We start from the raw sequence: 57671 nt of genomic DNA on the forward strand, positions 1-57671 counted from the left end.
CTTGATCAGGCAACCGCTCGGGCATCGGACTGCGTCTCGAACCGGGCGATCGCCGTGTTGGCGAGCCTGATCTTGTTGAATTCGCCCTGCTGGAGCAGCTCGATGATGATTCCGAGCAGGCGTTCGTCGGTGACGAGCGTATCGGGGATCGCGCCGGAGCGGCGCAGGTAGTTCGCGGCGATGGCGTAGGCCTCGCTCACGAGTTCCACGTTCATCACTTGAAGCCCGCGCTCGACCAGCATCGACATCCCTCCGATCCGAAGGAGATAAGCGCCAAGCCCGGAACTGGTTCCTCCCCGCGACGTGTTTTTTCGCAGGTGCACAAATCAAAACGCACCGGTCCGGATTGGATCCGGGCCGGCGCGCTTGGGGAAGTCAGGCACGTTCGGGACGGCTTGCCGGTCTTGTTTGGGCCGGCTTGGCCTTGATCCCTCGCGAAAAACTCAGAGCCGATACAGGATCTGGTCGGTCCAGAACCGCTCGAGGCGGTGCAGCGACTTGTTGAGGGTCGAGAACTCCTCGCCCGAGATGCCGCCGACCTGCTCGACCGTCTTGACGTGCTTCTGGTAGAGCGCATCGACGATGCGACGGACTTCCTGGCCCTGCGGGGTCAGACGGATGCGCACCGAGCGGCGATCGACGCGCGAGCGCTGATGATCGAGGAAGCCGAGCTCGACGAGCTTCTTCAGATTGTAGGAGACGTTGGAGCCGAGATAGTAGCCGCGCGTGCGCAGTTCGCCCGCGGTCAGCTCCTTGTCGCCGATGTTGTAGAGCAAGAGCGCCTGGACCGAGTTGATGTCCGCACGGCCGCGGCGATCGAATTCATCCTTGATCACGTCGAGGAGCCGACGATGCAGCCGCTCCACCAGAGTCAAAGCTTCCAGATAGAGCGACTGCACCGAACCCTGCTGGCCGGAGACGCGCTCTGCGGTATCTGCCGCAGTTGCGACGGCTTTCATCATGACACTTCCCCTGTTGTCGTTTTTATCGACACTTATTCGACGAAACTTGTGTCCCGTCTGATAGGTGCAACTTAAGGGGCTCGTTTGAAGATCGGCTTAAATAAGAGAATAAAGAGATCATGAATTTAAGACAGTGAATTGCGGATTAAGCCTGTGCCACAAGGGCTTTTCGCAACCCTCTGTTGACCTTTGCAAGGTCCTGTTCACCCTCCGTCCGCCCCTGTTGTCGCATTCCAGAACAGCACCGCCCCGTTTCGAAACGGGCGCGTAACGGCTGTGGCGGAACCGCCTGGTCAACGAAAACTTACCGCAAATTTTAGGCAACCAAAGGTCAACCAAGCGCAACATTCTCGTGTCCCGGACAAGGTGCAGCGCGCAGCGATGCATCGCAGAGCCGGGATCCAGAGAGGCGCGAGCGAGATCGGGAATAGATGGGCCCGGCTCTGCAACGCATCACGCCGGACCGGACGATGCTTCGCATCGCCAGGGGCGCGCTGCGTCGCGTCCGGGGCACGAGAGTCCGTTGCGTCGAACCGCGCGCTACGGCGGCCGTTCGCGCGCCGCCATCCAGGCGAGTGCGAGATAGGCGGCGAGCATGAAGGCTTCGACACCGACCACGATCAGGCTGCCGCCGTAGATGCCCGGGAACATCAGCTCGATCACCGCCATCGACACCACGGTCGTCAGCCACACCACCGCGCCCCAGGGCGTCGCCAGCCACAGGCCAACGGCCGCGACGAGTTCGATCACGGCGAAGTAGACGGTTGCGGCCTGCCAGGCCATCGACTGGTTCTCGAACGCCTCGTCCTCGCCGCCGACGAAACCTGTCACTTGCGCCCAGTGATAGAGACCCTTCAGGATCGACAGCAGCGCCATCACCCGCAGGAACAGCACGAGGCGGCGCGTCCAGACATTGTCATCGGACTCGGAGCGCTCCGACGAGATCGCCGCCACCGACATCGCGCTGTCCCTGGCGCTGTCTCTGGCATTGTCCCTGGCGCCGTCGCGGGCCGCATCGCGGGTGGAAATCTCGGACATGGCCCCTTCTGGCTGCTTCGCCCCGCAAAATCAATCGGCTGCCATCCCTTGCGGCAACTCAAGCCGCGGTGACGGGAACCGTGCGGGCTGGTATAAGAATAATTCCAGCCGGAGGAAGAGTGATGGCGATCAAATATGGACGTCCGATCGAATTGCGCGAGGTTTCGCGCCGGGAGGGCGCGGCGGTGCCCCATGCCCTCGATCTGACCGTCCGTCCGCGCCGCAACCGCAAGGCCGAATGGGCCCGGCGGATGGTGCGCGAGAACGTGCTCACCACGGATGACCTAATCTGGCCGCTGTTCCTGATCGACGGCACCAACAAGCGCGAGCAGATCGCCTCGATGCCCGGCGTCGACCGTCTCAGCGTCGACCAGGCGGTGCGCGAGGCCGAGCGCGCCATGAAGCTCACCATCCCCTGCCTCGCGCTGTTTCCCTATACCGACCCGTCCTTGCGCGACGAGGAAGGCTCGGAAGCCACCAACCCGGACAATCTGGTCTGCCAGGCGGTGCGCGCGATCAAGAAGGAGTTTCCGGAGATCGGCATCCTCTGCGACGTCGCGCTCGATCCCTTCACCAGCCATGGCCATGACGGCCTGATCTCCGACGGCAAGATCCTGAACGACGAGACGGTCGCCGTGCTGGTGCGTCAGGCGCTGGTGCAGGCCGAGGCCGGCTGCGACATCATCGCACCCTCCGACATGATGGATGGCCGCGTCGCCGCGATCCGCGAAGGCCTGGATCGCGCCGGCCTGCTCGACGTCCAGATCATGGCCTATGCCGCCAAATACGCCTCGGCCTTCTACGGCCCGTTCCGCGACGCGATCGGCTCGGCCAAGACGCTCACCGGCGACAAGCGCACCTATCAGATGGACAGCGCCAATACCGATGAAGCGCTGCGCGAGGTCGAACTCGACATCGCCGAAGGCGCCGACATGGTGATGGTGAAGCCCGGCATGCCCTATCTCGACGTGGTTCGCCGCGTGAAGGACACGTTTGCGATGCCGACCTTCGCCTATCAGGTCTCCGGCGAATACGCGATGATCGCAGCCGCCGCCAATAACGGCTGGCTCGACGGCGAGCGCGCCATGATGGAAAGCCTGCTCGCCTTCAAGCGCGCCGGCGCCGACGGCGTGCTGAGTTATTTTGCTCCGAAGGTGGCGGAGAAGCTGCGGGCGCAGGAGTAAGCGGCCGTCGTCCCGGCGAACGCTTAGCGAGTTTGCGCACCCTGTCTCCACGGTGTTGTCCTGGCGAAAGCCAGGACCCATACCCACCGGCTTCCGTTCGACGAAGACTCGTAGTGGGCATTTCGCCGCATCGCTCCTTCCTAGGGTGGGTCCTGACTTTCGGCAGGACGACAGCGGAAGCGTTGCGCAGGCATGGCCTCACCTCCTCTCGCGCCGCCGAATCGCCGGAATATTTCGGCTTGTTGACGTCCGCGCCCTTGGCATGCGGACGAGCTGTTCCCATGTCCTGCCACGGGGGTTCGCTGGGAGAACGGACATGTCGGACTCGGGCAATTCAGGCACTTGGCGTAGCGATGGCGGAATGCAGCCGCACGCCTACGACCCCTATCTGCATCCGGAGCTGTTCCGCGGCGTGGCGACGCGGCGCGTGTTCGCCTTCCTGATCGACATGATCGTGATCTCCGTACCTGTCATTCTCGGCTACGTCTTCATCGCCCTGTTCGGCGTGGTCACGCTCGGCCTCGGCTGGGCGCTGTTCTGGATCGCCTGGCCGGCCTCGGTGGTCTGGGCCATCGTCTATTACGGCGCGAGCATCGGCGGTCCGTCGTCCGCGACCGTGGGGATGCGTCTGATGGACCTGGAACTGCGCACCTGGTACGGCGCGCCCGGCTATTTCGTGCTCGGCGCCACCCATGCGGTGCTGTTCTGGGTGACGGTTTCCTTCCTGACGCCCTTCGTGGTGCTGGTCGGCCCGTTCAACGGCCGCCGTCGCCTGCTGCACGATTTCGTGCTGGGAACGGTCGTGGTCAACAACTCGGTTCGCATCCCGGCGCCCCAGGCCGCACGGACCTACTGAAAACCCGGCGATCAAGGACCTATCAACCTGGATCACCTAAGCTGGCTGATCTGATCTGCCGAGCAGGCCAATTGACCGGGGGCTTTCGGAGCGCGATGCTGATGTACAGTTTGGAGGCCCACGACGTCCCTTGACCCAGCACTCGCGCGACACCCCACAATTTTACCTCACGGCGCCCTCCCCGTGCCCCTATCTGCCGGGCCGGCATGAGCGCAAGGTATTCACGCATCTCGTGGGTGAGCGCGCCGGTGATCTCAACGACCTCCTGACCCATGGCGGGTTCCGCCGCAGCCAATCGATCGCCTATCGCCCCGCCTGTGACCAGTGCCGCGCCTGCGTCTCGGTCCGGGTGGTCGCCAACGAGTTCCGACCCTCCCGCAACTTCCGCAAGGTGATGGCGCGCAATGCCGACATCGTCGGCGAGCAGCGCAGCGCGGTGCCGACCTCCGAGCAATATTCCGTTTTCCGGGCCTATCTCGACGCCCGCCACCGGCATGGCGGCATGGCCGACATGACCGTGCTCGACTACGCCATGATGGTCGAGGACAGCCATGTCGAGACCCGCATCATCGAGTACCGCAAGCGCGGACCCGACAGCGGCATCACCGGCCGCGGCGAGGAGCTGATCGCGGTGGCACTCACGGACGTCCTCAGCGACGGCCTGTCGATGGTCTATTCCTTCTTCGAGCCCAGCCAGGTCAGCCGCTCGATGGGTACGTTCATGATCCTCGACCACATCGCGCGCGCCCGCCGGCAGGGGCTGCCTTACGTCTATCTCGGCTACTGGATCGAAGGCTCGAAGAAGATGGACTACAAGGCCCGCTTCCTGCCGCAGCAGCGCCTCGCCCCATCAGGCTGGCTGCGGATCGACGCGCAGGGAGATGCAATGTCCGAGCCGCAGGATTGAAGGAGCGAATGGTGAGTGGTGAATAGCGAACAGGAGAAATACTCCCCACTCGCTCCTCGCTATTCGCCACTCACCCGAACAGGGTATCCGCGAGCAGCTTCACGTTCAAGATCACGATGACGCCCGCGACGATCCAGGCGACCGCGGCGACCGACATCGGAATTGCGAACTTGCCCATCTTGCGACGGTCGGAGACGAAGCGGACCAGCGGGATGACGGCGAAGGGCAGCTGCATCGACAGCACGACCTGGCTGAACACCAGCAAATCCGCCGTGCCGCGCTCACCATAGATCGCGGTGACAATGATCACAGGAATGATCGCGATGCCGCGCGTGAGCAGGCGCCGCGCCCAGCTCGGCAGACGCAGGTCGAGAAAGCCCTCCATCACGATCTGGCCGGCGAGCGTCGCGGTCACCGTCGAGTTGAGGCCGGAAGCGAGCAGCGCCACCGCGAACAGCGTTGAGGCGATGCCGAGGCCGAGCAGCGGCGACAGCAGCTCGAAGGCCTGACCGATCTCGGCGACGTCGGAATGCCCGCTCTTGTGGAAGGTCGCAGCGGCGACGACGAGGATCGCGGCGTTGATGAAGAGCGCGAGCATCAAGGCGATCGTCGAGTCCGTCGTCGCCCATTTGATCGCCTCGCGCCGGCCGGCATCGTTGCGCTCATAGGCGCGCGTCTGCACGATCGAGGAGTGCAGGTAAAGATTATGTGGCATCACGGTCGCGCCGATGATGCCGATTGCGATGTAGAGCATCGCGGAATTGGTGAAAATCTCGCTCTTCGGCACGAAGCCGCGCAGGACCTCGGCCACCGGCGGAGCAGCGGCCACGATCTGGACTGCGAAGCAGACCGCGATCACCACCAGCAACGCGATGACGAACGCTTCCAGGAAGCGGAAGCCGCGATTCATCAGGATGAGAAGCAGGAACGCATCGAGCGCGGCGAGCAGCGCCCCGCCGATCAGGGGAATGCCGAACAGCAGCTTCAGCGCGATCGCGGTGCCGATCACCTCGGCGAGATCGCAGGCGATGATCGCCGCCTCGCAGGCGAGCCAGAGCAGGAAATTCACCGGCGGCGAATAGGTCGCGCGGCAGGCCTGCGCGAGGTCGCGGTCGGTGACGATGCCAAGCCGCGCAGCCAGCGACTGCAGCAGGATCGCCATCAAGTTCGAGAGCAGGATGACCGCGAGCAGCGTGTAGCCGAACTTCGATCCGCCGGCGAGGTCGGTCGCCCAGTTGCCGGGATCCATGTAGCCGACCGAGACGAGATAGCCCGGACCAACGAAGGCCAGCAGCCGCCGCCACCAAAGGCCGGTGGCGGGGATCGCGACGGTGGAATTGACTTCGGCGAGGCTCTTGGTGGTGGGCGCGTCGGCACGCCAGCCGGCAGTGTTGGGGCTCAATTGAGGTGATCGGGCATCCATGCTGGCAGAATACCCGACTTCACTCTTATTGCAACTCATTTGCAACTGCATCTAGCAGCACCCTCCCATGTGGCCGTGGGACTTCTCTTGTCGGGAAGCGGGTGGGTTCGGTGGTCATGGAAGGCGAACATTGGCGCAAGTTCGCTCTCGCAGGATATGCGCCATGTCAACGTCGCCTCGTCTCCCTGACACCTTCAACCGCCTCGCCTGGTCGAACCTCGCGGCGCAGTCGGCCGAGCAGATCGCGCTCGCCGCAGCGCCCATCGTCGCCGTGCTGACGCTCGGGGTTGCCGAGGGGCGGACCGGCCTGCTCCAGACCGCCCTCACCTTGCCCTTCGTCCTGTTCGCCATTCCCGCCGGCGTGCTCGCCGACCGCATCTCGCGCCGCAGGTTGATGGCAGGCGCCGAAGCGCTGCGGGCCGCCGCACTCGCGGCTATCGTGCTCCTGCTGGCGCTCGGCGCGCTCGATCTGCCGCTGCTGGCGCTGCTCGGTTTCGCGGCTGTCTGCGGCACCGTCGTCTACAGTGTCGCTGCACCGGCGCTGGTGCCCTCACTGGTGAGCCCGGACCTGTTGCCGGCAGCGAACGCACGGATCGAGCTTGCGCGCACCGTCGCCTTCGCGAGCGGACCGGCGCTCGGCGGCGTGCTGGTGGGATGGTGGGGCGCAAGCCCCGCCTTCGGCTTCGCCGCCGCGCTTTCTGCCGTCGCGGTGGTGCTGCTGTCCGGCATCTACGAGCCCGACCGCACGCCGGCGCCGCGGCGCCATCCGTTGCAGGACATTCGCGAAGGCGCGGCTTTCGTGTTTCACCATCCGCTGCTGCGGCCGGTGTTCATCACCCAGTTCATCTTCAACACCGGCTGGTTCCTGCAGATCGCGGTGTTCGTGCCCTATGCGGTGCGTCATCTCGGGTTGACCGCGGCCGGCGTCGGCGCCGTGCTGACGATGTACGGCGTCGGCATGGTGATCGGCGCGCTGCTCGCCACGCGCGTGATGCAGCGCCTGGCGTTCGGCACCGTCGTCGGCCTCGGCCCGGTCACCGGTTTCGTCGCCGCCTTGGTGATGGCGCTGACGGTGCTGGTCCCCTCGCCCTGGCTTGCGGCCCTGAGCTTCTTCCTGCTCGGCGTCGGGCCCATCCTGTGGGTGATTTCGACAACGACGCTGCGCCAGTCGGTAACCCCGCCGCGCCTGCTCGGCCGCGTCTCCGCCATCAACATCATGAGCTACGGCGCCCGGCCGCTCGGCTCGGCGCTGGGCGCGATCGTCGGCGGGCTCTGGAGCGCGGAAGCGTGCCTGTATCTGGCCGCCGCCGTGTTCGGCGTCCAGGCGCTGGTGATCCTGCTGTCGCCGGCTGTGGCGCTGGACCGGCAGCCGGACATGGTGGGGGACGAGGCGGCGGTGCGGTGCTAGGCACTCCGTCATTGCGAGGAGCGTAGCGACGAAGCAATCCAGGGTCCTTCCGCCGAGGGACTCTGGATTGCTTCGCTGCGCTCGCAATGACGGAGCAAGCCGGAACAGCCCGGCCTACCCCGCCAGATACCGCTCGTAGCTCCCCGTCACGGGCTCGCTGGCATCGACGTCGGGATCGAGCGTGTAGAGATCCTGCGCGCGGCCGATGCCGCGCAGGGCGTAGCGGCCGGTGGAGACGAGATAGCGGCGCCCGGCAGCATCGAGGCCCTTGTAGAATTCCGACGAGGCCAGGAGCTCGCGATCGACCGAGCGGCTCATCGAGGCGATGCGGCTGACCTCGTTGACGGTCGGCCCGACCACGGTGAAGTCGAGCCGGTCCTCGCTGCCGATATTGCCGTAGAAGACCTCGCCGACATGCAGGCCGATATAGGCCGACGTGGTGGGACGGCCGTCGGCGGCCCGGCGCGCGTTCAGCGCCGCGACGTTCTTGCGAAACAGATGCTCGGCGCGCAGCGCGGCACGGCGCGCGTCCGCCATGTCCTCGCCCCAGAACATCGCCAGCACGCCGTCGCCGATCAGCTTCAGCACGTCGCCCCCGGCATCGTGGATCGGATCGATCACGGCCTGGGCGTAGTCGTTGAGGAACGGAATGATCTCGTCGGGACCGATGCTCTCGCTGATCCCGGTCGAGCCACGCAAATCCGAATACCAGAGCACGGCGTTGATGCGCTCGGTGACGCCGCGCGAGATGCGCCCGCGCAAGACCTGCTCGGAAGCATCGCGGCCGAGATAGACGCGGCCGAGCGTGCGGGCGATGTCGACTTGCTGGCCCGACTTGATCGCGAGCCCCAGTACCGGCACGAGATCGCGCAGCGCTTCCAGCTCCGCTCCGGAGAAGCCGCTGTCGCGCCGCGTGGTCCAGCAGGAATAGAGGCAGTCCATCAGGCCGAGCGCGCCGTTTTCGCCGAAGCGATGCACGAAAGCGAGATAGTGCTTGTGGCCCTTTTCGGCGAGCTCGCCGATCTGCGAGAAATCCATCGACGGCGCATCGGCGAGATCGATCACCATCTCGTCGTGGCCGTTCTCGAGCATGTGGAAGAACACCGAGCGGCGCCAGCTCTTGGCGGCGTCGCCGTCGGCTGTCGAGCCGTATTCGAACGCGTCGCTCTCGTTGCTCGGACGGTCGCTCCAGCGGAAGCCGCGGCCCTCATAGATCGGATGCAGCGTGTCGATGACGACCAGCCCGCGCGACAGTTCCAGCCCCTCGGCGCAGCAGCGCTCGCAGAAGCCGCGGAGCAGTTCGTTTTCAGGCAGGCCCGTGAGCCCCTGGCCGGTCAGCCAGTTCATCAGCGCGAGGCGCGAGGTCAATTGCATGCGCCATTATGGCGTGCATTCGTGACGAGCGAAAGGCGGCTGTGCTCACGGCCCAAGGCTCACGGCCCAAGGCTCCCGTCCGCAGCAGGGCGAATATGCCGCAGACGCTGTTGACGCGCTCTCGCCGCAGGCGGCAAATGGCTCCGATGACACAGGCGACCAGAAGCACAAGGACATGAGCCAGCGCCAGCTTCCGATCATCCTGGCGCTCGGCACCACGCAGACCCTGGCCTGGGCCTCCAGCTATTATCTGCCGGCGTTGATCGCCGATCCCATGGCCCGCGACCTCGGCGTCTCCTCCAACTGGATCTTCGGCGCGTTCTCGGCTTCGCTCGTGATCTCCGCAATGCTCGGCCCGCGCATCGGACGGCAGATCGACCTCGTCGGCGGACGGCAGGTCCTGTCGGCCTCGAACCTTACGATCGCCGCCGGGCTCGTCCTGCTCGGGCTCGCGCAGTCGGTGGCGGTGATGGCGATCGCCTGGCTCGTGCTCGGCATCGGCATGGCGATGGGTCTGTATGACGCCGCCTTCGCCGCGCTGGGGCGCATCTACGGCACCGAGGCGCGCAGGCCGATCACCGGCATCACGCTGATGGCGGGCTTCGCCTCGACGGTCGGCTGGCCGCTCACTGCCTGGGGCCTCGCCCATATCGGCTGGCGCGAGACCTGCTTTGCCTGGGCGGCCGCCAATCTCCTGATCGGCCTGCCCCTCAATTTCTTCATGCTGCCGGCGATCCGGGGCGCGAAGCAGGCTGCGGCGACCGCCGAGAAGCCGCATCTGCCGCTCGACCGCACCATGATCCTGCTCGCCTTCATCTTTGCCGCGGTCTGGACCGTCACCGGCGCCATGGCCGCGCATTTCCCGCGCATCCTGGAGGCGACGGGCGCAACGCCTGTCGAGGCGATTGCAGCCGGCGCGTTGATCGGCCCGGCACAGGTCGGCGCGCGCCTGCTCGAGGCCGGCCTCCTCAGCCGCTTCCATCCGCTGTGGTCGACGCGGCTCGCCTGCCTCACCCATCCGATCGGCGCGGTGGTCGTCGCAATCTTCGGCGCCGCCGCCGCGAGCGCGTTCGCGCTGTTTCACGGCTCTGGCAACGGCATCCTGACCATCGCGCGCGGCACGCTGCCGCTCGCCATCTTCGGACCGAAGGATTTCGGCTACCGTCTCGGCATCATCGGCGCACCGGCGCGGATGGCACAGGCGGTGGCGCCGCTCGCCTTCGGCCTGCTGATCGATGTCATGGGCGCCAAGGTGCTGATCGTATCGTCAGCGCTGAGCCTCGCGGCCCTCGTCGCGCTGTTTGCGATCCACCCGGACCAACGGCCGACGTGACGCTTGCACAAAGGGCGTCCGTTCGCGTCCTTCGCTCGCAGGTCACGGCGGATCGAGATCGCCCCAACCCCGCTTCTCGTCCGGAGGACTGGCTGGAGCATCGTGTACCGTCAACGGCTGCCCGTCCGCAACCAGCCGCGCGAGTTGCGGCGCGGCGGCGCTGGTACCGATGAGACGAAACACGACGCCGCTTCGATTGCCCCCGGCGCGTACGCCCTGGAGAGCATCCGACTCGTCGCAGAACAGCGCGTAGTCGGGCCCGATCCTCGGTGCATAAGGCCCGGTTCGTGCACGGCCCGCTGATGAATAAGCCGACTTGCGTTTCGGCGCCGAAAGAATGTAGCCGCCGGCCACGTGAACACCAGCGACGCTGTCGGTACCAATCCCGTTGAGGGTGCCGAGGCGAGACACAAGCGATCCGGATCTGTCGAACTCTCCACCGGCATATGTGCAGCCGGCCCCGGCCGCGCCGCCCGCCTCCCATCCGGCATCGACAAAATAGGACCGCTTGGCGCCGGTAGACATGTTCATGTTCGGATCGGTGCGCGCCACATAGGCATGAACCTCGTGCCCCACCGCGATGCCCTCGACCTTGATCTTCCAATTGCCATGTTCGGGCACCGCGCCGGTTCTGGCGACGGTGGGCTCGACCGCCATCAGCCACACCCTGTCGTCACCCCAGACGACCGGGGCATACGCGCCAGTGTAGGGCGGAAGTGCGGGTACGCCGGGCGGCGGGGGTGGCGGCGTCGGCGGCGGCGGACCGGCGGTCGATGAGGAGCTGTCACCGCCGGGCGACGTCAGCGTAACGACGACACCGCCCGTATGGTGCTTCTTCATCCAGACTTCGGCAAAGCAGAGCACGGTGTTGTCGGGAGGAAGGCGCCACGTCCATTCGACATAGTCAGGGTCCGCCATGGTTGGCCTGGCGAAACGGACGTGCCCATCGCTCAGATAATTGTTGCCGGCGGGCAGGAAGACGTCGAGCTTTGGTTTTACGGAAATCCCGTCATAATAGGTGACAAGCTCTCTCAGCTTGCCCTCGAGCTCCGCTGTGCCGTTGTGAGCTCCGGTCGTCGGCCCGTAGCTGACATTGATCACCACGTTGGTCGTGCCGGAATCGACAAACGACATGATGTAATCGATTGCATCGGCGACGTAACCCTTCAGCCAGATGCCGGTCGCGTCACGAAGGCAGCTCTCAGGAAACTGCACGAACACGATGTCTGCTTCGCAAGCGGGATCGGACAGGGGATCTCCGGGCTGCCAATTTGGCGGATCGCCGCGCGCGATCCGCGCCGAGGGCGGAATGCGGCCGGCGAGGACATCCATCACATGTGCGCCATGCGAGCCCTGATGCTTGAGGGTCTTGAATTCCCCATCCGCGTAGCAGCCATCCTCGTCGACCGTGCTTGCTCGCTTGTGCAACTGGATCCAGTCATTGAGGCCAAGCACGCCGGATACGGAGTCCCGAAGGAACTCGAGGCCGTAGTTGAAGTCGAAGGGTTTTTCGCCAAAGACGTCGGCTCCTACCGGAATCGGAACTCTGCCCGGGTGCTCGGTCTGATCCCAGATTCCGCGGACACGCGTCCCGGTCGCAACACCCGCGGTCCATTTGACGAACTGAGAGGCGGCGAACGGACAGCCATCGTCGATCACGCCAATGAGGAGCGACGTCGGTGCTGCGTCGCTCGCGGACCTGTTGCGCTGCGCCCCCTTTTCTATTCCCGTCGGCTTCAGCGGAAGCGACAACTCGACCCGGGATACGTTGTCGTTCCACGCCCGGAAACTTTCCGGCTCGATCGTTCTCTTGAAAGCTCGCATGGTCAAATATCGCGAGTTCGGACTGGTCAGTCCGAACTCGGCACCGAAGCCGCTAGGGCTCATTGCTCTCTTGAAGTCTTCGGCCCGCTCGGCCGCCTTGAGCTCCACAAACAGAAATAGCTTGGATTCCCGCGGGTCGAAAAATTCAAAGTTCTTGAATTTGCTCTCGATTGCGTACCGCAGGTATGGGTCGAAACATTTCGGCAGTTCCTCGGCCATGGATGCTCTCCACTTCGGTCGCAGGGGCGTTCTGGCTACGGGAATCTCGTCGACACTTCGTTGTAGGCCTTGTCCCACAGCTCCTTCATCAGGAGAGACTGCGGCACAGTCCCCCCGGTGGTTTCCGAATAGAACTTGTTCGCATTGAGCGCCTGGTCGGCACGGAAGGGATTGAAGTCCGTGCTGGAGTTGCTGTTCACATAGCCCGCGTTGAACGTGCGGCTCTTGGTTGCCGTGCTCCCAAGGCAGCGCCCGACGAAATATTCGCCCAAGGCGGTGCCCAGCATTCGTCCTGCCATGCTGTCGACCGGAAAATGCACCCCGGCCACGACCCGGTTTGTTGCGATCCGTGCCGCCTGGCGCTCGAGCTGCTCGACGATCTGGGGGAATCCGGGTGTCGTCTTATGCAGGCTCAATAGCCGCTTGAGCACGTAAGCTACCGCATGAGCCTGCGTCGCGTGTCCGCTCGGGAAACTTCCGTGTCCCGGCGTCGTCATCATCGGTTGTATCTGGGCGTTGTATTCGACGGGGCGCCAGCACGCCAGCGCATGCTTGAAGCGCATCTCGACGTAGACGCAGAATTGCAGGACCATGTTGATGAGCTCGAACGTCCGTCTGGTCCGCTCGGGATGCACGCAGACGATCGAAGACCAGAAGGCATATTGGGGATCGATCTGCGCCATGATTTCCGTGGCGCGTTCGTTGCGAAGCTCGGCCCAACTCAGGACCATCGCAATCTGGTTTTTGAACGTCGCCTCGCTCGGACGTCCTATCTCCGCAATCACGTATGCGGGCGACCGAACCAGGAATGCGTTCGGATCGGTGCCTGACACCTGGAGGGTGATGCCTTGCAGCATCTCCCCGACCGCCGTGTAGGCGCGCACCCATGAGTCCCAGCGATCCAATTGGGCGGGGTCTTCGATCGCCGGCAAGCTCGGCGCGTAATAATAAAAGTATGGCGACGTCGAGGTTTCGGGAAGAACGATCGTCCCTTCGCGAGCCCGGATGAGTGCATCCACCATCACCGGATTGGCCCAGACATCGCCCATTGTGCCAAGCATCGCTCCTCCGGCCCCTCCAGCGCCGCCCGCTCCCCCAGCTCCCCCTGCTCCTCCTGCGCCGCCGGCTCCGCCAGCACCACCTGCGCCGCCTGCTCCTCCCGCACCGCCTAGTTGAGCCATTGCCTGCCTCCCTCTGGAATACAGTTCAGTCAGCCTGTCGTCGGTAAACCTGCGATTTCCAGGCAGCGAGCCCAATGCTTGCCTGTTTCGAGCTGCGCGTTCGGGAGACGCGCCTTGTAGCGATCTACGGTCAATTGCGGTTCGAGCTCGCGCATCCTGCCCAAAGCTTCGCGCGCCTCCTCGACCCGTCCCTGCGAAACGAGTGCGATCGCAAGGACCCGCCAGGTGGAGGGATGCATGCGATTGAGAAGGAGAGATGAGCGCGCGAGCTTTTCCGCCTCTTCGTATCGATGCGCGGACAATAGAGCCGTGGCGCCGAGGGACTCGAAATAATAGCGCTGCGGATCGAGCGGCGAAAGCTCCAGAGCCCGCCGCGTTGCTCCCACGGCTGCCTCGCCCTCGCCTTTGAAGGCGTTGACCGTGCCGCGGTAGAGCCAGCCCAGCGCGTGGCTGGGGTTGGCATCGACGGCCTGCTCGCACCGCTTGCGAGCGGTGTCCAGGTCCCGCAACATGTGACAATAGACGAAGCCTTCGGTCGCAAGCGCAAGCGCGTCGGACGGGTCGCGATCGAGCGCCGCGCGCGTGGCGCTCAATGCCTCGGCGGCCTCGCGTTTGCGGTTCTCGGACCAGCCGCGCGTCATGCGCAGGATGTACCAGTTGGCGAGCCAGGCGCGGGGAGCAGCTATCCGGCCGTGGCGATTGATCAGTTCGTCCAGGACCTTGCGTGTCTGGAGAAACTCCTCCCTGCTCGACCGGTGCATCAGGCGGATGCTGCCGAGCAGGAGCGAATAGCTCTCCAGCGTCGGCAACGGCTGGGTCAGGATATGCTCGACCTCGGCATCGAACACCGACAGATGCACTGCAGCGGCGATGCGGTGAGCCAATTCGCTCTCCGGCTGCAGCAGGTCGCCGATATTGCCGGTCAGGCGGTCGGTCCACACGACCTGGTTGGTTCGCGCCGCCGATAGTTCCGCTGTCACCATGATCCGGTCCGCATGGACCACATAGCTGCCGCTAAGAATGTAGGTGGCACCGAGATATGCCGATATTTCCGCGACGTCGCTGATCCTGCCGCGGAACGTGTTTGTGGACAGACGCGAGATCACCTTGAGGTTCGCCGATTTGGACAGGCGCCAGATCACGCTGTCCGCGATCAGGTTACCGATGTCGAGATGTTCGTTCGCGTCCTTGCGCGCGTCGAAGGGTATGACCGCGATCGCCGGCTCCATGGGAGTACCATAGTCTCGCCGAGCCGCGAGGCTCGGGTGTGGACTGGCCGGACCAACGCGGTAGGCGCGAACCGGCTTGTCAAAGTGCTTGAGGATACAGTTGCCCAGGTCTTCGCACAGCGCATCCACTCCGTGCGTCAGCTCGTCGCGCGCTGCAGCGCTGCCAATCGTCTCCCCCGGCTTGGCCAGGCTGGCAAGAGCTGCCGCCAGCTGCTCATGCGCCGCCTCGCTGGCGATCGTTTCACCGGGACCGGCAAGGGTTGCGAGCCGGGCTGCGAGGTTGATGCCGGTGCCATAGATGTCGATGCCGTCGCTCCAGGCGGTGGAAGCGTTGATCCCCGCACGAAGCTGGAAGTGTTGATCGTCGGGACGCCCGGTGTTCTGGACAGCGATGGTCCGGTGCATGTCTGCCGCGGCATTGACGGCATCAGGCACCGATTCGAAGCGGGCCATCAGCCCATCTCCGAGGCTCTTCACGAGGCCGCCGCGATAACGCGGCAGGATCTGGCCGGTGGCAAGTTGGACGAAGTCCGTCCATCGACGTACAGCGGATGCCTCGTGCGCCTGCATCAGCCGCACGGACTCGACCAGGTCGACCAAGAGGACCACAGTGTCCTGCTGCACGAGGCCCATTGCTCGTCTCTCCGAAGCCCGGCTTCCGCTGACCGGACTCTCAGGTGAATGGCCCTTTAGGCCATTACTGTTCGACTTCCCAGATGTTGACCGAACCCTGCCCGGCAGTTGCGAATTCGGCGGACGCCCTCATCGAGTGCACGCAAATCAATACTGCGCACGCGTTCGCTCGGTTATGATCCAGATCACGATTTCCGAAATGCCTGGGCCGGTCGCATGCGCGGCAATTATTCGCACCTCAAAATACACGCTACAAGCTTCTTCTCGTTATACGAGAAGTCAGATTCGTTTGCCGCTAATGCGGGCACGTCTCGACCTCGACGGTGACGTGGCTCAGCCCCTTCAGCCCGGCGAGCCGCCGCTCGCCATCTTCGGTCCGAAGGACTTTGGCTACCGTCTTGGCATCATCGGCGCCCCGGCGCGAATGGCCAGGCGGTGGCCCCGCTCGCCTTCGGCTGTTGATCGACGTGATGGGCGCCAAGGTGCTGATTGTCTCCTCCGCGCTCAGCCTGTCGGCGCTGGCCGCGCTGTTCCTGATCCGCACCGGACCGCGGCCGGATTGACCGCTCGGCCGCTTTCGCGCACAAGCGGGCGATGACCGACGACACTGGCCCGCCCCGCACGTTCAAAGGCCTCCTGCGCTGGGCGACCACGCCGCCGCAGGCCTGGGGCGTCTATCTCCTCGCAGTCCTGCTGGTCTGGCTGGTGTCGTTCTATGCCGGCACGCTGAAGCCGAAGAAAACGCCAGAGCCGAGCCCGCCCACGGCGAGTGCGCCGCGCAGCTAGGCCGGCTTCGCCTCGCTGGTCGCGATCCAGATGCCGGCGAACACCGCGACGAGCCCGATCAGAAGGTTTGCCGTGATCGGCTCGCCGATCAGCAGCGCCGCCAGCAATGTAGCCGCGATCGGATTGACCGTCATCGTATTGGCAACGCGGGTCGGCGTCGCCCGCGCCAGCGCCATAACCCAGAGGATGAACGCGAGCGCGCCGCCGCCGGCGCCGAGATAGATGCCGGCGATCCATTGTGCCGTCGTGAAATGATCGAGCGCGGCAAAGCTGCCCTTCACCAGACCCGCCAGCACCAGCACGACGGCGCCCGCGCCCATGCCCACCGTGAGAAAGCCGAACGCGCTGGAGCGCTGCATCAGCGGCCGCGACAGCACATTGTAGAACGCCATGCAGAACACGGCGCCGGTCATGATCAACTCGCCGCGCCAAGCCCCGGGTGGGCTCTGCGCGAGGCCCGCAGCGAGCGCCGCCGCCACGCCGAGCACGGCGATCGCAACGCCAATCATCTTGCGCGACGTCAGCCGCTCGACGCCGAGGATGGCCCCGACCACCATGGTGTGGAGCGGGAGCGTCGCCAGCGCAAGACTGGCGCGCGCGGCCGTCGTGTAGGACACCGCGATGTTGTAAAGGATGAAGAACAGGCCGAAGAAGCAGATGCCGAGCAGCCCCACAGCCGGCCAATCCGCCCGCTGCGGCCAACGCGCGCCGAGCACAAGCGCACACGGCAAGAGGCAGAGAAAGCCGATCCCCCAACGCAGGATCGCGAGCAGGATGGGATCGGCGCCGCCGACGAGATAGCGCGTGACCGCTGCCGCCGTGCCGCCGAGGCTGCTCGACGCCAGCGCGATCGCGACCCCGAGCCATTCTCCCACGCTCGTCTCCTGTTGCGGAGCTTTTGGGAGCGGCTAGCACATCCCTGCTGCCACCTGTGTGGCAACAGGGGCTCGCGCAGAACTAGTCGTAAAACTCCGGCGCCATCTTCCAGCGCGAGATGTCGCCGGCGGTACCCTCGCCGCAATTCCGCACATAGAGCTTTTCGACGCCGGCCTGTCCCGATTGCGCGAATGCCGCAGAGCCGGACAGAGCGAGTGCGGCGATGGCGAGCGCGAGCTTGATCCTGGGCATTGTTTGTTATTTCTCTCCTGAAACCGTGCAGGCCACGACCGAGGATGAACCCCGGCCCGTCCGCAGAATTCTAAGCAAAGCCGGTCAATGCAGGCACGTCTCGACCTCGACGGTGACGTGGCTCAGCCCCTTCAGCCCGGCGAGCCGCCTCTTGTAGACCGCCGGCTGCTTCGGCTGGTCCGACACCACCGAGAGCAGCACGGCGCAATGGCCGGGCCCGACCTGCCAGAGATGCAGATCGGTAACGCGGTCGTCGTCGACCTCGATCCGCGCCCGGATCACCCGCTCCAGCTTCTCGTCGGCGCGCACGTCGAGCAGCACCGCGCCTGATGACTTGATCAGGCCGAACGCCCAGGCCGCAATCACGGCGCTGCCGATCAAGCCCACGGCCGGATCGGCCCAGACCCATCCTGAATACATCGCAACGACGAGCGCCGCGATCGCCAGCACCGAGGTCGCCGCATCGGCCATGACATGGACATAGGCCGCGCGCAGATTGTTGTCGTGATGATGGTGATCATGGTCATGGTGATCATGGTCGTGGTCATGATCGTCGTGATCGTCATGCACATGGCTGTGGCCGTGATGATGATCATGGCTGCCCCGCAACAGCCAAGCGCTGGCGAGGTTGACGCAGAGTCCGAGCGCTGCGACCGCAATCGCCTCGCCATAGACGATCGGCACCGGCGTGAACAGCCGCAGCACGCTCTCATAGGCGATCTCGACCGCGATCAGGCCGAGGATGATTGCGCTGGAGAAGGCGGCGAGATCGCCGAACTTGCCGGTGCCGAAAGTGAAGTGCGCATTGCCCAGATGCCGGCGCGCGAAGCGATAGGCGAAGGCGGCAATGCCGAGCGCGGCGGCATGCGTGCCCATATGCCAGCCGTCGGCGAGCAGCGCCATCGAGCCGAACAGCGAGCCGGCGACGATCTCCCCGACCATCATCACCAGCGTCAGGGCGACCACGAACCAGGTGCGCCGCTCGTTCTCGTCGTGCTTCTCGCCAAGGAAGGCGTGGTCATGTGTCCATTGGTCGATGGAGTGAGAATGCATCGAATTCTCCAGAAGATTCAGGTCAGCTGGCGCGCACTATAGCCGGCGGACACCAATTTTCTAAGGCCCGATCATCCTGCGGATTGACAGTTCTGCTTGGTTTAGCTGTAATCAGCCCATGGGGATTTGAGCGATCTCCCCACGAGGCGACATGCCCAAGTATCGCGTCCCGTTCGTTTTTTGCGAGGACGCATCATGTCAACGTTCACGACCATATCATCTGATAAATTGGCACGGCTGATCGGCACGGCGAACGCGCCTGCCCTGATCGATGTGCGCACCGCCGAGGATTTCGCCGCCGACCGACGGCTGATCCCGGGCTCCATCAAGCTCAGCCACGACAAGGTGACGGACTGGGGCGGCGACTTCGCCGGTCGCCGGGCCGTCGTCTCATGCTTCCGTGGTGAGAAGCTCGCGCAGGGCACGGCCGCCTGGCTGCGCCAGCTCGGCGTGGAGGCGGAGACGCTGGAGGGCGGCTTCGAGGACTGGAAGGCAGCAAAACTGCCGCTGCTCGACACGCGCAAGCTGCCGCCGCGCGACGCGAAGGGGCGCACGGTATGGGTGACGCGGGCACGGCCGAAGGTCGACCGCATCGCCTGCCCCTGGCTGATCCGCCGCTTTGTCGACCCCAACGCGGTGTTCCTCTATGTGGCGCCATCCGAGGTCGTCGCCGTCGGCGAACGGTTCGATGCGGCGCCCTTCGACATCGAGAACGTGTTCTGGAGTCATCGCGGCGAGCTCTGCACCTTCGACGTCATGATCGAGGAGTTCGGGATCGCCTCACCGCCCCTGCTCCGCCTCGCGACGCTGGTGCGCGGCGCCGACACCGCGCGGCCGGATCTCGCGCCGGAGGCGCCAGGCCTGCTCGCGGCCTCGCTCGGACTGTCGCGCATGTATGATGACGATCTCGAACAGCTCGAGGCCGGCATGCTGCTCTATGACGCCTTCTACCGCTGGTGCCGCGACGCCACCACTGAGACCCACAACTGGCCGACCAACAAGGCGAAGGCGTAATGGACACCCGTAACGTTCAAGCAGGAGCTGACGCCGGTCACGGCGTCAGCTTCAACGAGGCCTTTCGCGTCTGGCTGCGCGTCGCCTGCCTCAGCTTCGGCGGGCCCGCGGGCCAGATCGCGGTGATGCATCGCATCCTGGTCGAGGAGAAGAACTGGATCTCCGAAGGCCGTTTCTTGCATGCGCTGAACTATTGCATGTTGCTGCCGGGGCCCGAGGCGCAGCAGCTCGCGACCTATGTCGGCTGGTTGATGCATCGCACCGCCGGAGGGTTGATGGCGGGTGGCCTGTTCATCCTGCCCGGCATCATCGCCATCATGGGCCTCAGCTACGTCTACGCGGCTTTCGGCAATGTCAGCTTCGTCGAGGCGCTGTTCTTCGGGCTGAAGGCCGCCGTGCTCGCCATCGTCGTCGAGGCCGTGGTGCGCGTCGGCAAGCGCGCGCTGAAGAACCGCATCATGATCGCGCTCGCGGCGGCGGCCTTCGTCGCGATCTTCTTTTTTGCCGTCCCCTTCCCGATCATCATCATCGCCGCCGGCGTGATCGGATATATCGGCGCAAGGCAAGGTCGCCCCGAATTCGCACCGGCCGGTCACGGCCGTGGCGACAGTAGCGCGGCGATCGACAGCATGCTCGGCGAAGCCGAGCCCGAGCACGTCCGCCCCAACACCGCGCGCGCGATCCGCGTCGGCGCGCTGTGGCTTGCGCTCTGGCTGGTACCGGTCATCGCGCTGCTCCTGGTGCTCGGGCAAGCCAGCGTGTTCAGCCAGATCGCGCTGTTCTTCTCGAAGATGGCGCTGGTCACCTTCGGCGGCGCCTATGCCGTGCTGGCCTATGTCGCGCAGCAGGCGGTCGAGCATTACCACTGGCTGAAGCCGCACGAGATGCTCGATGGGCTTGGCATGGCCGAGACCACGCCGGGTCCGCTGATCATGGTGCTCCAGTTCGTGGGTTTCATGGCTGCCTATCGCGATCCGAGCGGCCTATCGCCGATGCTGGCTGCGACCTTGGGCGGATTGCTCGCGACCTGGGTCACGTTCACGCCCTGCTTCCTCTGGATCTTCGTCGGCGCGCCCTATATCGAGCGCCTGCGCGGCAACACGGGCCTCGCCGGCGCGCTCAGCGCCATCACTGCCGCCGTCGTCGGCGTGATCCTCAACCTCTCGATCTGGTTCGCGCTGCACACGCTGTTCCGCGAGACGGTGCCAGTGAACGCCTTTCCGCTGAACTTCGACATGCCGGTCCTGAAGAGCGTGGACGTTCCAGCGCTGGTGCTGGCGATCGCAGCGGCAACCGCGATCTTCCGGTTCAAGCTGGGCATGCTGACGGTGCTGGCGGCAAGCTGCGCAGCGGGCGTGGCGCTGCGGGTGGCCGGGGTGATTTAGAAGCTGCACTCGCGTCCGGTTTGCCGCCGCCGCCCCCAACGTTCAAGGAATGATGCGCGCCAGGCGCAAGCGGCCGAAGAGATCGAAAAAACTGTCGTCCGTTGCCTGATAATCGAGAAAGCCGAGCTTGCGGCTCTTGCTCATATCCGTCACGACCTCGATCGGACGGCCAAGATCGGCGTCGGTGTGCCACGCAGAAGCGAGGACGCCAAGGTCTCTTTCTACAAGATCATGCTTGCGGGCGATGTCAGCCCAGAGCGGGCCTGCATCGGCAAGTTGACTCGCCAGTGGCGCGACTTCGCCTGGAAAAGGCGCAGGCCGCAAACCGAACCAGTGGGCGAGCCGCGCCCACATCCAGCTCCATCGGAAGACGTCGCCATTTACGACATTGAACGCCTGGTTTCGTGCAGCATCTGTCGTCGCGGCCCATTCCAGATGTCGCGCCAACAATCTCGCGTCCGTCATATCCGTCAAACTGTTCCACTGCGTCAACGAGCCCGGAAACAGAAATGGTCGCCCGGTCTCTCGGCAGATCGTGGCGTAGGCTCCAAGCGTCGTTCCCATGTTCATTGCGTTTCCGATCGCATAGCCGATGATGGTGTGCGGGCGGTGAACACTCCAGGTAAAGCCGTCGCGCTTGGCCGCGATGAATAGCTCGTCCTCCTGCGCGTAGTAAAAATTCTCGATATCGAGCCGAGGCTGCTCCTCGCGGAATGGCGTCGCGGGCAGCTTGCCTTTGCCGTAAGCTTCGAATGGCCCGAGATAATGTTTGAGCCCCGTGACCAACGCCACATGAGAGACCGAACGCGCGCCAGAGAGTGCCTGCAGCACATTGCGCACCATCGCGGCGTTAACACGGACATTTTCCGACTCGGTCAGCTGGCGCAGCCATGTGGCGAGAAACACATGGGTGGGACGAAGGCCAGCCAGAGCTGTGCGAAGCGAGTCCGGATCCTGGAGGTCGGCGGCGACGGCATGGACACCCTCGATATCGGCAGGCGGGCGCCTCGCGAGCCCAAGCACCTGCCAGCCACGAACGCGGAGATGGCGGGCGAGATTACTCCCGACGATGCCGCTGGCTCCGACGACAAGCGCCGTATTCGTCATTACTGCGCCCTTCCGTTGACTTGGGGTAGCTAGTAACGACAAAGGACGACAACAGATGTTTCGGCCGGTCATCACCACTTCTTGAAGCGGGAGTGGCCTGATTGGGCACTCGCCTGATGCTCAGAAAGCAGCCCCCGAGTGGCGACTTCCGCAACGGTCATAAGCCGCCGTCCCTACGTTGTCCGGCTTCCGTCAGCTTTTGACCGAGAGCCGACCTCACGACGACTGAGATACCCGACAGCCAAGGGCCAACAGTGGAAGTGCCGACCTTCTCTACCTCGCGTCAGATTTACTCTCGAAAGCGGTCGTTGAGGTCTTCGGGTAAGCACGTCGGCTATCCGCCACGCGTGGCATCAGATGGATTTATGAACGTCGGCAGGCGCGAGCTACTTTCCGTGGGACCACTAATCTTGTCACTTCGCGGCATGATACTGATCACCGGTCCGCAACTCGCACCTTACCTCTCGGTGTTGTCAGCGTGTGGACCCTGCCTCGAGCTGCCTTTGCATCTGCTCCATGATTTGATCGACGCTGAAGCTCGCAGCCCTTTGACTTGGCGGATATTCTTTGAAGGTTGCGAGGAACTGCGCGACAACCGGCTGTGATCCGAGCATCACTCCCATGCCATCCGCCATAAACCAATCGTAATAGGTGTTCGACGTGACGTCGGCCCGCTCGTAAGGGTCAGAGCGAAGGTCGAAGACCTTCGGAACCCGCAGCTTGACGAACGGCTCTGCCCAAATTCGCAGCGTGCCCGTCGCACGCTGTTCCTCGAACACTGCTTTCCAGTTCTCGTAACGCAGGGCGACGAGGTCTCCATCGTCATTGAAATAGAAAAACTCCTTACGCGCGCTCTTCGGCTGCTGGCCTGTCAGGTAGGGTAACTGGTTGTAACCGTCGAGGTGGACCTTGAAGGTCTTTGTCCCTGCTGGATGGCCGCGCAACAGCTTGTTCTTGATGTCCGGTTCGCCAGCCGCGGCCATCAAGGTCGGCAGCCAGTCGAGACCGCTCATCATCTCGTTTGACACTGAACCGGGTTGGACGCGTCCAGGCCAGCGCATCATGCATGGCACGCGAAATGCACCTTCCCAGTTGGTATTCTTCTCGCTGCGAAATGGAGTTGTTCCCGCATCGGGCCACGAATTCTGGTGCGGGCCGTTGTCGGTCGTATAGATCACGATGGTGTCGTTGGCGAGGCCCAGATCGTCCACTGTCTTGAGAATGTTACCGATGATGTTGTCGTGCTCGATCATTCCATCCGCATATTCGGTTCGGGATGTAAATCCCGGTTGGTCGCGATGGGCTTCTCGCACGTGGGTACGAAAGTGCATGCGGGTGGAGTTGAACCAGCAGAAGAACGGTCGGTTTGCGCGCGCCTGACGCTGCATGAAGTCGATTGCAGCAGCTGATGTTTCGTCATCGATGGTTTCCATGCGCTTTCGAGTCAACGGACCTGTGTCTTCGATCTTGCCATCGGCGGACGCCTTCAGCACACCTCGCGGGCCGAACTTCTTTTTGAACTCCGGATCGCGCGGATAAAAGCGCGACTCCGGGTCCTCCTCGGCGTTTAAGTGATACAGATTGCCGAAGAATTCGTCGAAGCCGTGATTGGTCGGTAGATACTCATCGCGATCGCCGAGGTGATTCTTACCGACCTGGCCGGTGGCATAGCCGAGCGGCTTGAGTAGTTCGGCGATGGTCGCGTCACGTGGCTGGAGTCCAACCGTTGCGCCGGGCATGCCGACTTTCGATAGTCCCGTGCGCAACGTACACTGGCCAGTGATGAAAGTGGAACGGCCCGCCGTGCAGCTCTGCTCGGCGTAATAGTCGGTAAACATCATTCCTTCTTTAGCGATCCGGTCGATGTTCGGTGTCTTGTAACCCATCAAGCCGAACGAATAGGCGCTGATGTTCGTCTGCCCGATGTCGTCACCGAAAATGACGAGAATATTCGGCTTTCCTCTTGACGGAGTTGCGGGTGTCGCTGGTTGAGGAGACTGTTGAGCTTGCGCGGTCGAAACGAGGGCAGATGTACTGAGTGCCGCTGTTGCTACCGCGGTGCCAGCAAGCAAGATATTGCGCCGCGTCGGAGGACTGGTCGGTAAGAGGGCACCGAGTTCTTGATCGACCTTCCTGCCTGTCATAACTCACTCCATTTGTGAGAATCGACGCACACTCTGATATCCGAAGGAATTTCTCGGATGGTCAGGTAGCCCGAAAGGAGCTTGCGGATTACAGGCGGCCGGCGTTCATCCGGGCGGGTTCAGGGTGACAGCTTTGCCTGGAACGGTCGAGTTGCCCCAAAGTCCAACTTTACGGACGCGATCAAAGCGATCAGCGCCCGAGCGTCAGCTTTGGGGCCAGAAGCCGTCGATGCCGGCCGAGCGGAGCGACTTCCGCTTCGCTCTTGAAGTCTGACGTTATGATTACATTCCCTCTAGGCGAAAGCTCGCCATCGAGGCACTGCCGTCGGGCAAAACAGCCGCCACACCGAGGGACATCGCATGTCAAGCCCTATCATCGCAAATATTCCACTTTACCGAAATTCGGATTTGTCGTACAGACAAGACACCCTGGCCCGAGACAAGGGGCGGATCGCGATCGTCACGAACCGCGGGCTGGGCAGCGATGGACGCGACGGCGTCGGGCGCGATGGGCGTTGCAGGGCGGGACACCGTGAGCAATGGCTCTCGCGCGAACGACACGGCGCCGACAGCGTCTTCGCATGGCTTCGGGGGCGAGCACACGCCACCCCTCGGATTCCCAGCGAGGACGTGCGCGGACGGAGAAGTCGTGTGGTCCTGACGCCCGGGGTCTGTGCGTCAAGGCTTGCGGTGATGTGGCAGCCGACCGGCACGCGCATCGATCATCCGCAAGGCGACGGGGGCAATAGTGCATCGCTCCCCGGGGAGAGCACGAAGGACACCGTTAAAACCATTCGCGCAGGGAAGGCCGGGCGACCGGCAACACCTGTGGTCCACCCCGTGTGCATTTTTACAGCGCACGGACCTGCGGGTGCCAGCCTGCGCCCGGCCTTCCCTGCGCCCTTGTCGTTTTCGAGGGTGCGAAACGAAGAGCAAGCCTCGGGCACGACGCGCCGCGAGAAGGCGGTCGTGCGCCTGCTGTTTGAAATGTGAATTGGAGAGCGGTGCCCTCACCGCTTGCTTCGTCATTGCGAGCGCAGCGAAGCAATCCAGACTGTCACCGCGGAAAGACTCTGGATTGCTTCGCTGCGCTCGCAATGACGCGGAGGCAGCAGAAACTACCGCACCATCATCCGCGCGATCGCTTCGCCGATCACCACGGTCGTGAAATGCGTATTGGCGCGGCAGTCCGACGGCATGATCGAGGCGTCGGCGACGCGCAGGCCGCTGATGCCCTTCACCGTGCCGTCAGGATTGACCACGCCATTAGCATCGCCAAAGCCGCTCATGCGGCAGCTGCCGGCGGCGTGCTGGATGTCGCCAGTCTCCCGGCGCAGCACCGCGTCGAGCTCGTGGTCCGGCAGGTGAGCTGCCTGCGGCAGCGTCAGATCGGTGTCGGCGAGCCGGATCCAGTCCGCAATGCCTGACAGCGCGGGCTGCGAGGTGATCACGGCGAGGCGCTTCACCGCATCCATCATGCGCAGCATGTCGCGGGGGTCGGCCAGCATGTTCTCCTCGACGACAGGATCGACCGACGGATCGGTCGAGGCCAGCTTGAGCGTTCCACGCGAATAGGCGTTGAACAGGCCGGCGCCGATCGCCCCGGGGTTACCGATGCCGCGATGGTTGAAGGCGATCAGGATCATGTCGCGCTTGCCGCCGTCGGCGAGACCCGAGGAATAGGTCACGCAGCAATTGGTATGGCGGGTGTCGGGATCGATGGGCCTGAGCTTGTCGTGAAGCTGAATGGTGGCGCGAAACAGCGGGTGGTCGAAGAAGTGCCGCCCCACAGGCAAATCGCGCGCGACCGCGATTCCCATTGCCTTCAGCTCGTCGGCGGGACCGATGCCCGAGCGCAGCAGGATCGCCGGACTGTGGATGGCGCCGGCGCAGAGCACGATCTGGCGCGCGCTGATCTCGTGGGTGCCCTGCCCCTCGATATGAACGCGCAGGCCCGTCGCCCTTCCGTCACTGATCAGCACGCGATCGACCAGCGCATGGCCGCGGATCTCGAGCTTGGCGCGGCCGCGCGCCGGCTCCAGATAGCCCTCGTTGGTGCTGATGCGTCGACTGTTCCGGCTGTTGATGGGATAGCAGGCAACGCCCTCGCCGTCCGGACCGTTGAGGTCGGCGCACCAGGGGTAGCCACTCGCCAGCGCGGCATCGCGCAGGCCGCGGTCGATCGGCCCCCATGTCTCGGGCGGCGCGCGATACACCGGCAGCGGCCCGCCGCGTCCGTGGCCCTCCGCAGCGCCGAACTCCAGGTCATCCTCGATCACCGAGAATAGCGGCATCACGTCTTTCGCCGACCAGCCGCTGCAGCCGAGCGCAGCCCACTCGTCGAAGGCATTCGCGACGCCGCGGATGGCGATCTGGCCGTTCATCATCGAGGAGCCGCCGAGCCCCTTGCCGCGCCAGTAGAAGCGCGACTCCTGCCCCGCGACCCGGCGCGACAGCAGATCGGGCCACTGCCATTTCTCCTGGTACTCGCGCTTGTGGATGATCGGGATGGGATTTGGCGTCCTCACCTCCCACGGCGCCTCATCCGCCCGCCAGTCGCGGCCCGCCTCGAGCAGCAGCACGCGCCGCGCGGGATCCTCGGAGAGCCGTGCCGCAACCGCAGCGCCAGCGGAGCCGCCGCCGACAACAATGACATCGTACATCGCGTTATTTCTCAGCGTTTCAGAAGACCGGGATGGCAGAGGGTATCAGATCGCGCAAGGGGCCGCAGTCGCTGGCCAGGTACGCGAACTGGTCCCACGGCGAGCCCAAATCATCAGAGCCACCAGCGTCGACGCCAGAGACGCTCCAGCCCTCCTTCTTGGCGCGTTAGCGGGTTCACGAAACGACCCGGGCCCCACAGTCGCCCCGCTGAGGCGTCGATTTCCGCAAAAAACAGAATGCCTTGGCCGTTCAAGGCCAGGTTTTGAGCGACCTCAACTTGAGATATTCAATATTTATTTATTCGACAAATTTTAATTTTTAATTAATTTATTTAAATAATCAACCCGAAGTCTCACCCACCCGGCAATGCCGCGACGAGGTTGCCATGCAAGACAGCAATTCCCTCTTTGGTATTGGACGATCGCGCGCTGAGACAACCAAAAAGAAGCTGCGCGAGTCAGGTCAAAGAACCGGCAGCGCCCCAAGCGGACAAGTCTCCCCCGACGCCACGCTGTTGCGCCGCGCGTCCATCGACATAAGTCTCGCAAACATTCCCTGCGGTGGATCCTTGGCGAACGCGCAGCTCGCTTCGAGGGGCGGCATTGACCCGCCGCCTTTGCGGAGCGGCAGTAACGATGCGTTGCCAGTCGCCGCTGACGCACTGGATTCGCGTTCTCTCGCAAATCACCAGCCGACTCCCCCCGTGAATGTCGCATCGGAGTCTGGCTCCACGCCTCCGATATCCACGTCTCCGATATCCACGCCTCCGATATCCATGACTCTGCCGGCCGGCCAGAGTGTCAGTCCTTGCTGTGGCACGTGCGGCTACGTCAACTGCCCGCTACAGGCGCTCGCGCAGAACCCAACCAGCAACCACAGTGCGCTGGCTGGTCAATCCTACGGTGCAGGTGCGCCCGGCGCGGCCGATCATGTCGCGACGATTTCACCGGGCATTCCCACCGCTTCGATCAGCGCCTCGATGTCGTCGGCGAATGTCGTGCCCGTGACGAACTGGACTGGTGCGTTGCCCGGCGGCGGAAGCGGCGGTGGAACAACTGGCCAGATTGGAATTCTGTCCGGCCCCGTTGCGACTGCGGTAGCACCGCAGACTGCCGCGGCAACCCTGCTGGCAGCGCCCACCGCGACAAACCCGATCGTGCTGGAAAATCAGAAGCCCGGCAATCCGGAGAGCGAGTGGGGAATTGACGGCGCCGGGGACTCGAACATCGAAGGCTTTGCGACCGACATCAGCGTGAACCACGGCACGACCGTCAGCTTCAAGATCAATACGGATTCCGATCACTACAGGATCGATATCTATCGCCTCGGCTATTACGGCGGCATGGGCGCCAGGAAAGTCGCGTCGATCGATCACACCGGCCTGCAGTCCCAGCCTGCGCCGCTGACCGACCCGACCACCGGGCTGGTCGACGCGGGCAATTGGTCCGTCTCGGCATCGTGGGACGTGCCAGCGGACGCCGTATCGGGGGTGTACATCGCGAAACTCACGCGCCTGGACGGTACGTCCGGCGAGAACCAGATTCCGTTCATCGTACGCGACGACAGCAGCCACAGCGACATCGTGTTCCAGACCTCCGACGAAACCTGGCAGGCCTACAACGGCTGGGGCGGCGCAAATTTCTATGGCGGCGATGGTCCGGCGCAAGGTCAGGGTGCCGGACGGGCCTATGCGGTCAGCTATAACCGGCCCATCGATACGCGTGGCGGCGTCGGAACGTTCGCCGGTCCCCAGGACTACCTGTTTGGTGCCGAGTATGCGGCCATCTCCTGGCTGGAGGAGAACGGCTACGACGTCTCCTACATGAGCGGGCTCGATGTCGACCGCTACGGCAGTCTGTTGCTGAACCATAAGGTCTACCTTGACGCCGGTCACGATGAGTATTGGTCGGGTCAGCAACGGGCGAATGTCGAGGCGGCGCGCGACGCCGGTGTCAATCTGGAGTTCTGGAGTGGAAACGAGGTCTACTGGCGGACGCGTTGGGGCAACAGCATCAGCAGCGACGGCACGCCTTACCGCACCTTAATCAGCTACAAGGAAACCTGGGCAAACGCTTCGATCGATCCCACCGACCAGTGGACGGGCACGTTCCGCGACCCTCGCTTCAGCCCACCTGCTATTGGTGGTGGCGATCCGGAAAATTCACTCACCGGTACGCTATTCCAGGTCGACGACGTCGGTACAAGCCTCGGCACGATCACGATTCCCTACGAGGACGCAGACTTGCGGTTCTGGCGCAATACCAGCGTCGCCGACCTGCAACCCGGTCAGACAGCGTCGTTGAACACAAACTACCTCGGCTATGAATGGGACACCGCGCCCGACAACGGCTTCGATCCGGCCGGGCTCGTCAGACTGTCTTCAACGACGGTCAACGTCTCCACGTATCTTCTCGACTATGGGAACACCGTCGGTGACGGAACTGCGACGCACAACCTCACACTGTACCGTGCGCCCAGCGGCGCATTGGTTTTCGGCGCCGGGACGGTTTATTGGCCCTGGGCACTCAGCGCCAACCACGACAAGGAAGAGACCCCGGTCGATCCGCGGGTCCAGCAGGCCATGGTCAACCTGTTCGCCGATATGGGCGTTCAACCGGGGACGCTTCAATCGGGGCTGATCACCGGGCTGGCTTCTACCGACCATACCGCACCGGTTTCCGTCATCAATGCCCTGGGCCCGATAATAGCCCAGGACTCTGTCACGATCTCCGGCACGGCGACAGACGTTGGGGGCGTCATCGCTGGCGTGGAAATTTCAACCGACAATGGCGCGAGCTGGCATCCGGTAGATGGAGAGGCAAATTGGACATACAATTGGTCCCCTCAAGTTGCCGGCACCTACACCATTCTCTCGCGTGCCGTTGACGACAGCATCAATTTGGAAACGCCGTCGGCGGGCCGCACGGTCACTGTCACGGCCCCTTCTTATCTCACGCTGTTTTCGGGCTCCGCGACTCCTGCGACTTTGAACACCACCGACGTCGGCGCTGTGGAGCTCGGCGTAAGGTTCGATTCCTCTGTCGCGGGTACCGTTAGCGGTGTCCGCTTCTACAAGAGCGGCCAGGATACCGGGACCCACACCGGCGAGCTTTGGTCAAGTACAGGCGTGCAGCTCGCGACGGTTGCTTTCACGAATGAATCAGAGAGTGGCTGGCAGAGCGCCTTTTTTTCCAGTCCTGTAACGATCACTCCCGGTACGATCTACACCGTCTCATATCATACCAACGCCGGCCACTACTCCAATACGAACGACTATTTCACGACAGCTGTGACCAATGGTCCACTGACGGCACCGGCTCAGGGCAACGGCGTCTACGCCTATGGCAGCGGCTCCCTCTACCCGACCGAAACGTATCAGTCGACGAACTTCTGGGTGGACGTCATGTTCAACCCATCCACGGGCACGACCAATGTCGCGCCAGTGGCCGTGGACGATTCCGGAATTGCGACCACGCAAGGCACGGCCGTCACCATCACGGCGGCGTCCCTGATCGCCAACGACAGCGACGCAAATGGTGACGCCCTGACAATCACCGCAGTCAGCGGCGCCGTGCATGGCACCGTCGTGCTCAACACCCAAGCCAACCCGGCGGCCAACACCATTACCTTTACGCCCGACGCGGGCTACCTTGGAGCGGCAGCTTTTAGCTACACCGTCTCGGACGGACGAGGAGGAACGGCCACAGCCAACGTCGACTTGAACGTCGTTGCGCCGGGGCAGCCGGTCAGCCTCTTCAGTGCGGCCAATTCGCCGCAACAAGTCGGTTTGAACGACGGCGCGCCCCTCGAGGTCGGCATGAAGTTCACCTCGGCGGCGGCAGGCAATATCACTGCGCTGAAGTTCTATCGCAGCACCGGCGACACCGGTCCTGACCTGCTCGACTTGTGGAGTGCGACCGGCACGAAGCTTGCCAGCGCCACTTTCAGCAACACGTCAGCGAGCGGCTGGCAGACCGTGACCCTGGCAACGCCGGTCTCCATCGTGGCCAACACCACCTACATCGTTTCCTACCACACCGATGGCGCCTACGTGGTGACCAACAACTACTTCACCTCGGCCGTCACCAACGGCGTCTTGACCGCGCCGTCTACCACCACGGCCGGCGGCAACGGCGTCTATGCCTACGGCGGCACAAGCACCAACGGCATCTTCCCGACCAGCACCTGGAACGCCAGCAACTACTGGGCAGACGTCGTCTTCTCCACGTCGACCGGCGGCACGCCCGGCAATACGACGCCAACCGCCGTTGCCGACACCGGCAATGCGACCGAGAAAGGTGGGCTTGCCAATGGTTCCGGCGGCTCGCCGGCGAGCGGTAACGTCCTCACCAACGACACCGACCCGGATACCGGCGACACCAAGACGGTCACAGCCATCAGCTTCAACACGACCAACGGCTCGCTCGACACAGCGCTCGCCGGTGCGCATGGCAGCATCGTTGTCGATGCCGCCGGCAACTACACCTACACCGTCAACGAGACCGATTCGGCCGTGCAGGCCTTGCGGCAGTCGACCGACACGCTGTCCGATGTCTTCAGCTACACGATGCGGGATTCGGCCGGCGCCACGTCATCGACGACGCTGACGATCAACATTCACGGCGCCAACGACGCGCCGGTGCTGGCTAATCAGACCGCCGGCCAGAACGCGGTCGTCGGCTCGGCGTTTTCGCTCGCGCTGCCGGCCGGCACCTTCACTGACGTCGACACCGGCGACAGCCTCACATATGCGGCGACAGCCTCCGACGGCTCACCGCTTCCAGCCTGGCTGACATTCGCCCCGGCAACGCGAACGTTCAGCGGCACGCCGGGCTCCGCCAATGTCGGCACATTCAGTGTCAAGGCGTCCGCCACCGACCTCGGGGGCCTGACGGCCAGCGAGACATTCAACATCGACGTAACGGCGACACCACAGGTCGTGAGCCTCTTCAGCTCATCCACACCGGTGCACAATGAATACAACGACGGCTCGCCTCTCGAGCTGGGTCTCAAGTTCACCTCGTCGACGGCCGGCGACATCACTGCGCTCAAGTTCTACCGCAGTGCCAATGACAACGGACCCGACCTGCTCGATCTGTGGAGCGCAACCGGCACCAAGCTCGCCAGCGTCACGTTCACCAACACGTCGGCAAGCGGGTGGCAGACCGTGTCATTGCCGACGCCAGTGGCGATCGCGGCCGACACCACCTACATCGCCTCCTACCACACCACCGGCGCCTACGTGGCGACCAACGACTTCTTCACCAACCCGGTCACAAGCGGTTCGTTGACGGCGCCATCCACTTCCGCAGCCGGGGGCAACGGCGTCTATGCCTACGGCGGCACCAACAGCGAAGGACTGTTTCCGTCGAGCAGCTTCAATGCCAGCAATTATTGGGCGGATGTCGTGTTTCGCCCGCAACTTGTGGGCTAGATTGATCGCACCCGTCTAGAGCGTTTTCGAGCGAAGTGGACACCGGTTCGCGGAAAGAAAACGCGTCAAAACAAAAATCTAGAGCCCCGTTCCGATTCCATCGGAACGGAAATGGCTCTAGGCGGGCGCGGCCTGCTTGCGTCCGCTACCCGATCACCTTGCCGAACCTGTTCGACTTCGGGAATCCCTTCGGCGGCAGGCGGCCGGCGTCGGCGCGGGTGCCTTGCCACTCCGCGAGCTCCTTCATGGTCGCCGAGAATTCGCGCCCTGCGGAGTCCTTCCAGGTCAGGCCCGCCTTGGCGTCGAACACGGCAACGTCCGAGAGGCCGCCGTCCTTGTACTTCTGCAGGCGCACGCCGCGGCCGCGGGCCATCTCCGGCACCTGGTCGAGCGGGAAGACCAACATCTTGCGATTGTCGCCGATGACCGCGACGGTGTCGCCGAGCACCTCGGTGATTGCGCGCGCCTCGTTCGGCATGTCGACGTTGAGGACCTGCTTGCCCTTCTTGGTGGTGCCGACGCAGTCGTCCTCGTTGACGATGAAACCCTGGCCCTCGTGGCTCGCGACCAGGAATTTCCGCCCGCCCTTGTTGACGAACAGCGCAACGGGCGCCGCCTCCTGCTCGAGGTCGATGAAGAGGCGGATCGGCTCGCCATGGCCACGGCCGCCCGGGAGTTTTGCGACATCGAGCGAGTAGAATTTGCCGTTGGTGGCAAACAGCAGCAGCTTCGAGGTCGTCTCGGCGAAGAACGCGAAGCCGAGCTTGTCGTCCTGCTTGAAGGCAAGCCCCGAGAGATCCTCGACATGGCCCTTCATGGTGCGGATCCAGCCCTTGTCGGAAACGACGACCGTCACCGGCTCGCGCTCCACCAGGGCTTCCTCCATCGCGGCGAGATCGTGCTCGGGCGCATCCGCAAAGGTGGTGCGGCGCTTGCCGAGCGGGGTCTTGGGTCCGAACATGTCGCGGACCTTGCCGACCTGCTCGCCGACCTTCTTCCACTGCTCGGCCTCGGAGGCGAGCACCGCGTTGATGCCCTTGAGCTCGGCCCGAAGGTTCTTGTCCTCCGTGCGGATCTCCATCTCCTCGAGCCTGCGCAAGCTACGCAGGCGCATGTTGAGGATGGCTTCCGCCTGCACCTCGGTGAGCTTGAAGGCCTTCATCAACGCCGGCTTCGGCTCATCCTCGGTGCGGATGATCTTGATCACCTTGTCGATGTTCAGATAGGCGATCAGGAAGCCGCCGAGCACTTCCAGCCGGTGCTCGATCTGCGCCTTGCGATAATTGCTGCGGCGGATCAGGACGTCGCGCAGATGGTCGAGCCATTCGCGCAGGCACTCGGCCAGCCCCACAACCTTGGGGACGCGGCCCTTGATCAGCACGTTGAGGTTCAGCGGGATCTTGTTTTCGAGCTCGGTGAGCCGGAACAGCGATTCCATCATCAGCGCCGGATCGACGTTCTTCGACTTCGGCTCGATCACGATGCGGACGTCTTCGGCCGATTCGTCCCTGATGTCGCCGACAAGCGGCAGCTTCTTCTGGTCGAGCAGCTCGGCGACCTTCTCGATCAGGCGCGACTTCTGCACCAGGAAGGGAATCTCGGTGACGACGACGACCCACGAGCCGCGCGCGCCCTCCTCCTGCTCCCACCGCGCGCGAACGCGGAACGAGCCGCGGCCGGTGGTGTAGGCTTCCGCAATCGCCTGCTTGGAATCGACGATGATGCCGCCGGTCGGGAAGTCCGGGCCCTTCACCCACTTCAGCAGCGCCTTGGATTTCGCATCGGGCTTCTCGATCAGATGCAGCGCGGCGTCGCAAAGCTCGGCGGCGTTGTGCGGCGGGATCGAGGTCGCCATGCCGACCGCGATGCCCTGCGCACCGTTGGCGAGCAGGTTCGGGAAGCCGCCGGGCAGCACGACGGGCTCTTTCGACTGGCCGTCGTAATTGGCGCGGAATTCGACGCCGTCCTCGTCGATGCCCTCGAGCAGAAGCCGCGCGACGTCGGTCATGCGCGCTTCGGTGTAGCGGTAGGCGGCGGGGTTATCGCCGTCGATATTGCCGAAATTGCCCTGGCCGTCGACCAGCGGGTAGCGCGAGGAGAAATCCTGCGCGAGGCGGACCATGGCATCGTAGATCGCCTGGTCGCCATGCGGATGGAACGAGCCCATCACGTCGCCGACGATCTTGGCGGACTTCTTGAAAGCCGTGCCCGGGTCGAGCCGGAGCAGGCGCATGCCGTAGAGGATGCGCCGATGGACCGGCTTCAGGCCGTCGCGCGCGTCCGGCAGCGCACGGTGCATGATGGTGGAGAGCGCATAGGCGAGATAGCGCTCTTCCAGCGCTTCCTGCAGCCGGACCTCGTGAATTTCGGCCGGTTCTTCCGGCGGAACGATTCGTTTTCCCATGCCGCCCGGTTAAACCGTGGAAGCGAATCGGGCAAGGATCGATTGTTCCCCGTGGAGCGGCCTAGTGACCGGCCCAGCCAGCCGTCACAGGCGGGGTCTTGGCCTGCCCCGGCGCCTGGGCCGGCGCCGGTGCGTTGGTCACACAACGGCGCGCGGCCTCGATCTCGGCCTCCGTCGCACCATGAGACCGCGCCCATGTCTCTGCGGCCGCAGCGGAATATTTGGCCACATAGTACCGGACCACGGTGCAGGAGGCCCGGCGAAACACGCCGGGTTGCGTCTCGCCGGCCATTGCATCAGGCGCGCACGCGAACAGCGCCGCGGACAAGGCGAATCCCCTGATCAACATGTGGGCTATCCCCATTGTGGAACCTGAGCGCCAATTCCAACGGCCCTGTTTTGGTTCCGGGGTCGCAGAACAGGGCTGAGTCCCGCTCCGCTCATGGCGAAGCCATCGTCGCCCTCGTCTGCTGCCGGATCAAGGCGTTGATAAAGCCTGCTCGCGCGTCGGAATGCCCTTGCCCGCGCGGCTCCAGCACGTGGCGCAGCAGGAACAAGCCGGTCAGCCGAAAGCCGTCCTGGAGATCCTGCTCGGTCAGGTCGCTCGCAGTCTCGCCATGACGCAGGAACGGCGGAAGGCGCAACAGCCGATCGTGCCACGGCTCACCGGCGCCGCGCGACACCGCGCCGCCGGATTTCGGCGAGACATAGATCAGGTCCGTGGTCTCGCCGGTGACGGCACAATTTTCCAGCGCCAGGCCGAAGCCGAGCTCGGCGAGCATCGCCAGCTCGAAATGGATGACGTGCACGGCGGCGCCGCCGATATCGTCGAAATCGTCGAGCGAGTGTTCGAGCAGCGAAAATATCTCCTCGTGTGGGTCGCGTTCCGGCAAGAGCCGCGCAATCGAGGCCAGATGGGTGACGCCATAGACGCCGTGCGAAGACGCCAGCAGCGTCGCCGCGCGCAGCTTCAGCCCCTCGATCGCATAGGTGCCGAGATGCTCGTCGAGACGCGCCCGCCAGACCGCACTGACGCTGTTGCCGGGCTGGAGCAGCGGCCGCAGCCGCGAGCTGGCGCCGCCGCGGACGAGGCCAAGATGCCGGCCATGCGCGCGCGTCAACAGCTCGACGATGGCGCTGGACTCGCCATGCCGCCGCACACCCAGCACGATGCCTTCGTCGGTCCATTCCATGTGGTGAAGCTTAGCGGATTCCGCCCTTCATTCGTAGGGCGGATTAGCCGAAGGCGTAACCCGCCAGATGGCCCGTGCGGCATCAAATTGGTAGATTACGCTCCGCCAACCCACCCTGCGCTACCGCGTGAGCCGCTAGGCGTTGAACCAGCCCTGCGCGTCGCCGCTGAACGAGAAATACAGTCCCATCGTGGTCAGCACGCAGGAGACGATTTCGATGGCGCTGTCGAGCTGCATGCCCTTCTCGCCGATGATCTGGCCGAGCGAGATCACCGACAGCACGAGGGCCGCCGCCAGCACCCAGCGCGGCCAGTTCTTGCGCCCATGCGCAGCCAGCCAGACGAAATAGACCAGCAGCAGGATCATCCCGCCGGCGAGCAGGGTCCCCGTCATGATCATCTGGTCGGTCATCTCGGCGTTGGGCGTACGGTCCTGCACCGCGACCGACAGGGCATCCAGCATCAACGATGCATAGAGAAGCGCTTCGAAGCGCCGGACGTTGCTGGGCACGCTCATCGGACACCGATCTTTTCTTGGTTATTCCTTGGGGAAGTCCAGGCCCATCTCGCGATAGCGATCGGGATCGTCGCCCCAGTTCTCGCGCACCTTGACGAAAAGAAACAGATGCACGGGCACATCGAGGATCTGCATCAGCTCCTTGCGCGAATCCGCGCCGATGGACTTGATGGTGGCGCCGCCCTTGCCGAGCACGATCTTGCGCTGGCTTTCGCGCTCGACGAAGATCGTCTGCTCGATGCGCACCGACTTGTCCTTGCGCTCCTCCCACTTGTCGGTTTCGACTGTGGACTGGTAGGGCAATTCCTGGTGCAGCTTCTGATAGATCTTCTCGCGCGTGATCTCGGCCGCCAGTTGCCGCATCGGCGCGTCCGACATCTGGTCCTCGGGATAGAGGAACGGCCCCGGCGGCACCATCTCCGAAAGCGTCGTGCGGATGTCGTCGACGCCGTCGCCCGAGATCGCCGCGATCATGAAGGTCCGCGCGAACTTCATGCGCTCGTTGGCGGCCTGCGCCAGCGCCAGGAGCTTCTCGCGCTGGACCAGGTCGACCTTGTTGATGACAAGGATCTTGTCTTGATTGACGCTCGCCGCCTTGGCGAGGATGGCCTCGGCCTCCTCGTCGATGCCGGTCTTGGCATCGAGCAGCACGCAGACGAGATCGGCATCATGCGCCCCGCTCCAGGCGGTCGAGACCATGGCGCGGTCGAGCCGGCGCTTGGGCAGGAAGATGCCGGGCGTGTCGACCAGGATGATCTGGGCATTGTTCTCGATCACGATGCCACGGATCAGCGCGCGCGTGGTCTGCACCTTGCGCGAGACGATCGTGACTTTGGCACCGACCAGCGCATTGACCAGCGTGGACTTGCCGACATTGGGCGCGCCGATCAGCGCAACGAAACCGCAGCGCGTCGCGGTGGGTGCCTCGCCGCTTGCTTCAGCCGTCATTGCTGCCGCCAACGCCTTCGCGTTCGATCATCACTGACGCCGCCACCTTCTCTGCCGCGCGCTTGCTGCCGCCGATGCCTTCGGCCGGGGCCAGTCCCGGCAGGTCCACCGCGACGCGGAACTGCGGATCGTGATGCGGGCCGGTGCGCTCGACCTCGCGATAAACAGGCGTCGGCAGCCCTTTGCCTTGCGCCCATTCCTGTAGAACGGTCTTGGGGTCGCGCAAAGGCCGGCGCGGCTTGTGCATGCGCTCGGTCCAGTTGCGCCTGACGAATTCCGCTGCCGCCGCATGGCCGCCGTCGAGGAAGATCGCTCCGATCACGGCCTCGCAGATGTCGCCGAGAATGGATTTGCGCAGGCGGGCATCGGCGCTTGAGCCGACCGAGCCCAGCTTGATGTCGTCCAGCAGGCCGAGCGATTTGGCGACGTCTGCGCAGCTCTCCTTGCGCACGAGCTCGGCAAGCCGCTTGGACAACTCGCCTTCGTCGGCATTCGGGAAGGCGTGATAGAGCATGTCGGACACGACGAGCCCGAGCACGTGGTCGCCGAGGAATTCCAGCCGCTGATAGCTGTCGCCGCGTTTGCGCCCGGACTTCAGCGCCGAGACATGCGTGATCGCCTGCATCAAGAGGTTCGGGTCGGTGAAGCTGTGACCGATACGCGCCTCGAGCGCCGCATTCGCATCCGTGCCCTTGGCCTTGCTGCTGCGCGTCCGCTTTTTCTTCGCGGGCGCCTTGGTTTCAGCAGTCTTGATTTCAGGAGTCTTGGCCGCAAGCGTCTTGGTTGCAGCTTCGCCCTCAGGAGCGGCTTGCGCCTCGGTCGGTTGGGTCGCGATATCCTTGGCTTCGTCTTTCATCGAACGATTTTGAAGAAACGATTCCAGCGCACCGCCCACGGCCAGCGCCAGAACATCCAGGCGTGCTCGCCTTCGGCGATGGAGAAGAAGATCATCTGGGCGCGGCCGATCAGGTTCTCCTGCGGCACATAGCCGACCTGGCCGAGGAAGCGGCTGTCGGTCGAGTTGTCGCGGTTGTCGCCCATCATGAAGAAGTGGCCGGGCGGCACGTTATAGACGTTGGTGTTGTCCATGTAGCCGTTGTCGGCGCAGTCCAGCGTCTCGTAGGACACGCCGTTCGGCAGCGTCTCCTTCCAGCGCTTCACCCGGGAGATGCCGCCGCCTTCGGAGCCGCAAGGGTCTTCCCCGACGAATTCGCTCATGCGCTGCCGCTCGACCGGGGTGTCGTTGATGTAGAGCAGACCATCCCTCATCTGGATGCGGTCGCCGGGAAGGCCGATCACGCGCTTGATGTAATCGGTGGAATCGTCCTTGGGCAGGCGAAACACGACGATGTCGCCGCGGTTGGGGTCCGAGCCCCAGATCCGCCCCGAGAACAGCGGAGGCGAGAACGGGATCGAATAGTGGCTGTAGCCGTAGGAATATTTCGAGACGAACAGATAGTCGCCAACCAGCAGCGTCGCCTTCATCGAGCCGGACGGGATGTTGAAGGGCTGGAACAGGAACGTGCGGATCACCAGCGCGATGAGCAGGGCATGGATCACGACCCGGATGGTTTCGCCGACGCCGCTCTCAGTTTTCGTTCCCGAAGTCACGCTCATTGCTCTCTCAATTCCGGCCGGCGGTCACAGAGCGCCCTCCTCCCGCGAACAGCCATCGGTTCGCGGCTCGAGGAGATTGTCCTGATTCTGATAGTGAGGGCCAATTCCGGCGTAAAGCCGAATTTACCCAGCCCGATTTGCGTCCGCGGACTTTTAGACGGTTGTCGGAGACCGCGCAATCAAGGAACGCATCAAAATTACATAAGACATTGGTATTTCAAACGAATTATGCGGCTCCACTGAATGGTCAGGGCTTGGCGAGCGGGACGGCGGAAATGATGACGAATGCCTGCGCGAGCGGCCAGTCGTCGGTGATCGAAACATCGATCCGCGCCTCGAACCCCTCCGGCGTGAGGGCCTGAAGCCGGGCCAGGGCGCCGCCGGTCAGCTGCATGGTCGGCCGCCCCCCCGGGAGGTTGACCACCCCCATGTCACGCCACCAGACACCGCGCCGGATCCCGGTCCCGAGCGCCTTGGAGCAGGCCTCCTTGGCGGCGAAGCGCTTGGCGTAGGTTGCCACCACCATCTTCTCGTTCTTGGCGCGCCGCTCCGCCTTCGCCCGCTCGGCCGCGGTGAAGATGCGGTCGAGGAAGCGCTCGCCGTGGCGCTCCATCACCTTGCCGACGCGGGTGATGTCGATCAGGTCGGAGCCGATACCGATGATCATGCCCGGCTCCGCCCGCGGTCCATCGCCGCCCGCATGCTGCGTACGGTCTCGGCCAGCCCGACGAACAGCGCCTCGCCGATCATGTAGTAGCCGATGTTGAGTTCCATGATCTCAGGCAGGGCCGCGATCGTCTCCGCCGTCGCATAGTCGAGCCCGTGTCCGGCATGGACCTCCAGCCCGGCAGCCTTGGCCAGCTTTGCCCCTGCCACGATCCGCCGCCATTCGGCCTCGGCCTTGTCGGTGTGGCCGTCGACGACGGCGTCGCACCAGGCGCCGGTGTGGATCTCGATCACCGGCGCGCGCAACCGCGCCGCCATCTCGATCTGCGCGGGATCGGCGGCGATGAACAGCGAGACCCGGATCCCGGCATCGTTCAGCCGCGCGATATAGGGCGCGAGCGCGTTGTGCTGGCCGACCACGTCCAATCCGCCCTCGGTCGTCACCTCCTGCCGGCGCTCCGGCACGAGGCAAACCGCATGCGGCCTGGTGGCGAGCGAGATGCGCATCATGTCGTCGGTCGCCGCCATCTCGAAGTTCAGCGGCTTGGAGATCTCGGCCTTCAGCCGCGCCATGTCCTCATCGCGGATGTGGCGGCGATCCTCACGCAAATGCGCGGTGATGCCGTCGGCGCCGGCCTCGATCGCAAGCAATGCGGCCCGCACCGGATCCGGATTGCGGCCGCCACGCGCGTTGCGCAGGGTCGCGACATGGTCGACATTGACGCCGAGGCGGAGCGGAGATGCGGGCATTTCAGGACTCGCGAGATCAGGGGGACTGTCGCCTCCGGGAGGCGCTATCCATTAACACGTTCGACGCGGGCGACGACGGCCTTGGCGCGCAACTGGGCCAGGATCGCGCTCAAATGCTTGAGGTCGTAGACTTCGAGATCGATCGTCGTCTCGGTGAAATCGGGTGAACGGCGCTGCATGCTGATGTTGTCGATGTTGCCATCGTGCTCGGCGATCACGGTCGCGATCTGGGCCAGCGCGCCCGGCTCGTTGACGTTCTCGACCTTGATGCGGGCCGGGAAGCGCTGCGGCGCGGAGTCCTCGATGTCCCAGCGCACATCCAGCCAGCGCTCCGGCTCCTCCTCGAAATCCTTCAGCGCCGGCGCCTGGATCGGGTAGATCGTGATGCCCTCGCCCGGCGTGACGATGCCGACGATGCGGTCGCCGGGTACGGCACCGCCGTTCGGCGCGAACTTCACCGGCAGGTCGGAATTGATGCCGCGGATCGGGATTGCGACCGGGCTGCGCGGCGGCTCCGACGATTTCTCCCTGAGCTTGGCAACGAGCCCCTTTTTGACGCCGTACCGCGCGATGCGCTCTTCCTTGTAGTCGGGATACATCGCGCGCGCGACGTTGGAGGCCTTGATCTCGCCACGGCCGACCGCCGCCATGACGTCGTCGATCGAGGTGCGCGCAAGCCGCGGCAATGCGCCCTTGAGCTTGTCGTCGGCATATTCGATCTTGGCGCGCTCGAACAGGCGCTCGACGATGCGCCGGCCGAGCCCCGCATATTGATCGCGCACGGCGGTGCGCGTGGCGCGCCGGATCGCGGCGCGTGCCTTGCCGGTGATCGCAAGGGTCTCCCAGGCCGACGGTGGCGCCGATTGCGCCTCCGAGGTCAGCACCTCGACCTCGTCGCCGTTCTGGAGCTCCGAGGACAGCGGGGCGAACTTGCCGTTGATCTTGCAGCCGACCGCGCTGTTGCCGACGTCGGTATGTACGGCATAGGCGAAGTCGATCACGTTGGCATGGCGCGGCAGCGCGATCAGCTTGCCCTTCGGGGTGAAGCAGAACACCTGGTCGTGGAACAGCTCGAGCTTGGTGTGCTCGAGGAATTCCTCGGGGTTGGCGCTCTCGGAGAGGATGCCGATGGTGTGGCGCAGCCAGGCGAACGCATTGGATTCGCGCTTGAGGAACTCGGTCGGCGAGCCCACGCCTTCCTTGTAGAACACATGCGCGGCGATGCCGCGCTCGGCGATCTGGTCCATCGCCTCGGTGCGGATCTGGAGCTCGACGCGCTGGTTGCCGGGACCGATCACCGTGGTGTGGATCGAGCGGTAGTCGTTCTGCTTGGGCGTCGAGATGTAGTCCTTGAAGCGCCCCGGCACGACCGGCCAGGTGGTGTGGACGATGCCGAGCGCGCGATAGCAGGCCTCGATGTCGTTGACGACGAGGCGAAAGCCGAAAATATCGGACAATTGCTCGAAGCCGACCGATTTGCGCTCCATCTTGGTCCAGATCGAGAATGGCTTCTTGCGGCGGCCATAGACCCGCGCGCCGAGGCCACGGTGGCGCAGATTGTTGGAGAGCTGGTCCTCGATCTCGCCGATCAGGTTGCGGTTGCGCTCGGCAAGCGCGTCGAGCCGTTGCATCACCACCGAATAGGCTTCGGGATCGAGGGTGCGGAAGGACAGATCCTCCAGCTCCTCGCGCATCTCCTGCATGCCCATGCGCCCCGCGAGCGGCGCATAGATGTCGAGCGTCTCCTCGGCAATGCGCCGGCGCGATTCCGTCGGCACGAAATCCAGCGTGCGCATGTTGTGCAGGCGGTCGGCGAGCTTGACCAGAAGCACACGGACATCGTCGGCAATGGCCAGCAACAATTTGCGCAGGTTCTCGGCCTGCTTGGCCTCCCGCGACACCAGCTCCAGCCGCTTCAGCTTGGTCAGCCCCTCGACCAGCGCGCCGATCTCGGGCCCGAAGATCTGGTCGATCTCGGCCCGCGTCGCCTCGGTGTCCTCGATCGTGTCGTGCAGCAGCGCGGCCACGATGGTGGCGTCGTCGAGCTTGAGGTCGGTGAGAATCGCCGCCACTTCGAGCGGGTGCGAGAAATACGGATCACCCGAGGCGCGAGTCTGCGACCCATGTGCCTTCATGGCGTAGACGTAGGCGCGGTTCAGCAGGTCTTCGTTGGTGTTGGGGTTGTAGGACCTGACGCGCTCAACGAGGTCATATTGACGCATCATCCGCGCGCGCGGCTTGGCCGGGCGCGCCACCGGCGCAGTCGGGGCCACGGCAACCGATTCGGTTGCGGCCTGCATCTGCGTGGATCTGCGGCGCCGATAAACCATGCCGTCCTGCCTTCAAACGAACCAGAGACGGCCCGTTGCACGTATCTTAGCTGCGAACCCGCGCGTGTCCGATCAATTCGGTGACAGGCCAGCGCGAGCCGAGAGCACTATGGTAACCACGAAAACGCCAACAAAAGCAAAGGCCCGAACAACGGTTCGGGCCTTGATAAGATCACAAGAGATCGATGATTGCGACGGGACGATCTACTCGTCCTCCTCCGGCTGCTCCTCGGGCGGCGCGAGGCCTTCGAGACCCTTCAGGAGTTCCTCTTCGGTCATGCGTTCGACGGCGACCTCGGTGTCGTCCGCATCGACGCTCGCGCCGGCGGAACCGATCAGCGGCACCGTATCGGGCTCGGGCTCGTCGACCTCGACGAACTTCTGGAGCGAGTGCACCAGCTCCTCGCGGAGGTCCTCCGGCGAGACGGTCGTCTCCGCAATTTCGCGCAAAGACACAACAGGGTTCTTGTCGTTATCGCGGTCAACCGTTAGTTGTGAACCGGACGAAATCATGCGGGCACGGTGGGCGGCCAGCAGGACCAGGTCAAACCGGTTGTCGACCTTGTCGATACAATCTTCTACGGTGACGCGAGCCATGGACTGTCGCTCCGTTGTGGGTGGGACGAAATATGTGGATGATCGGGGCTAGTTATAGGGGCCGGGGCGATTTCGCAAGGCCAATTTGTGATTTGGCCTCGCCAAACGGCTCTGCTACCCCCACATTGGGGCTGGGATGGGTGATTTGCCGGGCTGCCATCGAGGGCGGCGCCGGGCGTATGCGGGTCCGCCATAACTATACCTTGATTGCCCCGACTTCTCCGGATTTGCGGTTTCGACGGGTTTCGACGGCGCCTTAGACCAGCGCGGCTTGCTGCCGCCGCGCCAACAATAAACGATCAATCACGAACTCTACGCGAGCAAACTGAATGTCACTTTCTCCTACCAACAAGATCGCGCTCTTCATCGACGGGGCCAATCTCTACGCGACGGCGAAAACTCTGGGCTTCGACATCGATTACAAGCGCCTGCTGAAGGAGTTTCAGAGCCGCGGGACGTTGTTGCGGGCGTTCTACTACACCGCGATCATCGAGGATCAGGAATATTCCTCGATTCGCCCCTTGATCGATTGGCTGGACTACAACGGCTACACCGTCGTCACCAAGGCGACCAAGGAATTCATCGACGCCTCCGGACGCCGCAAGGTCAAGGGCAACATGGACATCGAGCTCGCCGTGGATGCCATGGAGCTCGCCGAGCACATCGACCAGATGGTGCTGTTCTCGGGCGACGGCGACTTCCGCTCCCTGGTCGAGGCCGTCCAGCGCCGCGGCGTGCGGGTCACCGTGATCTCCACCATCGCCAGCCAGCCGCCGATGATCGCCGACGAACTGCGCCGCCAGGCCGATGTCTTCACCGACCTCGTCGAGCTGCAATCCAAGCTCGGCCGCGACCCGTCCGAACGCCCCGCCCCGCGTGACCGCGGCGAGCGCGAGGGACGCCACCACGCCCCGCAATTCCTCCAGCGCGCAACCACGATGGCGCCGAGGGGCGATGACGACTTCGAGGAGTGAGGCAGCCCGGTCAAGCCGCCAGCCTTCCACCGTCGTTCCCGACCATGACTGCCCGCTTTGTCCGCGCCTGGTCGCCTTTCGCGAGGCGAACCGTGCGCGCGAGCCGTTGTGGCACAATGCACCGGTTGCCCCGTTCGGCGACATCCGCGCGCGTCTCCTGATCGTCGGCCTCGCGCCCGGGATGCAGGGCGCCAACCGCACCGGTCGCCCCTTCACCGGCGACTATGCCGGTGATCTCCTCTACGCGACGCTGCTCGAATATGGCTTTGCCAGGGGTACCTATCAGGCCCGCCCCGACGACGGCCTGAAACTGGTCGACTGCCGGATCGCCAATGCCGTGCATTGCGTGCCTCCGCAGAACAAGCCGCTTCCGGTCGAGATCACCACCTGCCGCCAGTTTCTCATCGCGAATCTCGAGACGATGCCGAAGCTGCGCGCGATCGTCGCGCTCGGGCGGATTGCGCACGACAGCGTGCTCAAGCCGCTCAAGCTGAAGGCCTCCCAGGCCCCCTTCGGTCACGGCGCAGTGCATCAGGCCGGCGCGTTCAGGCTCTACGACAGCTATCACTGCTCCCGCTACAACACGAACACCGGCGTGCTGACGCCGGACATGTTCCGATCCGTGTTCGCGAAGGTGAAGGCCGACCTCGATTAGGTCTTACTTGACCGGATTGGCCTTCAGCCAGTCGAGCACGTCGCCGGCGTTCCGGTCCGGCGGGAACACCGGATAGAACACGTGCGTGATCCTGGCATCGTCGATGATCAGCGCAAGGCGCTTGATCAGCGTCAGGCCCGCAACCTCCATCGTCGGCAGCTTCAGCGCGCGCGTCAGCGCCAGCTTCTCGTCTGACAGCACCGGGAATGGCAGGTGCAGCCGCGAGGCCATCTCGATCTGGTAGTCGTTGCTCTGGGTCGACAGGCCGAACACGTGCGAGGCGCCGGCCGCCTTCAGCTCGGCGAACAGATCGCGGAACGCGCAGGTCTGCGGCGTGCAACCGCGTGCGCCCGGGATCATGTCCCAATCGTCAACCAGCGCGATCTTGCCGGGCTCGCCGGTGCGCGGATAGGCGAACACCACGGTGCGGCCTCGCAGCGCCAACAGCGTGACCGACCTGTCGTCGGTCGCGAGCAGCCCGATCGGCGGCAGCGTCATGCCCTTGAGATGCGCGGCGCCGCCGTCGTCGGTCGGCGCGGGAATCTTGCTCCAATCGACCTCGAGCAGGTTCCTCTGGGTCATTCCGCTACCCCCTCGCCCGCATCAGGCGGCCCTTCTCCCGGCTCCAGTCGCGCTTCTTCTCGGACTCACGCTTGTCGTGCAGCTTCTTGCCCTTTGCAACCGCCAGCTGCAGCTTCGCCCGGCCGCGCTCGTTAAAGTAGAGCTTCAGCGGGATTAGCGTCATGCCCTCGCGGTCGACTGCGCCCATCAGCTTGTTGATCTGCCGGCGATGCAGCAACAGCTTTCGTGGCCGCTTGGGCTCGTGGTTGAAACGGTTGCCTTGAAGATATTCGGGGATGGTGGCGTTGATCAGCCAGATCTCGCCGTCCTTGGAATCGGCATAGGATTCCGCGATCGTGCTCTTGCCGTTGCGGATCGACTTGACCTCGGTGCCGGTCAGCGCAATGCCAGCCTCGATCGTATCCTCGATGGCATAGTTGAAGCGAGCCTTGCGATTCTCCGCCATGACCTTGATCGGACGTTCGTTCTTATCGGCCATGGAAAACAAACCTGATCGAGATGCGCACGTAAGCTAACAGTTTGGATGAAGCGTGCGCGTCACTTCTTGAGGAGATCGCGGATCTCCGTCAGCAGCACGACCTCCTCCGACGGCTTCGCCGGTTCCGCGGGCTTGGTCTCTTCCTTCCGCTTCAGCGTGTTCATGGCGCGGATCACCAGGAACAGCACGAAGGCGATGATGATGAAGTTGATCGTGAGCGTCAGGAAGCTGCCGTAAGCGAGGACTGCGCCTTGCTTTTTCGCATCCGCTAAGTTGGTGGCGGTCACCGCCTTGGACAAGGGGGCGAAGTAGTTCGAGAAGTCGAGGCCGCCGGTCGCAGCGCCAATGATCGGCATGATGATGTCACCGACCAGCGACGTGACGATGGCGCCGAAGGCCGCGCCGATGATGACGCCGACCGCGAGGTCGACGACATTGCCTTTCATGGCGAACTCGCGGAATTCCTTCAGCATCCGCGTGCCCTTTTCCTCGACGCTCATGAACGGCCCCCCCGATTGACTAGCTCATCAGTTGATCAGTCCGGCGTGCACCATGGCACTGCGCACGGCAACGCGCGTCGGCTCCGAGACCGGCACCATCGGCAGCCGCAGCGTCTCGTCCAGCTTGCCGAGCAGCGACATCGCGTACTTGATCGGCGCCGGATTGCTCTCGATGAAGAGGTTGTTGTGCAGCGGCATCAGCTTGTCGTGGATCGCGAGCGCCGCCTTGGTGTCGCCCTTCGCCCAGGCAGCCTGAAACTCCGAGCACAGGCGCGGCGCGACGTTCGAGGTCACCGAGATGCAGCCGTGACCGCCATGGGCCATGTAGCCGAGGATGGTCGCGTCCTCGCCGGAGAGCTGGTTGAAGTCCTCGCCCATCGCCGCGCGCTGCTGCGAGACGCGGACCATGCTGGCGGTGGCGTCCTTGACGCCGGCGATGTTCTTCAGCTCCCACAGCCGCTTCATGGTGTCGACCGACATGTCGATCACCGAGCGCGGCGGGATGTTGTAGATGATGATGGGAATCCCGATCGCGTCGTTGATCGCCTTGAAGTGCTGGTACATGCCTTCTTGCGTCGGCTTGTTGTAGTAGGGCGTCACGACCAGCACGGCGTCCGCGCCCGCCTTCTCGGCGTGCTGGGCGAGCTCGATCGCCTCCTTGGTCGAGTTGGACCCGGCACCGGCGACGACGGGCACGCGGCCCTTGGCTTCAGCGATGCACCATTCGACGACCTTCTTGTGCTCGTCATGGCTGAGCGTCGGGCTCTCGCCGGTGGTGCCGACCGGGACCAGGCCATTGGTGCCTTCAGAGATCTGCCAATTGACCAGGGAGCGGAACGCCGCCTCGTCCAGCGAGCCGTTCTTGAACGGGGTGACCAAGGCGGTGAACGACCCCCGGAATTTCGTCTTGGCTGCCATGGACTTCCTCCGTACGCGGCGATCTCTCGAGCAAGCCCCCTTCATATCGGGTCTGTCCCTTCGGTAAAAGGGCCGCTGCCGTGTGACGCACCGTTTAGGCCGCGATTTTGCCGCGGTGATGGTGCAAATCGGCCCGAGGTAAGCGGCTGTTGGTATTTTGTCCGCATATTCAATCAAATACAGCTAGATCCTAGCCACTTGACTGATTCGGGGCGACGAAACGCCGTGACCTCCCTTTCTCGTGCCGCATGGCGATCCCTAGGCCTGGTCGCATGCCTGATGGCAGGGCTGTCGGTCGGCTGTGCTGCGCTGGCCAAATCCAACGAGACAGCCGCAGACGAGGCCAAGACCCCCGCTAAGCCGGCCGCCAAGGACCATTCCAAGGGAACCGGCAAGGAAACATCCAAAGACACGTCCACCGCCAAGGGCGCCAGCAAGGGTGCGGCCAGCGCCCCGGCCAAGGATGCCGCGAAGAAACCTGCCAAGGACGCCGGCAAGGACACTGGCAAGGACGCGGGCAAGGAATCCCCGAAGGACAAGCCCAAGCCGGCGACAGCAGCGAAGCCGGCGGCAGTAGCGCAGCCGGCCGCAGCACCGAAGCCCGCGGCGGTGTCCAAGCCTGCGGCCCCCGCGCCAAAGCCGCACCCGGCCGCCGGTACTTCGGCGCCCAAGACTGCACCCGCCGCCCCTTCGACGGCCACCGTCAGACCAACCGCCCCGGCCCCCGCCAAACCCCTCGCAGCTCCGGTGCTGGCTCCTGCGACCCGACAGCATGCAGCGCCGCGCAAGCCGGTCATCCCGGCCGCGGTCGCGGCGACATCGTCGACGTCGCAGGCCGACAAGGACACGCTCGAAAACGTCATCGAGCTCGTGCGCAAGCGCAAGGCGGCCGACGCCACCAGCTATGCGGCCTCGATCTCCGATCCCGTCGCGCGAAAGCTCGCGGAGTGGATCATCCTGCGCAGCGAGGACAATGGCGCGACGGTAGAGCGCTATCGGGCCTTCATCTCCGCCAATCCGAGCTGGCCGTCGCAAACTTTCCTGCGCCGGCGCCTCGAGGCTGCGATGTGGGACGATCGGCGCGATGATTCCGTTGCGTGGTCGTGGTTCGAGAACGAGTCTCCGATCTCCGCCAAGGGTCGCTTCACGCTTGCCAAGGCGATGCTGGCGCGCGGCGACCGGGCCAATGCCGAGCGTCTGGTGCGCGAGGCCTGGCGCAGCGATCCGATGTCGGAAGACACGGAGAACAACGCGCTCGACCAGTTCGGCGCCTTGCTGACGCCAGGCGATCAGAAGGCACGGATGGACACCCTGCTCTATGGCAGCGAGAACGAGGCTGCGCTTCGCGCCGCAAAGCGCCTCGGCGCTGGCTATGTCGCGCTGGCCAAGGCCCGCATCGCCGCCGTCAAGAAGGCGCCGAACGCACGCGCGCTGCTCGACGCGGTGCCGCGCGAGCTGCACAACGATCCCGGCTTCATGTTCAGCAAGATCCAGCTGCTGCGCCGCGAGGAGAAATTCGCCGAAGCCGCGCAGCTTATGCTGTCGGCACCGAAGGATCCGGGCCGGCTCTACAATCTCGACGAATGGTGGATCGAGCGCCGTCTTCTGGCGCGCAAGATGATCGACACCGAGGAATTCCGCAGCGCCTATCTGATCGCGCGCGACGCCGCGCTGCCCTCGCGCGACATCTACAAGACCGAGCAGGAGTTCACCGCCGGGTGGATCGCGCTCCGCTTCCTCAGCGACCCCGCCGCCGCCGCGCAGCATTTCGCCCGCATCGGGGTCGGCAGCGTCAATCCGACCGCGCTGGCGCGCGCCGGTTATTGGCAGGGCCGCGCCGCTGAAGCCATGGGTCGCCAGCAGGAGGCGCGCAACGCGTACGCCCGCGCCGCCGAGCAGTCGACCAGCTATTACGGCCAGCTCGCGCGCGCAAAGCTCGGCCTGCCCCAGATCGAGCTCAACAGCCAGCCGCGTGGCCGCGGCGCCGAACGGCTGGAGATCGTGCGCGCCGCGCAGCTGCTCTACGAGCTCGACGAGCGGGAAATGGCCGTGCCGATGCTCGCCGACATGGGCGAGAACGGCGATCCCGAGGCGCTTGCCGGTCTCGGCGAGCTGACCCAGCGCTACAGCGACGCGCGCGGCATGCTGCTGCTCGGCAAGTCCGCGCTCAACCGCGGCCTGCCGTTCGACTTCTACGCTTACCCCATCAACGGCATTCCGCAGTTCACGCCCATCGGGCCCGAGGTCGAGCGCAGCATCATCTATGCGATCGCGCGGCAGGAAAGCGCGTTCAATCCGTCGGTGGTCTCGCCGGCGCAGGCCTATGGGCTGATGCAGGTGACGCCTGACGCCGCCCGCTACGTCTGCAAGCGTCACGGCGCGACCTACGATCTGTCCCGGCTGAAGAACGATTCGGTCTACAACGCCACGCTCGGCTCGGCCGAGCTCGGCGGACTGCTCGAGGATTATCGCGGCTCCTACATCATGACGTTTGCCGCCTACAATGCCGGCCGCGGCAGCGTGAAGAAGTGGGTCGACCGATATGGCGATCCGCGCGATCCGAAGGTCGACGCGGTCGACTGGGTCGAGCTGATTCCGTTCTCCGAGACGCGCAACTACGTGCAGCGGATCATGGAGAACCTTCAGGTCTACCGCGCCCGCTTCGGCGGCGGCACGCGGTTGCAGATCGAGGCTGATTTGCGCCGCGGCGCCGTCAACCTGCAATAGCGGCATTCTCGTACGATATGCTGCCGGGGGCATCGGCAGCGAGCGATGCCGGCAGGCCTTGTGCGTCCGACTGCATCCGGAGCTGTGAGGCGGCGCTCAGGCGCTCCCTCTGCGACGCAGGGCAGTCGCATATGATCCTGGCGGCGGCCCGAGCCGACAATTCTGCAGAATGCGGCAGCGAACTCCCCAGGGGCCCCATAACGCATTGCTTCTATTGCGCTTTCGAGACGGTTCCGCGTGCCCTGGGGTTGCGCAGATTTGGCCCCTGGGCAAGGGCACGGTCTGACGGGTTTTGGCGCGATCGAAATTAACAAGGAAACTCAAGGAGAAGGCGAGCCCCCCTCCGCGACGTTCTATTTGCTTTGCGCAAGCGCCATGCCGGCAACGCCTTGGGAGGCAGCGAACACTCAGAGACCTTGGACCGGGCCGGCAGATGAACTGGCGCGGATAGCAGCCCCGCGGATTAGCCCTCACCTCCGCCAGCGCAGGATTTCCCAGTAAATTCAATTTATTACGCGAGAAGTCCGGCCTTCACGCGTGAAACCATCGCGCCCCTGCGCGCCAGACCTTCGACCTCCGCGTCCGTTCTCTCAACGTTCCGTTCGCGCCCCAAGGGCAAACCGCTTCGTTTTCAAAATCGCTGGGAATATTCGAGCAAAAACACGCGCTTCCAAATTGACCCGCCCGAGTAATTAGATGCATAAGGCTCGCACCGGAGAGGTGGCCGAGTGGCTGAAGGCAACGCTTTGCTAAAGCGTCATACGGTCTCAAGCTGTATCGAGGGTTCGAATCCCTCCCTCTCCGCCACCCAGCAGCAGAATCAGCCAAGGCCTGCGTGTTCTGTCGCTTGAATGCGCAAGCAAAAGTCTGGCGCGAGGATCGGCGCCGAGCCCGGCCCGACTCGCCATCATCTTAATATATGTGTCTGCTGCTGGCGGCCCGACCGCCAGATCCGCCAATACGAGGGCGAGATCAGCACCGCTTCGCCAGCCCAGACGTTGAACCAGACGCCGGATCTGCGCCGGCATGGAAACGTCCAGGGCAAGATACCGGTCTTGTGCAGCCGTCCGAGCTCCAGATCGCAGTCGTCGGGCGCGATCTGAATCGGCAGCCATTGGCCCATGCCTGGGCCGGTCTTGTCGGGAGCGCTCATGCCTCGCTGGTCTAGGACCGGCACGACGCAAGAACTTTGATTCTGCGCAACGAGCTTGCCCCGTAAGAACACGGGGCCGGATGCGATTGTCAGCTCAGTGGGCGGAAGCCCACGCCCTCGCCTCGCGCTGCGCGGCCGAGATCTCGGCCTCCGACATCTGCCCGGCGACTTCCTGGCGCAGCGCGACGGCATCCTTACGGCCCTTCAGAGCGGCGAGGTTGAACCATTTGTGCGCGGCGACGAGATCGACGAGGCCGGAGCGACCGCTCGCCCAGTAGATTCCGCGTTCGAACAGCACGTCCGAGAGCGCGCTTGCGTCGATCGGCGTCGCCGTCTCCAGATCGAAAGTACCCTGAAACATGTCGCATCCCCTTTTTTCTTATGCCGACTCGTCCCCCCGAGCGCGGCTCCCGTCCAAATCGTGTTCAACTCATCCCCATGCCGTTTGCCGGCTTGTTGGAGGCGATGATGGCGGGCAAATTTGAATGGCAGTTTAAGTATCGCGATGAAGCAGACGTAAACGCGGGCGCTCGGCGCCGGGGCACCGAATGCAGAAAGTCGCTGATTTGCAGGCACTTCTGCGGTTCGTCAGATTCGGTTTACCCTGGGATTTCAGGACATCGATAACCATCGCGCGCAGTCGGATGCCCGGCCGTGGCGTTTCGCATGCCGCTCATCGTCGTCACCCGCGCAGGCGGGGCGGCCCGGTCTTTCAGAAACAGCAGCCATCCACGCCAGGCCATGACGTGTTGGATCGCGCCGCCGCCACGCGATGACACCGTGATGGAGATGCAGCGGGAAAGCAGCGTCAACAAACCGTCGCCCGCGTCTGCCCAATGACAGAAGCAGAGACGTCGGCGCGGCGACGTCACGGTCAGATCAGCAATGTGGGGGAAAGGAATGCCGGCAATACCCCGGCCTCAGGAGAACGAGGGCGTCGGCGAACACGTCAGGACCAGATTTCACACGGGCCCGAAGGCCGCTTGTGAAATTGCGGAGCCCCTTTCGGAGAGCCGCACCGAACGAAGAAAGCTTGTTTCTTCTGCCGGACCGCGAAGAGCGATCCGACCGTTGACCTGATGTCTCGCCGACACCCTCTATCGTCGACCAGAACCTCTAGGAGGCGCTGATGACGTGCCGGTTACTGGAGCCGGCAACTTCAGAAGCGAAGTTACTTCTTCTTCTTCGCGACCTTGCGGGTCTTCTTCGCAGTCTTCTTCACTGCGCTCTTCGCCTTCTTCGCCTTCTTCGCTTTCTTGGCCATGTTGCCCTCCGATGTGTGAGATGGCTTTAATCGCTGCGTGCACTCGGGGATCGAATGCACTTCATCCCGAATACACCAACACGAAGAAAAAAACAGCGTCTCGCTTAAAGAAGTGTTGACGACGCAACGCGCGTGCGCTTGGCGAGCGCGATGCAAGCGCACCAGATGAGGCATGCCCGCGATCGCGCAAGGTGAGCGCATCGTCGGTGTTTGCGAGCGATGCGATTGCAGAAAAACACTATGCAGCAAGTATTTTCCTGCACGCGCGCATCGCGGATGATCGACGTGCGTACCTGCATCGCAGATCGCGCGATCGCCGCGCAAAGGCGTTTCGCGGACTCTGAGTCGCGATTTTTGGCAACGAAAATATTTTCATGATTAACGGCCCGAGCGCTCGTCGGAGCAGCGCTAGCCGCCGTTTTGCACGAATCGCGTGGCGCCGATTCGGTCGCTGCGTCGGTGTCGATCAGGATGAAGTCTGCCGTTCGAGACTGCGCGCGAGCGTCGCACCGGAGCCAATGCGAGGTGACGATGCGTGCTCGTCACCCCGTTCGAACGCGTGAGATCAGACGCCGAGCTTGGACTTGAGCAGCTCGTTGACGCTCTGCGGGTTGGCCTTGCCGCCGGACGCCTTCATCACCTGGCCGACGAACCAGCCGAGCGACTGCGGCTTGTCCTTGACCTGCGCGGCCTTGTCGGGATTGGCCGCGATGATGTCGTCGACGACTTTTTCGATCGCCGAAAGGTCGGTGACCTGCTTCATGCCGCGGCTTTCCACCAGCGCGCGGGGATCGCCGCCCTCCTGCCAGACGATCTCGAACAGATCCTTGGCGATCTTGCCCGAGATCGTGCCCTCGCCGATCAGGTCGATGATCGCAGCGAGCTGCTCGGCGTTGACCGGAGAGCCCGTAATATCCCCGCCTTCCTTGTTGAGACGGCCGAACAGCTCGTTGATCACCCAGTTCGCCGCCACCTTGCCGTCGCGGGCGCGGTCGGCGAGCCTTTCGAGCACGGTCTCGTAGAACACCGCGCTCTCACGCTCGGCGACCAGCACGCTCGCGTCATAGGCCGACAGGCCGAAATCCGCGACGAAGCGCGTCTTCTTCTGGTCCGGCAATTCCGGGAGCTCAGCCTTCAATGCGTCGACGAAGCTTTGCGAGAACTCCAGCGGCAGCAGGTCCGGGTCGGGGAAGTAGCGGTAATCATGCGCCTCTTCCTTCGACCGCATCGACCGCGTCTCGCCCTTGTTGGGATCGTAGAGCCGCGTCTCCTGGTCGATCGCTCCGCCATCCTCGAGGATCTCGATCTGACGCCGGGCTTCGTACTCGATCGCCTGGCCGATGAAGTTGATCGAGTTCATGTTCTTGATCTCGCAGCGGGTGCCAAGCGGCGCGCCCGGCTTGCGCACCGAGACGTTGACGTCGGCGCGCAAGGATCCCTTCTCCATGTCGCCGTCGCAGGTGCCGAGATAGCGCAGGATCGAGCGCAGCTTGGTTACATAGGCCTTGGCCTGCTCGGCATCGCGGATGTCGGGTTTGGAGACGATCTCCATCAACGCCACGCCGGAGCGGTTGAGATCGACATTGGACATCGTCGGCGACCGGTCGTGCAGCAACTTGCCGGCGTCCTGTTCCAGATGCAGCCGCTCGATGCCGATGGCGACGCTGCGGCCGCCGTCGAGTTCGACCTGTACCTCGCCCTCGCCCACGACGGGCGACTTGTACTGACTGATCTGGTAGCCCTGCGGCAGATCCGGATAGAAATAGTTCTTGCGGTCGAACACCGAGCGCAGATTGATCTTCGCGTTGAGACCGAGCCCGGTCCTGACAGCCTGCCTGACGCACTCCTCGTTGATGACGGGCAGCATGCCCGGCATCGCGGCGTCCACCAGCGACACGTGGCTGTTCGGCTCGCCGCCGAACGCGGTCGATGCGCCGGAGAACAGCTTCGAGTTCGAGGTCACCTGGGCATGGATCTCCATGCCGATGACCATCTCCCAGTCACCGGTAGTGCCCTTGAGAAGCTTGTGCGTGGCCGTGCTCATGTCTTGCTCCCGAGCAGAGTGACAGCGATCCGCTCCCACTCCGCTTCCAATGAATCCTTAGCCGCTGCCTGGCCGGCCCGGCGGTACCAGTAGCCGGCATTACCGAGATCGCCTTCGACGCGGTGCAGATAGGCATGCACCCAGGCCGCCTCACGGCTACTCTCGTCCTGGACGATCTTGTGCGCGCGGTCCCAGTCGCCCTTCGCCGCCCACCAGAGGCCGGCGAGCGGCGCGTTCAGATCCGGCGCAGGCGCCGCGCCGTCGAGGCTCGCGATGAAATCAGCGGCATTCACCACCACCTCGCGGGCGTGAAGCGGCCGGCGGCCAGCTCGATCACCTCGCCGAGCGAGAACAGCGTCTCCTCGTCGAAGGGCCGTCCGATCAGCTGCAGGCCGAGCGGCAGGCCTTGCACATCCTTGCCGGCGGGCACGGCGATGCCCGGCAGCCCCGCCATGTTCACGGTCACCGTGAAGATGTCGTTGAGATACATCTCGACGGGATCGGCACCGCCCTTCTCACCGATGCCGAAGGCGGCCGAGGGCGTCGCCGGCGTGAGGATGGCATCCACGCCCTTGGCAAAGCAGTCCTCGAAATCCTTCTTGATCAGCGTGCGCACCTTCTGGGCGCGCAAATAGTATGCGTCGTAATAGCCGGCCGACAGCACATAGGTGCCGATCATGACGCGGCGCTTCACCTCGGCACCGAAGCCTTCGGCGCGGGTGTTCTCGTACTGCTCGATGATGTTCTTGGCCGACTCGCGCAGGCCGTAGCGGACACCATCATAGCGCGCGAGGTTGGAGGAGGCCTCCGCAGGCGCCACGATGTAATAAGCCGGCAGCGCGTATTTCGTGTGCGGCAGCGACACCTCGACGAGCTCGGCGCCGGCCGCCTTCAGCCAGGCCGCGCCCTCGCTCCAAAGCTTCTCGATCTCGGCCGGCATACCGTCGAGGCGGTACTCCTTGGGAATGCCGATCCTGATGCCCTTCACGGACTTGCCGATCGCGGCCTCGTAGTCAGGCACGGGCATGTCGACGGAAGTCGTGTCCTTTGGATCGTGCCCGGCCATCGAGCGCAGCAGCATCGCGGCATCGCGCACGCTGCGTGCGATCGGACCTGCCTGGTCGAGCGAGGAGGCAAAGGCGACGATGCCCCAGCGCGAGCAGCGGCCGTAGGTCGGCTTGATGCCGACGGTCGCGGTGAATGCCGCCGGCTGGCGGATCGAGCCGCCGGTATCGGTCGCGGTCGCGCCCATGCACAGCAGCGCGGCCACGGCCGAGGCCGAGCCGCCGGACGAGCCGCCCGGCACCAGCGTCGTGTTGCTTCCCTCGCGCCGCCAGGGATTGCCGACGGGGCCGAAGCACGAGGTCTCGTTCGCCGAGCCCATCGCGAATTCGTCATTGTTGAGCTTGCCGAGCATCACCGCGCCGTCCCGCCAGAGCTGCGAGGTGACGGTGGACTCGTAGGTCGGCACGAAATTGCCGAGGATTTTCGAGCACGCCGTGGTGCGCACGCCCTTGGTCGCGAACAAATCCTTGATGCCGAGCGGAATGCCGGCAAGCGGACCGCCCTCACCCTTGGCGATCTTCTCGTCGACGGCCTTCGCCATGGCGCGCGCCTGATCCGGCGTCTCCATCACGAAGGCATTGAGCACGCGCGCAGCTTCGATCGCGGAAAGATGCGCGTCGGTCAGCTCGAGGGACGTGAAAGTCTTGTCGGCGAGACCCTTGCGGGCCTCGGCGAGCGTCAGCGATGTCAAATCGGTCATTTATTGATCGGGCTGCAGAAGAACGGAGACAGGGTCTTGTCGTTGGCCGGGTCGTCTTTTTTGGCGGCCGCATTCGCGGCGGCCTCGAGCTCGTCGAGCACGGCATTGACGGCGACGTTGGGATCGGCAGCCTTGCCCTGCCGCTCCATCTTATCGAGGTAGTTCATGTAGGCCTGATAGGCCTTCTCATCGTCGCAAAGCAAACACATCGGACAGCGTCCTGAATTGAATTACTCGACCACCTTCGGCACCAAGAAGAAGTGTCCTTCGGTCGCGGGCGCGTTGGCAACGATATCGTCGGCGATCTCGCCGTCATTGACCACGTCTTGCCGCTTCTTCATCTGCATCGGGGTGACCGATGTCATCGGCTCCACGCCCTCGACGTTGACCTCCGAGAGCTGCTCGACGAAGGCGAGCATGGCGTTGAGCTCGCCCTGCAGATGCGGGACCTCGCCCTCGGAAACCGCAATACGCGCCAGATGCGCGATGCGGCGGACGGTAGCGGCGTCGACGGACATTATATAAGGCCTCTCACGGCAAAACCTATGTGCCGTATAGCAGAGGCCGGTTTTGCGCCGCAACCGGCGCTTCCCACCTATCCTGCGAGGGCCTTCAGGCGGTCCAGCGCCGATTTGGCGAGATCCCGGGTCAATTCGGCCGCAGAGACCTCGCGGCCGAGGGCCACGGCCTGGCCTGCCCAGAGATTGGTGAAATCCACCCTGCCCTGCTTTTCGGCAGCCGCCTTGAGCGGCCCCAGCGCGGTCGCGGCATGGGGAAAGGGCGGCGCGTCCGGCGAGACGGGGCCGGCCTCGCGCATCAGGCGGTTCTGCACCCCGCGCGCCGGACGGCCGGTCATGACATTGGTGATGACGGTGGAATCGTCCCGCGCCTCGGCGAGCACCTTGCGGCCGCCCGCGCTGACCTTGGACTCCGGACAGCGCAGATACGCGCTGCCGATCTGCACGCCGGCGGCGCCGAGCGCAAAGGCGGCTGCGATGCCACGCCCGTCGGCGATGCCACCGGCCGCGATCACCGGCACCTTCACGGCATCGACGACCTGCGGCACCAGGGCGAAAGTGCCGGGCTGTTCGGCGATCGTGTCGGTCAGGAACATGCCGCGATGGCCGCCCGCCTCCGCGCCCTGCGCAATCACCGCGTCGACGCCGTGCTGCTCGAGCCATTCCGCTTCCTTCACCGTGGTAGCCGACGAGATGACACGGCAGCCGGCTGCCTTGACCCGCTTGAGCAGCCCCGCGTCAGGCAGGCCGAAATGGAAGCTGACGACTTCCGGCTTCAGTTCCTCG

General features: G+C 64.2%; 48 protein-coding genes, 1 tRNA gene and 2 pseudogenes (1 of these 51 running past the window's edge). 14 read left to right on the forward strand and 37 right to left on the reverse strand.

Going from position 1 to position 57671, the window contains the following annotated elements; genetic code table 11:
* Positions 1-5 precede the first annotated feature (5 nt).
* The 3 genes from HAP40_RS22330 to HAP40_RS22340 all read right to left on the reverse strand — a co-directional run bounded on the left by HAP40_RS22330 (position 6) and on the right by HAP40_RS22340 (position 2000).
* Positions 6-242 carry a hypothetical protein gene (locus tag HAP40_RS22330; protein WP_166815689.1) on the reverse strand — a complete coding sequence of 79 codons (237 nt, stop codon included), beginning with the start codon at positions 240-242 and terminating at the stop codon, positions 6-8.
* Positions 243-443: 201 nt separating this feature from the next.
* Positions 444-962 (reverse strand): transcriptional regulator LdtR, encoded by a 519-nt coding sequence (ldtR, locus tag HAP40_RS22335; protein WP_018320040.1) that lies wholly within the window; start codon positions 960-962, stop codon positions 444-446.
* 540 nt (positions 963-1502) lie between these two features.
* The gene (locus tag HAP40_RS22340) at positions 1503-2000 is read right to left on the reverse strand and encodes a DUF6163 family protein (RefSeq protein WP_166815688.1); all 498 of its coding nucleotides are present in this window, start codon (positions 1998-2000) and stop codon (positions 1503-1505) included.
* Between the two features lie 122 nt (positions 2001-2122).
* Between HAP40_RS22340 and hemB the strand changes: the two genes are divergently transcribed.
* The 3 genes from hemB to HAP40_RS22355 all read left to right on the forward strand — a co-directional run bounded on the left by hemB (position 2123) and on the right by HAP40_RS22355 (position 4947).
* Positions 2123-3184, forward strand: coding sequence for a porphobilinogen synthase (hemB, locus tag HAP40_RS22345; protein ID WP_166815687.1), 1062 nt, complete (start codon positions 2123-2125; stop codon positions 3182-3184).
* 316 nt (positions 3185-3500) lie between these two features.
* Positions 3501-4040, forward strand: a complete 540-nt coding sequence (locus HAP40_RS22350) for an RDD family protein (RefSeq protein ID WP_166815686.1) — start codon at positions 3501-3503, stop codon at positions 4038-4040.
* A 130-nt stretch (positions 4041-4170) separates the two neighbouring features.
* A complete protein-coding gene (locus HAP40_RS22355) occupies positions 4171-4947 on the forward strand; it encodes an arginyltransferase (RefSeq protein ID WP_166815685.1) in 777 nt (258 codons plus the stop codon).
* A 70-nt stretch (positions 4948-5017) separates the two neighbouring features.
* On the opposite strand, the gene HAP40_RS22360 is transcribed toward HAP40_RS22355, so the two are convergent.
* Positions 5018-6370, reverse strand: a complete 1353-nt coding sequence (locus tag HAP40_RS22360; protein WP_166815684.1) for an Nramp family divalent metal transporter — start codon at positions 6368-6370, stop codon at positions 5018-5020.
* A gap of 163 nt (positions 6371-6533) precedes the next feature.
* On the opposite strand from HAP40_RS22360, the gene HAP40_RS22365 reads away from it, so the two are divergent.
* Positions 6534-7778: an MFS transporter gene (locus HAP40_RS22365; protein WP_166815683.1), complete on the forward strand. Its 1245-nt coding sequence runs from the start codon at positions 6534-6536 to the stop codon at positions 7776-7778.
* A 114-nt stretch (positions 7779-7892) separates the two neighbouring features.
* Here the strand turns inward: HAP40_RS22365 and HAP40_RS22370 are convergent, their stop codons facing one another.
* The gene (locus HAP40_RS22370) at positions 7893-9152 is read right to left on the reverse strand and encodes an adenylate/guanylate cyclase domain-containing protein (protein WP_166815682.1); all 1260 of its coding nucleotides are present in this window, start codon (positions 9150-9152) and stop codon (positions 7893-7895) included.
* A gap of 175 nt (positions 9153-9327) precedes the next feature.
* On the opposite strand from HAP40_RS22370, the gene HAP40_RS22375 reads away from it, so the two are divergent.
* Complete coding sequence (locus tag HAP40_RS22375) at positions 9328-10485, forward strand: MFS transporter (protein ID WP_166815681.1); 1158 nt, start codon at positions 9328-9330, stop codon at positions 10483-10485.
* A gap of 42 nt (positions 10486-10527) precedes the next feature.
* Here the strand turns inward: HAP40_RS22375 and HAP40_RS22380 are convergent, their stop codons facing one another.
* From HAP40_RS22380 to HAP40_RS22390, 3 genes are all read right to left on the reverse strand, one after another.
* Positions 10528-12528 carry a hypothetical protein gene (locus HAP40_RS22380; RefSeq protein ID WP_166815680.1) on the reverse strand — a complete coding sequence of 667 codons (2001 nt, stop codon included), beginning with the start codon at positions 12526-12528 and terminating at the stop codon, positions 10528-10530.
* A 35-nt stretch (positions 12529-12563) separates the two neighbouring features.
* On the reverse strand, positions 12564-13589 hold the full coding sequence (locus HAP40_RS22385) for a phosphatase PAP2 family protein (RefSeq protein WP_208024902.1): 1026 nt from the start codon (positions 13587-13589) through the stop codon (positions 12564-12566).
* A gap of 149 nt (positions 13590-13738) precedes the next feature.
* Entirely contained in the window at positions 13739-15571 is a 1833-nt protein-coding gene (locus HAP40_RS22390; protein ID WP_166815678.1) for an adenylate/guanylate cyclase domain-containing protein, read from the reverse strand.
* 349 nt (positions 15572-15920) lie between these two features.
* Between HAP40_RS22390 and HAP40_RS22395 the strand changes: the two are divergent.
* Together HAP40_RS22395 and HAP40_RS22400 are read left to right on the forward strand one after the other, a co-directional pair.
* Positions 15921-16134: pseudogene (locus tag HAP40_RS22395) on the forward strand (MFS transporter); the annotation flags it as partial.
* A gap of 31 nt (positions 16135-16165) precedes the next feature.
* Positions 16166-16357, forward strand: a complete 192-nt coding sequence (locus HAP40_RS22400; protein ID WP_166815677.1) for a hypothetical protein — start codon at positions 16166-16168, stop codon at positions 16355-16357.
* On the opposite strand, the gene HAP40_RS22405 is transcribed toward HAP40_RS22400, so the two are convergent.
* The 3 genes and pseudogenes from HAP40_RS22405 to dmeF all read right to left on the reverse strand — a co-directional run bounded on the left by HAP40_RS22405 (position 16354) and on the right by dmeF (position 18538).
* A complete protein-coding gene (locus HAP40_RS22405; RefSeq protein ID WP_166815676.1) occupies positions 16354-17232 on the reverse strand; it encodes a DMT family transporter in 879 nt (292 codons plus the stop codon). The two genes, HAP40_RS22400 and HAP40_RS22405, sit on opposite strands and share 4 nt — an antisense overlap.
* A gap of 109 nt (positions 17233-17341) precedes the next feature.
* Positions 17342-17485: pseudogene (locus tag HAP40_RS22410) on the reverse strand (N-acyl homoserine lactonase family protein); the annotation flags it as partial.
* Between the two features lie 84 nt (positions 17486-17569).
* Positions 17570-18538 (reverse strand): CDF family Co(II)/Ni(II) efflux transporter DmeF, encoded by a 969-nt coding sequence (gene dmeF, locus HAP40_RS22415; RefSeq protein WP_166815675.1) that lies wholly within the window; start codon positions 18536-18538, stop codon positions 17570-17572.
* Between the two features lie 195 nt (positions 18539-18733).
* Between dmeF and HAP40_RS22420 the strand changes: the two genes are divergently transcribed.
* Together HAP40_RS22420 and chrA are read left to right on the forward strand one after the other, a co-directional pair.
* Positions 18734-19552, forward strand: a complete 819-nt coding sequence (locus tag HAP40_RS22420; protein ID WP_166815674.1) for a chromate resistance protein ChrB domain-containing protein — start codon at positions 18734-18736, stop codon at positions 19550-19552.
* On the forward strand, positions 19552-20937 hold the full coding sequence (gene chrA, locus HAP40_RS22425; protein ID WP_166815673.1) for a chromate efflux transporter: 1386 nt from the start codon (positions 19552-19554) through the stop codon (positions 20935-20937). Before HAP40_RS22420 ends, chrA begins: the two co-directional genes overlap by 1 nt.
* A 42-nt stretch (positions 20938-20979) precedes the next feature.
* Here chrA and HAP40_RS22430 read toward each other — a convergent pair whose 3' ends face one another.
* From HAP40_RS22430 to HAP40_RS22440, 3 genes are all read right to left on the reverse strand, one after another.
* Positions 20980-22044, reverse strand: a complete 1065-nt coding sequence (locus tag HAP40_RS22430; protein ID WP_166815672.1) for an SDR family oxidoreductase — start codon at positions 22042-22044, stop codon at positions 20980-20982.
* A gap of 473 nt (positions 22045-22517) precedes the next feature.
* Positions 22518-24188 (reverse strand): arylsulfatase, encoded by a 1671-nt coding sequence (locus HAP40_RS22435; RefSeq protein WP_166815671.1) that lies wholly within the window; start codon positions 24186-24188, stop codon positions 22518-22520.
* A gap of 1118 nt (positions 24189-25306) precedes the next feature.
* Entirely contained in the window at positions 25307-26851 is a 1545-nt protein-coding gene (locus tag HAP40_RS22440) for a GMC family oxidoreductase (RefSeq protein WP_166815670.1), read from the reverse strand.
* Positions 26852-27633: 782 nt separating this feature from the next.
* Between HAP40_RS22440 and HAP40_RS22445 the strand changes: the two genes are divergently transcribed.
* Positions 27634-32286, forward strand: a complete 4653-nt coding sequence (locus HAP40_RS22445) for a DUF4082 domain-containing protein (RefSeq protein ID WP_414645405.1) — start codon at positions 27634-27636, stop codon at positions 32284-32286.
* A gap of 145 nt (positions 32287-32431) precedes the next feature.
* Here HAP40_RS22445 and parC read toward each other — a convergent pair whose 3' ends face one another.
* The 11 genes from parC to rpoZ all read right to left on the reverse strand — a co-directional run bounded on the left by parC (position 32432) and on the right by rpoZ (position 43307).
* Positions 32432-34690, reverse strand: a complete 2259-nt coding sequence (parC, locus tag HAP40_RS22450; protein WP_166815668.1) for a DNA topoisomerase IV subunit A — start codon at positions 34688-34690, stop codon at positions 32432-32434.
* A gap of 61 nt (positions 34691-34751) precedes the next feature.
* On the reverse strand, positions 34752-35039 hold the full coding sequence (locus HAP40_RS22455; protein ID WP_166815667.1) for a hypothetical protein: 288 nt from the start codon (positions 35037-35039) through the stop codon (positions 34752-34754).
* Between the two features lie 91 nt (positions 35040-35130).
* Positions 35131-35883 carry a DNA repair protein RecO gene (recO, locus tag HAP40_RS22460; RefSeq protein ID WP_166815666.1) on the reverse strand — a complete coding sequence of 251 codons (753 nt, stop codon included), beginning with the start codon at positions 35881-35883 and terminating at the stop codon, positions 35131-35133.
* Positions 35884-36018: 135 nt separating this feature from the next.
* Positions 36019-36399: a hypothetical protein gene (locus HAP40_RS22465; protein ID WP_166815665.1), complete on the reverse strand. Its 381-nt coding sequence runs from the start codon at positions 36397-36399 to the stop codon at positions 36019-36021.
* 21 nt (positions 36400-36420) lie between these two features.
* On the reverse strand, positions 36421-37347 hold the full coding sequence (gene era, locus HAP40_RS22470) for a GTPase Era (RefSeq protein ID WP_166815664.1): 927 nt from the start codon (positions 37345-37347) through the stop codon (positions 36421-36423).
* Positions 37337-38203, reverse strand: a complete 867-nt coding sequence (gene rnc, locus HAP40_RS22475; protein ID WP_166815663.1) for a ribonuclease III — start codon at positions 38201-38203, stop codon at positions 37337-37339. Before rnc ends, era begins: the two co-directional genes overlap by 11 nt.
* Positions 38200-38964, reverse strand: a complete 765-nt coding sequence (gene lepB / locus HAP40_RS22480; RefSeq protein WP_166815662.1) for a signal peptidase I — start codon at positions 38962-38964, stop codon at positions 38200-38202. Before lepB ends, rnc begins: the two co-directional genes overlap by 4 nt.
* A gap of 247 nt (positions 38965-39211) precedes the next feature.
* Entirely contained in the window at positions 39212-39631 is a 420-nt protein-coding gene (gene acpS / locus HAP40_RS22485; RefSeq protein ID WP_166815661.1) for a holo-ACP synthase, read from the reverse strand.
* Entirely contained in the window at positions 39628-40380 is a 753-nt protein-coding gene (locus HAP40_RS22490; protein WP_166815660.1) for a pyridoxine 5'-phosphate synthase, read from the reverse strand. Before HAP40_RS22490 ends, acpS begins: the two co-directional genes overlap by 4 nt.
* Positions 40381-40424: 44 nt before the next feature.
* A complete protein-coding gene (locus HAP40_RS22495) occupies positions 40425-42710 on the reverse strand; it encodes a RelA/SpoT family protein (protein ID WP_166815659.1) in 2286 nt (761 codons plus the stop codon).
* Positions 42711-42914: 204 nt separating this feature from the next.
* Complete coding sequence (gene rpoZ / locus HAP40_RS22500) at positions 42915-43307, reverse strand: DNA-directed RNA polymerase subunit omega (RefSeq protein WP_166815658.1); 393 nt, start codon at positions 43305-43307, stop codon at positions 42915-42917.
* A gap of 329 nt (positions 43308-43636) precedes the next feature.
* On the opposite strand from rpoZ, the gene HAP40_RS22505 reads away from it, so the two are divergent.
* The gene (locus HAP40_RS22505; protein WP_166815657.1) at positions 43637-44281 is read left to right on the forward strand and encodes an NYN domain-containing protein; all 645 of its coding nucleotides are present in this window, start codon (positions 43637-43639) and stop codon (positions 44279-44281) included.
* Complete coding sequence (locus tag HAP40_RS22510) at positions 44262-44936, forward strand: uracil-DNA glycosylase (protein WP_166815656.1); 675 nt, start codon at positions 44262-44264, stop codon at positions 44934-44936. The genes HAP40_RS22505 and HAP40_RS22510 overlap by 20 nt, the downstream gene beginning before the upstream one ends.
* 3 nt (positions 44937-44939) lie before the next feature.
* Here HAP40_RS22510 and HAP40_RS22515 read toward each other — a convergent pair whose 3' ends face one another.
* The 4 genes from HAP40_RS22515 to dapA are packed head-to-tail and all read right to left on the reverse strand — an operon-like array spanning position 44940 to position 47414.
* Positions 44940-45518, reverse strand: coding sequence for a peroxiredoxin (locus HAP40_RS22515; protein WP_166815655.1), 579 nt, complete (start codon positions 45516-45518; stop codon positions 44940-44942).
* Positions 45519-45522: 4 nt separating this feature from the next.
* Positions 45523-45996 carry an SsrA-binding protein SmpB gene (gene smpB, locus HAP40_RS22520; protein ID WP_035709956.1) on the reverse strand — a complete coding sequence of 158 codons (474 nt, stop codon included), beginning with the start codon at positions 45994-45996 and terminating at the stop codon, positions 45523-45525.
* A gap of 59 nt (positions 45997-46055) precedes the next feature.
* Entirely contained in the window at positions 46056-46496 is a 441-nt protein-coding gene (gene mscL / locus HAP40_RS22525; protein WP_246741335.1) for a large conductance mechanosensitive channel protein MscL, read from the reverse strand.
* Positions 46497-46523: 27 nt separating this feature from the next.
* On the reverse strand, positions 46524-47414 hold the full coding sequence (dapA, locus tag HAP40_RS22530) for a 4-hydroxy-tetrahydrodipicolinate synthase (RefSeq protein ID WP_166815654.1): 891 nt from the start codon (positions 47412-47414) through the stop codon (positions 46524-46526).
* 279 nt (positions 47415-47693) lie between these two features.
* Between dapA and HAP40_RS22535 the strand changes: the two genes are divergently transcribed.
* Together HAP40_RS22535 and HAP40_RS22540 are read left to right on the forward strand one after the other, a co-directional pair.
* Positions 47694-50141, forward strand: coding sequence for a lytic transglycosylase domain-containing protein (locus tag HAP40_RS22535; protein ID WP_166815653.1), 2448 nt, complete (start codon positions 47694-47696; stop codon positions 50139-50141).
* 714 nt (positions 50142-50855) lie between these two features.
* Positions 50856-50948, forward strand: a tRNA-Ser gene (locus HAP40_RS22540).
* Positions 50949-51048: 100 nt separating this feature from the next.
* Here HAP40_RS22540 and HAP40_RS22545 read toward each other — a convergent pair.
* The 8 genes from HAP40_RS22545 to HAP40_RS22580 form a co-directional block, all read right to left on the reverse strand.
* Entirely contained in the window at positions 51049-51294 is a 246-nt protein-coding gene (locus HAP40_RS22545; RefSeq protein ID WP_246741334.1) for a hypothetical protein, read from the reverse strand.
* A 94-nt stretch (positions 51295-51388) separates the two neighbouring features.
* Positions 51389-51655, reverse strand: coding sequence for a hypothetical protein (locus HAP40_RS22550; protein WP_166815652.1), 267 nt, complete (start codon positions 51653-51655; stop codon positions 51389-51391).
* Positions 51656-53123: 1468 nt separating this feature from the next.
* On the reverse strand, positions 53124-54602 hold the full coding sequence (gene gatB / locus HAP40_RS22555) for an Asp-tRNA(Asn)/Glu-tRNA(Gln) amidotransferase subunit GatB (RefSeq protein ID WP_166815651.1): 1479 nt from the start codon (positions 54600-54602) through the stop codon (positions 53124-53126).
* Complete coding sequence (locus HAP40_RS22560) at positions 54599-54901, reverse strand: hypothetical protein (protein ID WP_208024901.1); 303 nt, start codon at positions 54899-54901, stop codon at positions 54599-54601. The genes gatB and HAP40_RS22560 overlap by 4 nt, the downstream gene beginning before the upstream one ends.
* The gene (gene gatA / locus HAP40_RS22565; protein WP_166815649.1) at positions 54892-56367 is read right to left on the reverse strand and encodes an Asp-tRNA(Asn)/Glu-tRNA(Gln) amidotransferase subunit GatA; all 1476 of its coding nucleotides are present in this window, start codon (positions 56365-56367) and stop codon (positions 54892-54894) included. The genes HAP40_RS22560 and gatA overlap by 10 nt, the downstream gene beginning before the upstream one ends.
* Positions 56364-56576, reverse strand: coding sequence for a hypothetical protein (locus tag HAP40_RS22570; RefSeq protein WP_008548392.1), 213 nt, complete (start codon positions 56574-56576; stop codon positions 56364-56366). The genes gatA and HAP40_RS22570 overlap by 4 nt, the downstream gene beginning before the upstream one ends.
* Before the next feature lie 21 nt (positions 56577-56597).
* Positions 56598-56885, reverse strand: coding sequence for an Asp-tRNA(Asn)/Glu-tRNA(Gln) amidotransferase subunit GatC (gene gatC, locus HAP40_RS22575; protein ID WP_007611211.1), 288 nt, complete (start codon positions 56883-56885; stop codon positions 56598-56600).
* 77 nt (positions 56886-56962) lie between these two features.
* Positions 56963-57671 carry the 3' portion of an NAD(P)H-dependent flavin oxidoreductase gene (locus HAP40_RS22580; protein WP_166815648.1) on the reverse strand. Its footprint extends 368 nt past the window's final position, so the window shows 709 of its 1077 coding nt (coding positions 369-1077); its start codon lies beyond the right edge, outside the window; it ends in the stop codon at positions 56963-56965.

This window comes from Bradyrhizobium sp. 1(2017) (assembly GCF_011602485.2).
Lineage (GTDB): Bacteria > Pseudomonadota > Alphaproteobacteria > Rhizobiales > Xanthobacteraceae > Bradyrhizobium.

Excerpts from the sequence above, each read along its gene's own strand:
- gatC (WP_007611211.1), bottom strand. The coding sequence starts at position 56,885 with ATGTCCGTCGACGCCGCTACCGTCCGCCGCATCGCGCATCTGGCGCGT.
- era (WP_166815664.1), bottom strand. The coding sequence starts at position 37,347 with ATGACGGCTGAAGCAAGCGGCGAGGCACCCACCGCGACGCGCTGCGGT.
- HAP40_RS22380 (WP_166815680.1), bottom strand. The coding sequence starts at position 12,528 with ATGGCCGAGGAACTGCCGAAATGTTTCGACCCATACCTGCGGTACGCA.
- HAP40_RS22570 (WP_008548392.1), bottom strand. The coding sequence starts at position 56,576 with ATGTGTTTGCTTTGCGACGATGAGAAGGCCTATCAGGCCTACATGAAC.
- HAP40_RS22515 (WP_166815655.1), bottom strand. The coding sequence starts at position 45,518 with ATGACCCAGAGGAACCTGCTCGAGGTCGATTGGAGCAAGATTCCCGCG.
- dapA (WP_166815654.1), bottom strand. The coding sequence starts at position 47,414 with ATGGCAGCCAAGACGAAATTCCGGGGGTCGTTCACCGCCTTGGTCACC.
- HAP40_RS22550 (WP_166815652.1), bottom strand. The coding sequence starts at position 51,655 with ATGTTTCAGGGTACTTTCGATCTGGAGACGGCGACGCCGATCGACGCA.
- gatA (WP_166815649.1), bottom strand. The coding sequence starts at position 56,367 with ATGACCGATTTGACATCGCTGACGCTCGCCGAGGCCCGCAAGGGTCTC.
- HAP40_RS22465 (WP_166815665.1), bottom strand. The coding sequence starts at position 36,399 with ATGAGCGTGCCCAGCAACGTCCGGCGCTTCGAAGCGCTTCTCTATGCA.
- recO (WP_166815666.1), bottom strand. The coding sequence starts at position 35,883 with ATGGAATGGACCGACGAAGGCATCGTGCTGGGTGTGCGGCGGCATGGC.
- gatB (WP_166815651.1), bottom strand. The coding sequence starts at position 54,602 with ATGAGCACGGCCACGCACAAGCTTCTCAAGGGCACTACCGGTGACTGG.
- HAP40_RS22455 (WP_166815667.1), bottom strand. The coding sequence starts at position 35,039 with ATGTTGATCAGGGGATTCGCCTTGTCCGCGGCGCTGTTCGCGTGCGCG.
- HAP40_RS22360 (WP_166815684.1), bottom strand. The coding sequence starts at position 6,370 with ATGGATGCCCGATCACCTCAATTGAGCCCCAACACTGCCGGCTGGCGT.
- HAP40_RS22375 (WP_166815681.1), top strand. The coding sequence starts at position 9,328 with ATGAGCCAGCGCCAGCTTCCGATCATCCTGGCGCTCGGCACCACGCAG.
- HAP40_RS22545 (WP_246741334.1), bottom strand. The coding sequence starts at position 51,294 with ATGAGCGCTCCCGACAAGACCGGCCCAGGCATGGGCCAATGGCTGCCG.
- HAP40_RS22435 (WP_166815671.1), bottom strand. The coding sequence starts at position 24,188 with ATGACAGGCAGGAAGGTCGATCAAGAACTCGGTGCCCTCTTACCGACC.
- lepB (WP_166815662.1), bottom strand. The coding sequence starts at position 38,964 with ATGAGCGTGACTTCGGGAACGAAAACTGAGAGCGGCGTCGGCGAAACC.
- rpoZ (WP_166815658.1), bottom strand. The coding sequence starts at position 43,307 with ATGGCTCGCGTCACCGTAGAAGATTGTATCGACAAGGTCGACAACCGG.
- hemB (WP_166815687.1), top strand. The coding sequence starts at position 2,123 with ATGGCGATCAAATATGGACGTCCGATCGAATTGCGCGAGGTTTCGCGC.
- HAP40_RS22350 (WP_166815686.1), top strand. The coding sequence starts at position 3,501 with ATGTCGGACTCGGGCAATTCAGGCACTTGGCGTAGCGATGGCGGAATG.
- HAP40_RS22495 (WP_166815659.1), bottom strand. The coding sequence starts at position 42,710 with ATGGTTTATCGGCGCCGCAGATCCACGCAGATGCAGGCCGCAACCGAA.
- dmeF (WP_166815675.1), bottom strand. The coding sequence starts at position 18,538 with ATGCATTCTCACTCCATCGACCAATGGACACATGACCACGCCTTCCTT.
- acpS (WP_166815661.1), bottom strand. The coding sequence starts at position 39,631 with ATGATCATCGGTATCGGCTCCGACCTGATCGACATCACCCGCGTCGGC.
- parC (WP_166815668.1), bottom strand. The coding sequence starts at position 34,690 with ATGGGAAAACGAATCGTTCCGCCGGAAGAACCGGCCGAAATTCACGAG.
- HAP40_RS22420 (WP_166815674.1), top strand. The coding sequence starts at position 18,734 with ATGTCAACGTTCACGACCATATCATCTGATAAATTGGCACGGCTGATC.
- HAP40_RS22505 (WP_166815657.1), top strand. The coding sequence starts at position 43,637 with ATGTCACTTTCTCCTACCAACAAGATCGCGCTCTTCATCGACGGGGCC.
- HAP40_RS22440 (WP_166815670.1), bottom strand. The coding sequence starts at position 26,851 with ATGTACGATGTCATTGTTGTCGGCGGCGGCTCCGCTGGCGCTGCGGTT.
- ldtR (WP_018320040.1), bottom strand. The coding sequence starts at position 962 with ATGATGAAAGCCGTCGCAACTGCGGCAGATACCGCAGAGCGCGTCTCC.
- HAP40_RS22365 (WP_166815683.1), top strand. The coding sequence starts at position 6,534 with ATGTCAACGTCGCCTCGTCTCCCTGACACCTTCAACCGCCTCGCCTGG.
- HAP40_RS22490 (WP_166815660.1), bottom strand. The coding sequence starts at position 40,380 with ATGCCCGCATCTCCGCTCCGCCTCGGCGTCAATGTCGACCATGTCGCG.
- chrA (WP_166815673.1), top strand. The coding sequence starts at position 19,552 with ATGGACACCCGTAACGTTCAAGCAGGAGCTGACGCCGGTCACGGCGTC.
- HAP40_RS22385 (WP_208024902.1), bottom strand. The coding sequence starts at position 13,589 with ATGCTTGGCACAATGGGCGATGTCTGGGCCAATCCGGTGATGGTGGAT.
- HAP40_RS22430 (WP_166815672.1), bottom strand. The coding sequence starts at position 22,044 with ATGACGAATACGGCGCTTGTCGTCGGAGCCAGCGGCATCGTCGGGAGT.
- HAP40_RS22510 (WP_166815656.1), top strand. The coding sequence starts at position 44,262 with ATGACGACTTCGAGGAGTGAGGCAGCCCGGTCAAGCCGCCAGCCTTCC.
- mscL (WP_246741335.1), bottom strand. The coding sequence starts at position 46,496 with ATGAGCGTCGAGGAAAAGGGCACGCGGATGCTGAAGGAATTCCGCGAG.
- HAP40_RS22390 (WP_166815678.1), bottom strand. The coding sequence starts at position 15,571 with ATGGGCCTCGTGCAGCAGGACACTGTGGTCCTCTTGGTCGACCTGGTC.
- HAP40_RS22535 (WP_166815653.1), top strand. The coding sequence starts at position 47,694 with ATGGCAGGGCTGTCGGTCGGCTGTGCTGCGCTGGCCAAATCCAACGAG.
- HAP40_RS22330 (WP_166815689.1), bottom strand. The coding sequence starts at position 242 with ATGCTGGTCGAGCGCGGGCTTCAAGTGATGAACGTGGAACTCGTGAGC.
- HAP40_RS22400 (WP_166815677.1), top strand. The coding sequence starts at position 16,166 with ATGACCGACGACACTGGCCCGCCCCGCACGTTCAAAGGCCTCCTGCGC.
- HAP40_RS22370 (WP_166815682.1), bottom strand. The coding sequence starts at position 9,152 with ATGCAATTGACCTCGCGCCTCGCGCTGATGAACTGGCTGACCGGCCAG.
- smpB (WP_035709956.1), bottom strand. The coding sequence starts at position 45,996 with ATGGCCGATAAGAACGAACGTCCGATCAAGGTCATGGCGGAGAATCGC.
- rnc (WP_166815663.1), bottom strand. The coding sequence starts at position 38,203 with ATGAAAGACGAAGCCAAGGATATCGCGACCCAACCGACCGAGGCGCAA.
- HAP40_RS22340 (WP_166815688.1), bottom strand. The coding sequence starts at position 2,000 with ATGTCCGAGATTTCCACCCGCGATGCGGCCCGCGACGGCGCCAGGGAC.